Annotated in this window: 59 protein-coding genes and 5 pseudogenes (2 of these 64 only partly in view); 36 read left to right on the top strand and 28 right to left on the bottom strand. The window is 65.8% G+C overall.

Annotated elements, in window-relative coordinates; all coding sequences use genetic code 11:
• Positions 1 to 452, bottom strand: partial view of an acyl-CoA dehydrogenase family protein gene (locus A5753_RS18515; RefSeq protein WP_067131284.1) — the beginning only. The gene continues 931 nt to the left of window position 1, outside the view; 452 of the gene's 1383 nt are visible here — the first part of the coding sequence; it begins with the start codon at positions 450 to 452; its stop codon lies off the left edge, out of view.
• Positions 453 to 545: 93 nt separating this feature from the next.
• A complete protein-coding gene (locus A5753_RS18510; protein ID WP_067131281.1) occupies positions 546 to 962 on the bottom strand; it encodes a WhiB family transcriptional regulator in 417 nt (138 codons plus the stop codon).
• 143 nt (positions 963 to 1105) lie between these two features.
• Here A5753_RS18510 and A5753_RS18505 point away from each other — a divergent pair, with 143 nt between their 5' ends.
• The 6 genes from A5753_RS18505 to A5753_RS18480 all read left to right on the top strand — a co-directional run bounded on the left by A5753_RS18505 (position 1106) and on the right by A5753_RS18480 (position 5384).
• Positions 1106 to 1888: a helix-turn-helix domain-containing protein gene (locus A5753_RS18505; RefSeq protein ID WP_067131278.1), complete on the top strand. Its 783-nt coding sequence runs from the start codon at positions 1106 to 1108 to the stop codon at positions 1886 to 1888.
• Complete coding sequence (locus A5753_RS18500) at positions 1885 to 2715, top strand: C40 family peptidase (RefSeq protein WP_067131275.1); 831 nt, start codon at positions 1885 to 1887, stop codon at positions 2713 to 2715. Before A5753_RS18505 ends, A5753_RS18500 begins: the two co-directional genes overlap by 4 nt.
• A gap of 48 nt (positions 2716 to 2763) precedes the next feature.
• Entirely contained in the window at positions 2764 to 3126 is a 363-nt protein-coding gene (locus tag A5753_RS18495; RefSeq protein ID WP_067131272.1) for a DUF4226 domain-containing protein, read from the top strand.
• 135 nt (positions 3127 to 3261) lie between these two features.
• Positions 3262 to 4713 (top strand): DUF4226 domain-containing protein, encoded by a 1452-nt coding sequence (locus A5753_RS18490; protein WP_067131269.1) that lies wholly within the window; start codon positions 3262 to 3264, stop codon positions 4711 to 4713.
• A 45-nt stretch (positions 4714 to 4758) separates the two neighbouring features.
• On the top strand, positions 4759 to 5076 hold the full coding sequence (locus tag A5753_RS18485; RefSeq protein WP_067131266.1) for an ESX-1 secretion-associated protein: 318 nt from the start codon (positions 4759 to 4761) through the stop codon (positions 5074 to 5076).
• Positions 5073 to 5384 carry a DUF2694 family protein gene (locus A5753_RS18480; RefSeq protein WP_067131263.1) on the top strand — a complete coding sequence of 104 codons (312 nt, stop codon included), beginning with the start codon at positions 5073 to 5075 and terminating at the stop codon, positions 5382 to 5384. The genes A5753_RS18485 and A5753_RS18480 overlap by 4 nt, the downstream gene beginning before the upstream one ends.
• Before the next feature lie 24 nt (positions 5385 to 5408).
• Here the strand turns inward: A5753_RS18480 and A5753_RS24625 are convergent, their stop codons facing one another.
• Positions 5409 to 5552, bottom strand: coding sequence for a hypothetical protein (locus tag A5753_RS24625; protein ID WP_197514024.1), 144 nt, complete (start codon positions 5550 to 5552; stop codon positions 5409 to 5411).
• A gap of 98 nt (positions 5553 to 5650) precedes the next feature.
• Here A5753_RS24625 and A5753_RS18475 point away from each other — a divergent pair, with 98 nt between their 5' ends.
• The gene (locus tag A5753_RS18475) at positions 5651 to 7366 is read left to right on the top strand and encodes a DUF5631 domain-containing protein (RefSeq protein WP_067131260.1); all 1716 of its coding nucleotides are present in this window, start codon (positions 5651 to 5653) and stop codon (positions 7364 to 7366) included.
• Positions 7367 to 7439: 73 nt separating this feature from the next.
• Complete coding sequence (locus A5753_RS18470) at positions 7440 to 7760, top strand: DUF2710 family protein (RefSeq protein ID WP_156656163.1); 321 nt, start codon at positions 7440 to 7442, stop codon at positions 7758 to 7760.
• Between the two features lie 69 nt (positions 7761 to 7829).
• Here A5753_RS18470 and A5753_RS18465 read toward each other — a convergent pair whose 3' ends face one another.
• Entirely contained in the window at positions 7830 to 8603 is a 774-nt protein-coding gene (locus A5753_RS18465) for a TIGR03084 family metal-binding protein (protein ID WP_067131257.1), read from the bottom strand.
• A 50-nt stretch (positions 8604 to 8653) separates the two neighbouring features.
• Positions 8654 to 9986 (bottom strand): annotated as a pseudogene (locus A5753_RS18460) (MFS transporter).
• A gap of 96 nt (positions 9987 to 10082) precedes the next feature.
• Between A5753_RS18460 and A5753_RS18455 the strand changes: the two are divergent.
• Entirely contained in the window at positions 10083 to 10691 is a 609-nt protein-coding gene (locus A5753_RS18455; protein WP_156656159.1) for a YqgE/AlgH family protein, read from the top strand.
• A 20-nt stretch (positions 10692 to 10711) separates the two neighbouring features.
• Here A5753_RS18455 and A5753_RS18450 read toward each other — a convergent pair whose 3' ends face one another.
• Complete coding sequence (locus A5753_RS18450; protein WP_067131251.1) at positions 10712 to 11053, bottom strand: hypothetical protein; 342 nt, start codon at positions 11051 to 11053, stop codon at positions 10712 to 10714.
• Between the two features lie 68 nt (positions 11054 to 11121).
• Complete coding sequence (locus tag A5753_RS18445; protein WP_067131396.1) at positions 11122 to 12258, bottom strand: LpqN/LpqT family lipoprotein; 1137 nt, start codon at positions 12256 to 12258, stop codon at positions 11122 to 11124.
• A gap of 183 nt (positions 12259 to 12441) precedes the next feature.
• Here A5753_RS18445 and leuS point away from each other — a divergent pair, with 183 nt between their 5' ends.
• Positions 12442 to 15351: a leucine--tRNA ligase gene (gene leuS / locus A5753_RS18440; RefSeq protein WP_067131248.1), complete on the top strand. Its 2910-nt coding sequence runs from the start codon at positions 12442 to 12444 to the stop codon at positions 15349 to 15351.
• Between the two features lie 6 nt (positions 15352 to 15357).
• On the opposite strand, the gene A5753_RS18435 is transcribed toward leuS, so the two are convergent.
• From A5753_RS18435 to A5753_RS18370, 14 genes and pseudogenes are all read right to left on the bottom strand, one after another.
• Positions 15358 to 16029 (bottom strand): SDR family oxidoreductase, encoded by a 672-nt coding sequence (locus tag A5753_RS18435; RefSeq protein ID WP_067131245.1) that lies wholly within the window; start codon positions 16027 to 16029, stop codon positions 15358 to 15360.
• A gap of 59 nt (positions 16030 to 16088) precedes the next feature.
• Positions 16089 to 16592 (bottom strand): MarR family winged helix-turn-helix transcriptional regulator, encoded by a 504-nt coding sequence (locus tag A5753_RS18430; RefSeq protein ID WP_067131242.1) that lies wholly within the window; start codon positions 16590 to 16592, stop codon positions 16089 to 16091.
• 65 nt (positions 16593 to 16657) lie between these two features.
• Complete coding sequence (locus A5753_RS18425; protein ID WP_369829338.1) at positions 16658 to 17395, bottom strand: amino acid ABC transporter ATP-binding protein; 738 nt, start codon at positions 17393 to 17395, stop codon at positions 16658 to 16660.
• Between the two features lie 8 nt (positions 17396 to 17403).
• Positions 17404 to 19218 carry an ABC transporter substrate-binding protein/permease gene (locus A5753_RS18420; RefSeq protein WP_067131235.1) on the bottom strand — a complete coding sequence of 605 codons (1815 nt, stop codon included), beginning with the start codon at positions 19216 to 19218 and terminating at the stop codon, positions 17404 to 17406.
• A gap of 49 nt (positions 19219 to 19267) precedes the next feature.
• Entirely contained in the window at positions 19268 to 20008 is a 741-nt protein-coding gene (locus tag A5753_RS18415) for a GntR family transcriptional regulator (protein WP_067131393.1), read from the bottom strand.
• A 113-nt stretch (positions 20009 to 20121) separates the two neighbouring features.
• On the bottom strand, positions 20122 to 20934 hold the full coding sequence (locus tag A5753_RS18410) for an LLM class F420-dependent oxidoreductase (protein ID WP_067131232.1): 813 nt from the start codon (positions 20932 to 20934) through the stop codon (positions 20122 to 20124).
• Between the two features lie 19 nt (positions 20935 to 20953).
• Positions 20954 to 21188: pseudogene (locus tag A5753_RS24025) on the bottom strand (NADH:flavin oxidoreductase); the annotation flags it as partial.
• Between the two features lie 167 nt (positions 21189 to 21355).
• Positions 21356 to 22270, bottom strand: coding sequence for an alpha/beta fold hydrolase (locus tag A5753_RS18400; RefSeq protein ID WP_067131226.1), 915 nt, complete (start codon positions 22268 to 22270; stop codon positions 21356 to 21358).
• 21 nt (positions 22271 to 22291) lie between these two features.
• Complete coding sequence (locus A5753_RS18395; protein ID WP_067131222.1) at positions 22292 to 23500, bottom strand: DUF1214 domain-containing protein; 1209 nt, start codon at positions 23498 to 23500, stop codon at positions 22292 to 22294.
• Positions 23501 to 23502: 2 nt separating this feature from the next.
• Complete coding sequence (locus A5753_RS18390; protein ID WP_082971376.1) at positions 23503 to 24306, bottom strand: sugar phosphate isomerase/epimerase; 804 nt, start codon at positions 24304 to 24306, stop codon at positions 23503 to 23505.
• A gap of 1 nt (position 24307) precedes the next feature.
• Complete coding sequence (locus tag A5753_RS18385) at positions 24308 to 25477, bottom strand: sulfotransferase (RefSeq protein ID WP_067131216.1); 1170 nt, start codon at positions 25475 to 25477, stop codon at positions 24308 to 24310.
• Positions 25474 to 26601 (bottom strand): LLM class flavin-dependent oxidoreductase, encoded by a 1128-nt coding sequence (locus A5753_RS18380; RefSeq protein ID WP_067131213.1) that lies wholly within the window; start codon positions 26599 to 26601, stop codon positions 25474 to 25476. The genes A5753_RS18385 and A5753_RS18380 overlap by 4 nt, the downstream gene beginning before the upstream one ends.
• A 112-nt stretch (positions 26602 to 26713) precedes the next feature.
• Positions 26714 to 27814, bottom strand: coding sequence for an inositol-3-phosphate synthase (locus tag A5753_RS18375; protein WP_067131210.1), 1101 nt, complete (start codon positions 27812 to 27814; stop codon positions 26714 to 26716).
• 56 nt (positions 27815 to 27870) lie between these two features.
• On the bottom strand, positions 27871 to 28413 hold the full coding sequence (locus A5753_RS18370) for a PadR family transcriptional regulator (protein WP_067131390.1): 543 nt from the start codon (positions 28411 to 28413) through the stop codon (positions 27871 to 27873).
• A gap of 334 nt (positions 28414 to 28747) precedes the next feature.
• Between A5753_RS18370 and A5753_RS18365 the strand changes: the two genes are divergently transcribed.
• From A5753_RS18365 to A5753_RS24425, 10 genes and pseudogenes are all read left to right on the top strand, one after another.
• A complete protein-coding gene (locus tag A5753_RS18365) occupies positions 28748 to 29182 on the top strand; it encodes a DUF5318 family protein (RefSeq protein WP_065029591.1) in 435 nt (144 codons plus the stop codon).
• A gap of 181 nt (positions 29183 to 29363) precedes the next feature.
• Complete coding sequence (locus A5753_RS18360; RefSeq protein WP_156656158.1) at positions 29364 to 31847, top strand: transglycosylase domain-containing protein; 2484 nt, start codon at positions 29364 to 29366, stop codon at positions 31845 to 31847.
• Positions 31844 to 33502, top strand: a complete 1659-nt coding sequence (locus tag A5753_RS18355) for a glycosyltransferase family 87 protein (protein WP_067131205.1) — start codon at positions 31844 to 31846, stop codon at positions 33500 to 33502. Before A5753_RS18360 ends, A5753_RS18355 begins: the two co-directional genes overlap by 4 nt.
• Positions 33499 to 34140: a DJ-1/PfpI family protein gene (locus tag A5753_RS18350; RefSeq protein ID WP_067131202.1), complete on the top strand. Its 642-nt coding sequence runs from the start codon at positions 33499 to 33501 to the stop codon at positions 34138 to 34140. Before A5753_RS18355 ends, A5753_RS18350 begins: the two co-directional genes overlap by 4 nt.
• Before the next feature lie 134 nt (positions 34141 to 34274).
• A complete protein-coding gene (rpsF, locus tag A5753_RS18345) occupies positions 34275 to 34565 on the top strand; it encodes a 30S ribosomal protein S6 (protein ID WP_007771721.1) in 291 nt (96 codons plus the stop codon).
• Between the two features lie 126 nt (positions 34566 to 34691).
• Positions 34692 to 35213 (top strand): single-stranded DNA-binding protein, encoded by a 522-nt coding sequence (locus tag A5753_RS18340; RefSeq protein ID WP_067131199.1) that lies wholly within the window; start codon positions 34692 to 34694, stop codon positions 35211 to 35213.
• A 43-nt stretch (positions 35214 to 35256) separates the two neighbouring features.
• Positions 35257 to 35511, top strand: coding sequence for a 30S ribosomal protein S18 (gene rpsR, locus A5753_RS18335; protein WP_067131196.1), 255 nt, complete (start codon positions 35257 to 35259; stop codon positions 35509 to 35511).
• Between the two features lie 30 nt (positions 35512 to 35541).
• Positions 35542 to 36000 (top strand): 50S ribosomal protein L9, encoded by a 459-nt coding sequence (gene rplI / locus A5753_RS18330; RefSeq protein ID WP_067131193.1) that lies wholly within the window; start codon positions 35542 to 35544, stop codon positions 35998 to 36000.
• 531 nt (positions 36001 to 36531) lie between these two features.
• Positions 36532 to 39159 (top strand): replicative DNA helicase, encoded by a 2628-nt coding sequence (gene dnaB / locus A5753_RS18325; protein ID WP_067131387.1) that lies wholly within the window; start codon positions 36532 to 36534, stop codon positions 39157 to 39159.
• A gap of 149 nt (positions 39160 to 39308) precedes the next feature.
• Positions 39309 to 39437 (top strand): annotated as a pseudogene (locus tag A5753_RS24425) (membrane dipeptidase); the annotation flags it as partial.
• Positions 39438 to 39622: 185 nt separating this feature from the next.
• Here A5753_RS24425 and A5753_RS18320 read toward each other — a convergent pair.
• Positions 39623 to 40477, bottom strand: coding sequence for a hypothetical protein (locus A5753_RS18320; protein ID WP_067131190.1), 855 nt, complete (start codon positions 40475 to 40477; stop codon positions 39623 to 39625).
• Between the two features lie 182 nt (positions 40478 to 40659).
• Here A5753_RS18320 and A5753_RS18315 point away from each other — a divergent pair, with 182 nt between their 5' ends.
• Complete coding sequence (locus A5753_RS18315; RefSeq protein WP_082971375.1) at positions 40660 to 41112, top strand: DUF4345 domain-containing protein; 453 nt, start codon at positions 40660 to 40662, stop codon at positions 41110 to 41112.
• A gap of 211 nt (positions 41113 to 41323) precedes the next feature.
• Here A5753_RS18315 and A5753_RS18310 read toward each other — a convergent pair whose 3' ends face one another.
• Positions 41324 to 41872, bottom strand: coding sequence for a TetR/AcrR family transcriptional regulator (locus A5753_RS18310; protein WP_067131381.1), 549 nt, complete (start codon positions 41870 to 41872; stop codon positions 41324 to 41326).
• Between the two features lie 120 nt (positions 41873 to 41992).
• Between A5753_RS18310 and A5753_RS18305 the strand changes: the two genes are divergently transcribed.
• The 3 genes and pseudogenes from A5753_RS18305 to A5753_RS25245 form a co-directional block, all read left to right on the top strand.
• Positions 41993 to 43411: an AarF/ABC1/UbiB kinase family protein gene (locus A5753_RS18305; protein WP_082971374.1), complete on the top strand. Its 1419-nt coding sequence runs from the start codon at positions 41993 to 41995 to the stop codon at positions 43409 to 43411.
• Positions 43398 to 44600 (top strand): cytochrome P450, encoded by a 1203-nt coding sequence (locus A5753_RS18300; RefSeq protein ID WP_067131186.1) that lies wholly within the window; start codon positions 43398 to 43400, stop codon positions 44598 to 44600. The genes A5753_RS18305 and A5753_RS18300 overlap by 14 nt, the downstream gene beginning before the upstream one ends.
• A gap of 14 nt (positions 44601 to 44614) precedes the next feature.
• Positions 44615 to 44863 (top strand): annotated as a pseudogene (locus tag A5753_RS25245) (NAD(P)H-binding protein); the annotation flags it as partial.
• A 23-nt stretch (positions 44864 to 44886) separates the two neighbouring features.
• On the opposite strand, the gene A5753_RS25240 reads toward A5753_RS25245, so the two are convergent.
• Entirely contained in the window at positions 44887 to 45279 is a 393-nt protein-coding gene (locus tag A5753_RS25240) for a helix-turn-helix domain-containing protein (RefSeq protein WP_067131183.1), read from the bottom strand.
• Positions 45280 to 45341: 62 nt separating this feature from the next.
• On the opposite strand from A5753_RS25240, the gene A5753_RS25085 reads away from it, so the two are divergent.
• The 4 genes and pseudogenes from A5753_RS25085 (at position 45342) to A5753_RS18280 (ending at position 48030) form a co-directional block, all read left to right on the top strand.
• Positions 45342 to 45476, top strand: coding sequence for a hypothetical protein (locus A5753_RS25085; RefSeq protein WP_255361369.1), 135 nt, complete (start codon positions 45342 to 45344; stop codon positions 45474 to 45476).
• Positions 45477 to 45678: 202 nt separating this feature from the next.
• The gene (locus A5753_RS18290; RefSeq protein WP_369829335.1) at positions 45679 to 46488 is read left to right on the top strand and encodes a zinc-binding dehydrogenase; all 810 of its coding nucleotides are present in this window, start codon (positions 45679 to 45681) and stop codon (positions 46486 to 46488) included.
• 62 nt (positions 46489 to 46550) lie between these two features.
• Positions 46551 to 47720 (top strand): annotated as a pseudogene (locus A5753_RS18285) (12-oxophytodienoate reductase).
• Positions 47721 to 47850: 130 nt separating this feature from the next.
• Positions 47851 to 48030: a hypothetical protein gene (locus A5753_RS18280; RefSeq protein WP_156656156.1), complete on the top strand. Its 180-nt coding sequence runs from the start codon at positions 47851 to 47853 to the stop codon at positions 48028 to 48030.
• Here the strand turns inward: A5753_RS18280 and A5753_RS18275 are convergent.
• Positions 48012 to 48383, bottom strand: a complete 372-nt coding sequence (locus A5753_RS18275) for a hypothetical protein (RefSeq protein ID WP_067131174.1) — start codon at positions 48381 to 48383, stop codon at positions 48012 to 48014. The genes A5753_RS18280 and A5753_RS18275 overlap by 19 nt on opposite strands.
• Before the next feature lie 183 nt (positions 48384 to 48566).
• Between A5753_RS18275 and A5753_RS18270 the strand changes: the two genes are divergently transcribed.
• Positions 48567 to 48851, top strand: a complete 285-nt coding sequence (locus A5753_RS18270; protein ID WP_067131171.1) for a hypothetical protein — start codon at positions 48567 to 48569, stop codon at positions 48849 to 48851.
• Between the two features lie 11 nt (positions 48852 to 48862).
• A complete protein-coding gene (locus tag A5753_RS18265; RefSeq protein WP_067131168.1) occupies positions 48863 to 49603 on the top strand; it encodes an SDR family NAD(P)-dependent oxidoreductase in 741 nt (246 codons plus the stop codon).
• 7 nt (positions 49604 to 49610) lie between these two features.
• Here A5753_RS18265 and A5753_RS18260 read toward each other — a convergent pair whose 3' ends face one another.
• Positions 49611 to 50237: a DUF5134 domain-containing protein gene (locus tag A5753_RS18260; protein ID WP_067131166.1), complete on the bottom strand. Its 627-nt coding sequence runs from the start codon at positions 50235 to 50237 to the stop codon at positions 49611 to 49613.
• A 258-nt stretch (positions 50238 to 50495) separates the two neighbouring features.
• Here A5753_RS18260 and A5753_RS18255 point away from each other — a divergent pair, with 258 nt between their 5' ends.
• On the top strand, positions 50496 to 51929 hold the full coding sequence (locus A5753_RS18255) for an FAD-binding oxidoreductase (RefSeq protein ID WP_067131163.1): 1434 nt from the start codon (positions 50496 to 50498) through the stop codon (positions 51927 to 51929).
• A gap of 445 nt (positions 51930 to 52374) precedes the next feature.
• A complete protein-coding gene (locus tag A5753_RS18250) occupies positions 52375 to 53052 on the top strand; it encodes a Crp/Fnr family transcriptional regulator (protein WP_067131160.1) in 678 nt (225 codons plus the stop codon).
• Positions 53053 to 53074: 22 nt separating this feature from the next.
• Here the strand turns inward: A5753_RS18250 and A5753_RS18245 are convergent, their stop codons facing one another.
• Positions 53075 to 53950 carry an alpha/beta fold hydrolase gene (locus tag A5753_RS18245; protein ID WP_082971372.1) on the bottom strand — a complete coding sequence of 292 codons (876 nt, stop codon included), beginning with the start codon at positions 53948 to 53950 and terminating at the stop codon, positions 53075 to 53077.
• Positions 53951 to 54070: 120 nt separating this feature from the next.
• Positions 54071 to 54409 carry a nitroreductase/quinone reductase family protein gene (locus A5753_RS18240; RefSeq protein ID WP_067131376.1) on the bottom strand — a complete coding sequence of 113 codons (339 nt, stop codon included), beginning with the start codon at positions 54407 to 54409 and terminating at the stop codon, positions 54071 to 54073.
• A 164-nt stretch (positions 54410 to 54573) separates the two neighbouring features.
• Here A5753_RS18240 and A5753_RS18235 point away from each other — a divergent pair, with 164 nt between their 5' ends.
• The 4 genes in view from A5753_RS18235 to A5753_RS18225 are tightly spaced (at most 41 nt apart) and all read left to right on the top strand, a layout consistent with a single transcriptional unit that may run on beyond the window.
• A complete protein-coding gene (locus tag A5753_RS18235; RefSeq protein ID WP_067131152.1) occupies positions 54574 to 54927 on the top strand; it encodes a UBP-type zinc finger domain-containing protein in 354 nt (117 codons plus the stop codon).
• Between the two features lie 19 nt (positions 54928 to 54946).
• Complete coding sequence (locus tag A5753_RS18230; RefSeq protein WP_231990106.1) at positions 54947 to 55774, top strand: esterase; 828 nt, start codon at positions 54947 to 54949, stop codon at positions 55772 to 55774.
• Between the two features lie 35 nt (positions 55775 to 55809).
• Complete coding sequence (locus A5753_RS24010) at positions 55810 to 56247, top strand: SgcJ/EcaC family oxidoreductase (protein ID WP_082971370.1); 438 nt, start codon at positions 55810 to 55812, stop codon at positions 56245 to 56247.
• Positions 56248 to 56288: 41 nt separating this feature from the next.
• Positions 56289 to 56703: the 5' portion of an arsinothricin resistance N-acetyltransferase ArsN1 family B gene (locus A5753_RS18225; protein WP_067131150.1), read on the top strand. The gene runs 149 nt beyond the window's last position; 415 of the gene's 564 nt are visible here — the first part of the coding sequence; its start codon is at positions 56289 to 56291; its stop codon lies beyond the right edge, outside the window.

The following is a 56703-nucleotide window of genomic DNA, read 5'->3' as shown; positions in this document are numbered from 1 at the left end:
CAGTCGTCACCGTCGCGGCGCGCGTGTGTGCGCAGGTTACGCACATCGCTGCCGCCCTCGGGTTCGGAGATGGCCAGGGCGGCGAGCTTGAGATCTCCTGGCGTGCCGAAACATTCGGGCGCCCATTCCAGCATCTGTTCGGGCGAGGCGGCCTGGCCGATCGCTGACAGTGCCAACGCCGGCATGACGATAGCCAAGCCGATGCCCGCGCAGCCCCAGAACAGCTCCTCCATGAACATGGGCAGCGAGATGCCGGTCGGATCGCCGATCAGATCGCGGTAAAAGAGCGGGCTGTAGAAACCTTGTTGGGCCGCCTCTTCCAGCACGGCCCAGGGGAACTCCTGTCGCTGGTCGTAGTCGAGCGCTACTGGGCGTATTACTGATTCGGCGAACTCGTGCGTACGCCGGGCAAGGTCATGCTGTGCCGCCGTCGGGGTCAGGTCGAACGTCATTGGGGCGCCTCTAGGTCGACAGACTGGTCTTGCCGACCCGGACTACCCCGTTGATGGGCTCAGCAAACTGCCACCACGGCTTTTGCCGAAATGTCAGGCGGCCGAACGGGGTTTGACTTGCGCCAGCGGCAGGTGGAGCACGACTGCGGCCACGGCGACCGACTCGTGTTCGTGACGTGCGAGCAGTGCCGCGTTCTCGGGCAGCTGTCGAGCATTGACCTCACCGGCCGCGATACGCCGCAGGATGTCGTGCGCCCGAGCGAGCTGGTCACGCTTGCGGTATTGGCCGCCTGGCAGCTTCACCCCGGCCCACACGCCGTACTCCTCGCGGTGCGCGATGGCATGCGCGGCGCAGCGGCGCTGCTGCGCCAGCGGGCAGCGGCGCAGGCACTGGATTCGCGCCTCAGTGGCCGACCGCTCGTATGCGCGCGCCTTCGCGGCGCCGTCACCGCCGTCGTCGTCGGGGTAGCCGAACCAAAGTTCCGGATTAGCTGCGCAGGGGTGTCCCATGTCGGTCTCCTTGTAGAGCGTGAAACGTAGGCAGAAGCGTATACAGAAGCGGCCGCCCAACGCAAGAGAAACGTGACAAAAACGTATAACTGCATATCGGCGTCTTGGGCTGTGTAATATCCGGCCCATGGCCGGAGCGTGCGGTGACCCGTGAATCGGCCGGTGCGGCTATCCGCGCGTTGCGTGAATCGCGCGATTGGTCACTAGCCGACCTCGCCGCCGCGACCGGAGTCAGCATCATGGGGCTTAGCTTCCTCGAGCGAGGTGCCCGCAAGCCGCACAAAAGCACAGTTCAGAAGATCGAGAACGGGCTCGGCCTGCCGCCGGGCACCTACTCGCGACTATTGGTGGCTGCCGACCCGGAGGCCGAGCTGGCGCGCTTGATGTCCGCGCAGCCGCCGACTCCCATGCCCGCGCGACGCAGCGGACCGGTCGTGGTTGACCGTCATAGCGACACAGAAGTGCTGGAAGGCTACGCCGAAGCGCAGCTGGATGCTCTCAAATCCGTCATCGATCGATTGCCGGCGACAACATCAAACGAATATGAGACGTATATTCTGTCTGTGATCGCGCAATGCGTGAAGGCAGAGATGCTGGCCGCCAGCTCGTGGCGGGTGGCCGTGAACGCCGGTGCCGACTCGACCGGCCGGCTGATGGAGCATCTCCAAGCTTTGGAGGCGACGCGTGCGGCGCTGTTGAACCGGATGCCCGCCAGCTTGAGCGCGCGTTTCGACCGGGCATGCGCCCAGTCGTCCCTGCCGGAGACGATCATTGCCGCCCTGGTCGGCGTGGATGTCGATGAGATGTGGGACATCCGCAATCGGGGGGCGATCGCGACGGGTGCTCTCCCCCGCGTCCGCGCCTTCACCGAGGCGGTCGAGTCTGGCCGACGAGAGGCAAGCCCGGACGACGAGGAGGCATCGTGAGTGAATCCGAAGTCGAGGCGCTGAGCCGTGCCCATCAACTCTTCGCCGGCAGCACCCAGCCCTCATCCGTGAACGCTGACACCGCGCACTACCGCGATCTGTTGCAGCGAGCCGCGGCAATGAGCGACAGGACGGCGCACGGCGGTTATCGACTCGCGGTGGACCATAGCCGGCAACGCCTCACCGCAGCGGCCGGCACCGACGCCGCGGCCAGCGACATCATTGCCGGCGCGCACCGCGATCGAGCACAGGCCGGCGACTTGACCCGAAACGTCGTGGACGCGGCCCGCGCGGACGCCGATAGGCCGGCGACGCCGTTGGCCCAGCGGGAGGCGATGCGCCGCCGCGTGATTCGCCTGCGGGCCCAGCGGGCGCATGTGCTGTCGGCGCGCTCGCGTGCGCGACGCCGCTACACCGAACTGCTGGCCTTGCGTTATCGACTCCGGCACGACCGTCGGCTTGGGGTGTCAGGACTGCGCGGGCTGCCGAATGATCGCGCCGGCCTGGCGGTGCGCGCCGCCTTGTCTCGACTGGGCCGACCATATGTCTGGGGCGCGACGGGCCCCGACCAGTTTGACTGTTCCGGCCTGGTGCAGTGGAGCTACGCGCAAGCCGGTATTCACCTGGATCGCACCACGTATCAGCAGATCAACGACGGCATCGCGGTCCCGCGCTCCCAGGTGCGGGCGGGCAATCTGGTGTTCCCGCACGCCGGCCATGTGCAGCTCGCCATCGGGAACAACCTCGTTGTCGAAGCGCCTTATTCGGGCGCCGCGGTGCGAATAAGCCGACTGGGCAACAACGTTGCGATCCGCCGGCCGATATGACAAGCCAAGACCGCCCGGTGATGCGGGCACGACGAATGGGGTGAACCGATGCCGGAACAACCCGAGCCCCCGCTAGAGGCCGTTCAGGCGCGGCTGTCGGCGCTGGCGAGTCAGCACGGCATCGCGTCCGAAGCTGATCGAGTGCTCAACGAGGTGCTGACCAGCGCTCACAATGCGGCGCGCGAGAGCGTCAGGCGACTGGATTCGATAGCCGAGCAGATCGACCACGCAACCGTGAACCAGGCGGACCTCGCCCTCGATACCCCCATGGGCGCGCGCGAATTCCGAAAGTTTCTGATGGACAAGCAACGCGAGATCGCGTCGGTCGTGGCCGAAGCACGCGAATTAGGCCAGGCGAAAGCCGCTGTGTTGCAGAACCTTCGGGCCCAGTACGCCGCCGACAGCGGCTAGTCGAAAATAGTCCACACCGTGCAACACAGTGAATTGTCGGCAACTATGCCCCGCAGTACCGTCGCCGGACATGGAGGGGTCGCGTCGTTTCCCGCAGCAGCGTTCGAGCAAGCTGCGCCGCCGCCTGTTTGGCTGATGTCGGCCTACGACGACCTGCTTGCCGCCGTCAAAGACGTACGAGATCGCACCGGCGACCCGACCGCATGGCAGACGGGATTGGCGCCTGGCGAAGTGATTGCCGTGCTCACCCCGACCACCCGTCCCGAACAGATCGAGGCAATCCTGCGCAAGATCCGCCAACAGCACGCCGGCGTGTTCAGCGCCGCAACGACGGCCAACCCGCCGGCGCGGCCGTCCGCCGAAGCCGCGGCATCGCCGGATCGCGAAACGGGCGATGCGGCCGATGCCATTGCCCACGCCGAAGCGGCTCTTGCACAACAGAACTCGGCGAGCTCGCAGCTGGACCTGCAGGTAATCTCGGCGATCCTCAACGCGCACCTGCACGCGGTTGACGGCGGCGAAGCCCTCACCAGGTTGCAGCACGAGACCGAAGCCGCGGTACGGACCAGGTCGGACCTCGACACCCCGGCGGGGGCACGTGACTTCCAGCGGTTTCTCATCGGCAAGCTCCGAGACATTCGCGAGGTTGTCCTCAGCGCCAGCCTGGATGACACGTCGAAGTCGGCGCTGATGGCCGCCTGGACGTCGCTGTATGACGCCTCCAAAGGCGAACCGAATTCCCCGGGCGAACGCCCGCGAGCTCCGGCACCGGCTGACGAGGCAGCCGCGGGCGACGCGACCGACGATGTCGACACTGACTGGGATCCGCTGCTGGACTCTTTGTTAGCCGACGATGAGGGACTGTCCGACGATGGCCCAGGGCCGGATCCGGCCGGCGTATCCGGGATGCCGGTCATCCCGCAGCAGCCGATGGCGCCCGCCATGCCCGCCTTCGGCGGCGGATCGCTTCCGGGGCTTGGTTCTCTGCCCGCATCGACGGCCGGTTGGCAAGGGCCCGGCGAACTTCCGCTGTCTGGGCTGCGGGGCGACGACAGGACAGATCCGGCTCTGGACGAGCTGGCCGACGAGGACCTGCCTTACGACCAGGACCAGAGCTCGCGCGATGACTCGAACGAATCGGGCAACGGGACCGATGCCCCGCCTGGCGAGGAATCCGATGAGCCGTCGGCCGGTCCGACGCAGGTGACGTTGCCCGACGGGGAAACGGTCACCGCCGCTACCCCGCAGCTGGCGGCGGCGATCACGGCGGCCGTGGGCGGCACACCGATAGCGGAGGCCTTCCAACAGCAGGGAATGACCATTCCCCCACCGGGAACGGCGGTTCCCAGCCCCGTCGATTCCCTACAGGTTGCACCTGGCGATATCGGGATGTTCACCGATCGTCACGCGCTCGCCCTTGGCCCCGGCAAGGCGCTTCTCGATGGCCAAATTCAACACATCGCCACCGTGAGCGGGCCGACCTTCCTAGGCTGGGAGCATCCGCCGGCGTCGAACGCGACGGTAACGACGCCGGCCAAGCCTGACCCACCGACACCTGCCCGGCCGGCGACCACGCCGACCACCTGACCAAACTCGCCGGAACAACCGGCGATCGTCAACAGGAGATAGCGGATGGCAGATTCGATTCATGTAGTGCCTGCGCACCTACGTCAGGCTGCCGCGCATCACCAGGACACCTCGGAGTACTTGCGAACCGTTCCGTCGTCGCACGCCGCGATCCAGGAGAGTCTCGATTCCCTCGGACCGATCTTCGGCGAGCTGCGCGACGCGGGCCGTGAGCTGCTGGAACTTCGACGCCAGTGCTATGAGCAGCAAGCCGCTGACCACGCCGATCTGGCCGACAAGCTGAAGGTTTCGGCGGCGATGTGGGAACAGCACGAGCAGGAAGCGGCAGGGAAGTTCGGCGACATCGTCGACCGCGGTCGATGACCGACGCGAATCCTGCTTTCGACACCGTTCACCCGAGTGGACACATCCTCGTCCGCTCTTGCCGCGGCGGCTATATGCACAGCGTCGCGCTGAGCGAAGAGGCGATGGAAACCGACGCTGAGACTCTGGCGCAAGGCATCCTGCTGACCGCCGACGTGTCATGCCTGAAAGCGTTGCTAGAAATTCGCGACGAAATCGTCGCAGCCGGGCACACTCCCTCCGCGGTGGTCCCGACCGCCCGGGATCTCGATGCGGCCATCGAGAAGTTGCTGGCGCACAAACTGCGTCGCCGTAACGGCGCCATCTAGAGGGCTGTCAGCCCAGCCGCCGGCCTAGCGTAATCGTGGCTTGGCCACGCTGGGATCGGGAGCGATACCCGTCGGCGGCTCTACCGGATTGGGGCCGAACAACTCTCGCGCGCGAGCGAGGAACGCACGCACCTCGTCGAGTTGCTGCTGCAGTGCAGAATCAGCCATGTCTTCACGCTACCCAGGGCCGTGCGACCGCACAATTCACCGACCGCACAATTCACCGACCGCACAAGTCGCCGGCCGGCTCCCGGTACGCTTAGCCGGTGGCGGTCTTCGGTCGGATGTCGGCGCGTCAGCGCCTCCGGAGAGCTACCCGGGAATCACTGGCGACGCCGGCTTTCAGCTCCCCGATCGACTGCACCCCGTGGGTGACAGGCGGGTTGTGGCCTGCTGAACTGTCGCCGGTCACGCCCGAAACCGCCACTCTCGCTGAGCATCTCAAGGCCGACCTGCAGCGAATCGCCCAAGCCGCCAACGACGAACTGAAGCTGCTCAAGCGATCGGGAATGACCGACCTCTCCCGCCAGGCGGCGGAGGCGCGAGTCATCGACGAGGCCCGCGGCCGTGCGGTGCGCCGAGTCGAATCGACGATTCGCTATCTGCACACGATGCGGAGCGGACCCCAACCCCCCGCTATTCCCCCACCGAGGCTCGAACCGTCCGAAGCGGACCCGGAGAAGACGCAGGTATTGCCCATAATCCGCGAGGCCAAGCCCGTCGCCGAGGCGCCCGCGCAGCTTCCACCACCCGAGGCAGCCCCGCGCACGGGAAGATGGCGGCGTCAAGAATCCGCGGACGCGTCGGTCGCCGGCCCCGGCACACCGCGGCCAGGGCCGCAGGAAGAGCCTGCTGACGATGCCGACCGCCGCGCCGCCGATGTGTCGCATCTCGGCGAGACCCAAGTCATCCCGGTGGTCAGGGACGAACCCGAATCAACGACGCCGCCGCAGCCCGCCCCCGAGCCGGCTTCGGACCAGGCCGACTCCGGTCGTCACCACGCGGTCGTCGAGCAGGCAGGTGAGGACGAACGGGAGGTGGCTAGCGAGCCGACCACCACCGAGGATGAGCTCGCGAGCACCGCCGACGCGTCGCGTCTCGAGCAGACGCAGGTCATTCCGGTGGTCACATCGGCGGAGGCCGTGTTCGAGGGGCCCGCGCAGGGTGCGCCCGAGCCGCCACCGGACCAGGCCGACTCCGGACGTCACCACGCCGTCGTCGACGAGCCGGTCACCGTCGAGGCGGCGCCGCAGGTGGTCGCGCAGGAACCAGTTGTCGACGCCATACCAGCCGCGCCCGTCGCTGCTGATAGCGACAGGGCCTCCTTCTCCACCGCCCGTGCGCGCACCGAAAAGCCCTCAGCATCAACGGGATTCGACGCTGAGCGGCTGAACCGGCTGCTCGAGTTCGTGGTCCGGCAGGAGCCGCGCTTGAATTGGGCGATCGGAGATCGTGCCGACGGCACGACTGTTCTGGTCACCGATCTCGCTCACGGGTGGATACCGTCAGGCATCACCCTTCCGGCGGGCGTGCGGCTGTTGGAACCCGAGCGTCGCGCCGGCAGGGTCGCCGCACTGATCGGCGAAACGGCGCGCGCGGTCACTTACGCGCCCGGTGATTCGTTGCACCGCTCAGTCAACTTCGCCGCGACCAAGTCGTCGGTGGAGCCGCGCACGCTGCCCGCCATCGATGATCTGGCGAGCGTGCTGAGTGCGGCCACTCGTGGGCGTGACGATCTGCCCAAGATCGTGCCGCGGTTGGCGCAAGCCGCCGCCGCGGGAACGCTTGTCGTCGACCAGGAGGTCGACGTACTGCGCGTCCATCTCGATACCTCGCGCTACCAGCTCCTGGTGCAGTATCCGAACGTCAATCCCGTGCTCCTGCTCAAGTGCCTGCTGATGGCCGCCACCGAGGGCATCGCCAGCGGAGACGCAGTGTCCGCGAACTACCACCTCGCCTGGTATCAAACACTCGTCGGGTGAGCGTGCGGCCAGTTGGTATCGCAACCTGCTCGCATATGAATTGACGCTGGTCGGAGGGGTCGACGATACTGTCCTGGTGGCGGGTTCGGGCAGTCGCGCGAATCTCAGCGAGAAGGATCTCGTCGAATCGGTTCTTCGGGAACTGAGCGAGGCGGCCGACAAGTGGGAAGCCCTTGTGGCGCAGGCCGAAGCCGTCACCTACAGCGTCGATCTGGGCGACATTCACGCCGTTGCGAACTCCGATGGCCGGCTGCTGAAACTGACTTTGCATCCCGGGGTGATGACCGGATACGGGCACGTGGAGTTGGCCGAAAGGCTGAACCTCGCGATAGCCGCCCTGCGCGAGGAGGCTGAGGCCGAGAACCAGGCGAGTTACGGCGGGCCGCTGCACTGACGCGTTTCACGCGCTCATCGACCGGCGCTTGAGCCGATGGGCCCCGTTCTCTTCGCGCGTTTCACGCGCTCATCGACCGGCGCCGGGAGGCCCGGCGAAGGCCTGAGCGATCTCCAACCAGCGCTGGGCGTCGGCGCCCCGAGCGGTGATGTCGAGGGCGCTCAACGGACGCCGTTGGGTGACCAAGAAGCAGAAGTCCTGCGCGGACCCACTGACTCGTTGTTCGGCATCGGGCGGCCCCCAGGTCCATGTGTCGCCGCCCGGGCCGCGCAACTCCACCAGAAACGATTCGGCCGGTGGCACCAAGTTGTTGATGGCGAAGGCGAAATCGCGGGTGCGTACTCCCAGGTGGGCGATCGACCGCAGGCGTTCGGTCGCGGGCCGTGTCACGCCAAGTGCGTCGGCGACATCGAGACCGTGCGCCCAAGTCTCCATCAGCCGCGCGGTGGCCATCGAGGCCGCACTCATCGGTGGGCCGAACCACGGGAGCTTGCGACCGGACGGCACCGTCAGCAGCGCGTCGTGCAGCCGCCCCCGGGTGAGCCGCCACTCGGCGAGCAGCTCGGCCGGCGCCAGTGCGGCCAGCTCCTCGGCGCCCTTGTCGACGAAGCCCGCCGGGTCGGAGGCCGCGTCCGCCAACACCTTCTCGAACCCGGCCTCGTCGGCAACCGCGATCAGAGCGACTCGATCGGTCCACAGCAAGTGGCCGATCTGGTGTGCGATGGTCCAGCCGGGCGCCGGCGTCGCGTCGGCCCAGCGGTCGGGCGACAACGGGGCGACCAGCTCGTCGAGCACGTCGCTCTCGGCACGCAGGTCGTCGACCATGGGGGCGGGACCGGTCATCACAACCCTGGAGTCTCGGCCGCGGCTATCGAACAACTCACGCCTGTACCTTAACGATCACTCGCTGTCTCGCCGCTGCGCCCGATGACGCTGTGCACGGCCAGGCCGATCAGGTAGAGCACGGATCCGAACAGGGCGAACGTGGGCGCGTGCCCGTCGTCGGGAATCAAGATGCCGGCCACCGTAATCGAGACGATGAACGCAACCCAGAACAGCGCGTCCTGCACGGCGAACACATGCCCTCGAAGCGCGTCGTCGACGTCCATTTGGATCGCGGTGTCGGCGCAGAGCTTGACCATCTGCCCGCTGATGCCCAACAAGAAACCGCACGTGACCATGACCGGGACGAGCAGCTCGGCGCCGGCGACCTCGATGATCGCTGACATCGCCAGCGCGCCGTTCGCCGTCGCGTAGCGCCCCCAGCGCCGAATCGTGGGTGGTGTCAGGACGTTGGCCAAGAAGGCGCCCAGGCCCGCGGCTCCGAAGAACATCAGGGCGGTGCCGAATCCCCCGCCCTTGAGGTTGGGCATGTGGTGAACCAGCAACAAGACCAGCAGCGAGTTGATACCGGCGACCATCCGGTGGGCGGCCAAGCCGGAGAGGGTGGCGGCGACCGTGGGACGCTGCGCCACCGTGCGCGCGCCGTGCAGCCAGCCGGTGATCACCGCGTAGATCACGGGGCCGTGGATCGCTCGCCGGGTGTCGTCGGGGCCCAGAGCCCGCACACCGAACCGCCAGGACAACAACAACGCGATCGACACGGGAATCGCCGTGATGAACACGATCGCCGAGGCGCCCTTATCGCTGGATCCCAGGATGAATCGGGGCACCAGCATGAAGTTTGCGCCGAAGAACGCCGCGATGGCCCCGGCTGCGGTAGCGACCGAGTTCATCGTCACCACCTGCTCGCGCGGCACCACATGCGGCAGCGACGCCGACAGCCCCGACCCGACGAACCGGGCCAAACCGTTCGCGAACAGGGCGCCAAGCAGCAGCGGCAGATCGCCGGCCCGGACCGCAAGGATCGTGCCGATCGCGGCGAAGAGGATCAGCCTGCCCACGTTGGCGCCAACGAGCACCAGCCGCCGGTCCCAACGGTCCATCAACGCACCGGCGAACGGGCCGAGCAGCGAATACGGCAAGAACAGAACCGTGAAGGCGCGCGCTATGGCTAGAGGGTCGGCGGCCCGATCGGGGTTGAACAGCAGGGCTCCGGCCAGCGCCGCCTGAAACAAACCGTCACCGAACTGGCTTGCGACGCGCACCTGCAGCAGCCGCCAGAAATCCGGCAAGCCGCGCACCGACCGCCAAATTTCGACGGGTGCGCTGGACTGCATCCGGGTTGGAATCACCGAAACCGACTTCCACGATTGGGGCTGACAGAGCTCGCGCGATCAGAGCCGTCCAACCACAGTACAAATCTGCGTGGCCCACGGTCTCGATTGCCCCGGGCCACGATGCGCCGGATGCGATGATGGTGTGGTGCCGCCGCCGGAGGATCCAGAGGACTACGTCGCACCTGCCGCGCAACGGGTGCGCGCGGGCACTTTGCTGCTCGCCAACACCGACCTTCTCGAACCGACGTTTCGGCGCAGCGTGATTTACATCGTCGAGCACAACGACGGAGGGACGCTGGGCGTCGTACTGAATCGCGCCAGCGACACCGCGGTGTACAACGTGTTGCCGCAGTGGACCAAGCTGTCGGCCAAGCCCAAGACGATGTTCATCGGCGGGCCGGTGAAGCGTGACGCGGCGCTGTGTCTGGCGACGCTGCGCGTAGGCGTCGACCCCCAGGACGTGCCGGGCCTGCGGCACGTGGACGGCAGGGTGGTCATGGTCGATCTGGACGCCGACCCCGACGAGATCGCGCCATCGGTCGAGGGGGTGCGGATCTTCGCGGGGTACTCGGGCTGGACTATCGGTCAGCTGGAAGGCGAGATCGAACGCGACGATTGGATTGTGCTGTCCGCCTTGCCATCCGACGTACTGGTGGGGCCGAGGTCCGACCTGTGGGGCCAAGTCCTGCGTCGCCAGCCGCTGCCGCTTTCGCTGCTCGCCACCCACCCCATCGACATCAGCCGAAACTAGGGCCTCTCCCCCAGTTCAGATCAGTGGCATGACTGCGTGCAGCCCGCGCAGCTGCCGGCGCAGGCGGGTGAGGCCGCTTCCTGGCGCAGCGCGAAGCGGGCGCTCTGCCACGAGCCCGCGGCCAACGTTCCCAGCGCGCCCACCACACAGACGACGAGCACGACCAGCGCGGTGTCCGGCACCGCGGCCAGGGCCACCGCGCCGCCCGCCGCGAGCATGATGGCGGCCGCCAACTGTGTCGGCGCCATCGCGCGCAGCGCCAATGCGGTGGCGCCGAGAGTCCGGTTATGCGCGAGCGACCAGGTGCCGAACCCCGCCGAGGCCACCGCCGCACACATGCACAGCACGCCCGCAATCAGCATGGGCTCACAATACGAGCCGGTTCGCCAGTCCGCACACCCGGCTGTGCGGGTGCCGGCGTCGTCGTCCTTTAGTGCTGGAGGAACGAGAAGTTCGGTAGCGGGGGCAGCCCCGGCAGCATGGCCAACAGGCTGGGTGTGCGCTGCGGATTCGCCGCCGGAGCCTGCGCGGGGAGCCCGACCGGGGCCGCGGGTGACGTCTGGGCGAGCGGGACCAGCGGCCTCGCACCGGGGGCCGGAGCGGTAGGCGCGACGGGAGCCGCCGCCGGTGCCGGGGCGACGGGAGCAGGGGCCGGTGCCGGAGCGGCAGGCGCGACCGGTGCGGCCGCGGGAGGCTGAGCGGGCAGCCCAACCGGAGAGGCGGCGGGAACCTGGGCCGGTGCCGGGGCGGCGCCGCCGGGGGCGCTGACGCGGAATCCGTTGACGATGGCGTCGGTGGCCGGTGCGTCGGCGACGCTTACCGCGCGATCGGTGGTCACCGACAGCGACACCAGGTACTTGTCGTGTCCCGACGTCGCAATGATGTGGCGCCGCGACGTGTTGAGCGTCAAATCACCGTCGCGGTAGGTGCCTTCGACCACCGAGGACGGGAAGCCGCCGAAATCGGCCATCGAGGCGTTGGTGGGCTGCCAGGCCAGCAGCTTCTGGCTGTCGACATAGCCGTGGGTGATGGCCTCTTTCGGATCGAAGGCGCCGACCAATTTGTACACCACGACCTGCGCGTTCGACGAATAGATGCTGCTGCCGTGCCGGTCGGCGATGACCGCGAACGCATCGGGCACGTTGGGATCAGGCACCTGGGTCCAGCGCGCGGGCACGGGCAAGGTGATGTCGAGTGCATTGAAGCCCTGGGGCTTTTGCGCCTCGAGCTTCACACCCTTCGACTGCAGGAATTCGTGAATCGTTCCCGACGTCGCCGGAACCGGGGCCGCCGGGGGGACCCCGGCCGGCGCCGTGGTTCCCGGGGCGATGGCGGTGGCCCGCGGCGCGGTCTGGTTGGCGACCGGCGGGGCCGCGAGGTATCTGCTCGGGGGCACCAGCTCGGGCCCGAGGTTCTGTGGTGCCGTCGCGGGGACCGTGGGGACGGGTGCCGGCGCCGGAGGCAACGGGTCTGCCGATGCCGTGCCGCCCGCAACAACCGCCAGGCCGATCATGCCAGCCACCACACCGCCGAGGAGTGCCCGGTGGACGGGGACGATCTCAATCATCTGCGTCGGTCCTTCCAATGGCTCAGTACCAGAAGCCGTCGATAGTGGCTGACTGTAACTAGAGGTCAAAGGGGTGAACAGGCTCGAAACACACCTGGGATGAACCTCTGATCGGCGCGCAACGGAACCGAGACCAACCTGTGGCCGGCAAAGTCGCCGTGTCGGCCCTTATACCCTGTTCAGGTGACCGACTCCCCGACCGCTTCGCCGGCGAGCAGCGCTGGCGCCGCCGCGCCCGATTCGGACGCGCCGCCGCATCGCTACACCGCGGCGCTGGCGGGCCGTATCGAGGGCGCGTGGCAGGAGAAGTGGGCGAAGCTCGGAACGTTCAACGTGCCCAACCCGGTCGGTTCGCTGGCCCCGGCAGACGGCGTCCCGGTCCCCGAGGACAAGTTGTTCGTGCAGGACATGTTTCCCTACCCGTCGGGGGAGGGGTTGCACGTCGGCCACCCGCTCGGCTACATCGCGACGGACGTCTACGCCCGCTACTTCCGCATGACCGGCCGTAACGTGTTGCATGCGTTGGGGTTTGACGCCTTCGGGCTGCCCGCCGAGCAATACGCGGTGCAGACCGGGACCCATCCGCGCATCCGCACCGAGGCCAACGTCGTCAATTTCCGGCGCCAGCTGGGACGCCTGGGCCTCGGTCACGACAGCCGGCGCAGCTTTTCCACCACCGATGTCGGGTTCTACAAGTGGACCCAGTGGATCTTCCTGCAGATCTACAACGCGTGGTTCGACACAGCCGCCAACAAGGCCCGCCCCATCGCCGAATTGATCGCCGAATTCGATTCCGGTGCCCGCGGCCTCGAGGACGGGCGCGCCTGGGCCGGGCTGTCGGCGGGGGAGCGCGCCGACGTGATCGACGAGCACCGACTGGTCTACCGGGCCGACTCGATGGTGAACTGGTGTCCAGGGTTGGGCACGGTGCTGGCCAACGAGGAGGTAACCGCCGACGGCCGCAGCGATCGCGGCAACTTCCCGGTGTTCCGGAAACGATTGCGGCAGTGGATGATGCGGATCACCGCGTACTCCGATCGGCTGCTCGACGATCTCGACCTGCTGGACTGGCCGGAACCGGTCAAAACGATGCAGCGCAACTGGATCGGCCGGTCCACCGGCGCCAAGGCACTGTTCGCGGCGACCGGCGCCGCCGGCGAGACGGTCGATATCGAGGTGTTCACCACCCGGCCTGACACGTTGTTCGGCGCCACCTACCTGGTGCTGGCGCCCGAGCACGAGTTGGTCGACGAGTTGGCGGCGGCCGCCTGGCCGGACGGCACCGACGCGCGTTGGAAATACGGCGCCGCCACACCGCGTGAGGCCGTCGCCGCCTACCGGCAGGCGATCGGATCGAAGTCGGACCTCGAACGCCAGGAGAGTAAGGCGAAGACCGGTGTCTTCTTGGGCAGTTACGCAGCCAACCCCACCAACGGCAAACCGGTGCCGATCTTCATCGCCGACTACGTGCTGGCCGGATACGGCACGGGGGCGATCATGGCGGTCCCCGGCCACGATCAGCGCGACTGGGACTTCGCCCACGAGTTCGGGCTTCCGATTGTGGAAGTCATTGCCGGCGGCGACATTTCAGAGTCCGCCTACGCCGGCGACGGGGTGCTGGTCAACTCCGGTTACCTCGACGGATTGGATGTGGCCGCGGCCAAGGAAAAGATCACCGCGCGCCTGGAGGCCGAGGGTCGCGGCTGGGCGCGCATCGAATTCAAGCTGCGCGACTGGCTTTTCGCCCGTCAGCGCTACTGGGGCGAACCGTTTCCCATCGTCTACGACGCGGACGGGCGTGCGCACGCCCTGAGCGAAGCGGCGCTGCCGGTTGAGCTGCCCGACGTGCCGGATTACTCGCCAGTGCTGTTCGACCCCGACGACGCCGACAGCGAGCCCTCGCCGCCGCTGGCCAAGGCGACGGAGTGGGTGCACGTCGAGCTGGACCTGGGCGACGGCCTCAAGCCCTACAGCCGCGACACCAACGTGATGCCGCAATGGGCCGGCAGCTGCTGGTATGAACTGCGCTACACCGATCCGCATAACTCGGAAAGGTTCTGCGACAAGGAGAACGAGGCCTACTGGATGGGTCCGCGGCCGACCGAGCACGGGCCGCAGGATCCCGGTGGTGTCGACTTGTATGTCGGCGGCGCCGAACACGCGGTGCTGCATCTGCTGTATGTGCGGTTCTGGCACAAGGTCCTCTACGACCTGGGCCACGTGACCTCTCGGGAGCCGTTTCGCCGTTTGGTCAACCAGGGCTATATCCAGGCCTTCGCCTACACCGACGCGCGCGGCTCGTATGTCCCGGCGGAAGAAGTGGTCGAACGAGACGGCCGTTTCGTCTACCCGGGGCCCGGGGGAGAGGTCGAAGTCTTCCAGGAGTTCGGGAAAATCGGTAAGAGCCTGAAGAATTCGATCTCGCCCGACGAGATCTGCGACGACTACGGCGCCGACACGCTGCGCGTGTACGAGATGTCGATGGGGCCGCTGGAGGCCTCCCGGCCCTGGGCGACCAAGGACGTCGTAGGAGCCCACCGCTTCCTGCAACGCGTGTGGCGCTTGGTGATCGACGAGCAGACCGGTGACACCCGCGTGGTCGACGGGCCGGCACAAGGCTTGGCGACCGATACGCTGCGGGTACTGAATCGGACGATTGTCGGCGTCGCGGAAGACTATGCCGCACTGCGCAACAACACCGCTGCGGCCAAGTTGATCGAATACACCAACCACCTCACCAAGGAACACCGCGACGAGGTGCCGCGGGCGGCCGTCGAGCCGCTGGTGTTGATGTTGGCGCCCTTGGCCCCGCATATGGCCGAGGAGTTGTGGCTGCGACTGGGCCACCAGACCTCGCTGGCGCACGGTCCCTTCCCGGTCGCCGACCCTGCCTATCTGGTTGACGACACGGTTGAGTACCCGGTGCAGGTGAACGGCAAGGTGCGCGGGCGAGTGGTGGTTGCGGCGGATGCCGATCAGGACGCGCTGAAGGCCGCCGCGCTCGCCGACGAAAAGGTCCAGGCGTTTTTGGCGGGCGCCAACCCGCGCAAGGTGATTGTGGTGCCGGGTCGACTTGTCAACTTGGTCGTGTAGCGCCGCCTAGCGCCCGGCGGGACGCAGCACCACCTCGTGCATGTGACCGTCGCGCGGGGTGGCCACCGCATTGGCGACCGCGGCCGCGACCGTTTCGGGCTTCAAAAAGTCGGCGGGGTCATAGGTGCCGCCCTCGAACTCGACGAGTTCTCGCTGCATTTCGCTATCGGTCCGTCCCGGATAAACCGTCGTCACTCTCAACTCCGGTTCACCGCTGCGCAACGAATCCGCGAAGGCGCGCAGCGCGAACTTGCTAGACGAGTAGGAGGCCATACTCCGCGAAGCGGTGCGGCCGGAGCCCGAGTTGATGAACACCGCCTGCCCGCGGGCCCGCCGCAGCGCAGGCAGCAGCGCCAGCGTAAGTTCCACCGGTCCAAAGACGTTCACGGCGAAGGTGGCACGCCATTCATCGACATTCGAGTCGGCGACACTGCCGGGTATGGACACCCCCGCGTTGTGCACCAGCACGTCGAGTTCGTCCACAATTTCGCAGGCGGCCTCGATATCGCCGGAGTCGGTGAGGTCCAGCGGAAACGTGGTGGCCCCCAGTCGCTGCGCGACCGCGTCGAGCCGATCCGACGGACGGCCCGCCAGCAGCAGGGTATGAGTGGGTGCCAGCGCCGTGGCGATGGCCGATCCGATACCGCCGCCGGCGCCGGTGATGAGTGCATTGGGCATGCCTCGCAGTTTAGGCGATGCCTCAGGCGCAGTTGAAAAGCATTGGCGCGGAGTTCTTCTCAGGCTTCCTTGCGTGCGGGTGGCACGCCGGCGGGTCCGGACGTCGGGTCACCGGAGGCAAGACGCTCCAGCGGCGCCAACGCCTGCGTCAGGGTATTCAAGTCGGATGTCGGGAGCTGGCTGAGCATCGCGGCCAGCGAAGCGCGCCGATTGGCCAGCGATTCACCGTGGACCGCCCGCCCCCGCGGGGTGATGTCCACGAGCACCGCCCGCAGGTCGGACGGGTCGCGGGACCGCTTGACCAGTCCCACCTTCTCCAGCCGTCGGATCGCCACGGTTGTGGTGGGAGTCCGCACCCGTTCGTGTGCGGCGAGATCGGTCATCCGGATCGGGCCCTGGTCGAGCAGTGTGACCAGGATCGACAACTGCGCGAGGGTCAACTCTCCGGCCGCAGCGCCGCTGGGGTCTCCACGACGGAGAATGGCAAACAATTTGGACAACGCGCGGTGCAAACCTTCGGCGAGTTCGGCTACCTCGGCCGGGGTCGATTCGCTGTCTGCCATAAATCGGGAGTCTATCCCGATATGAGGTGCTTACAAGGGAGCTATCGCCCACCAGGTAGGCGAGATCAAAGCACCTGGGATAAAAAGCGCTGCAGCCGTTCGGTCTCGGCGGCGTCGAATATCTGCTCAGGAGGGCCCGATTCCACGACCTTGCCGTGATCCATAAACACGACGTCGTCGGATGCCGACCGCGCGAAACCCATTTCGTGGGTTACCACAACCATTGTCATGCCGTCCGCGCCAAGGTCGGAAATGAGTTGCAGTATTCCCTTGACCATTTCGGGATCCAACGCCGAGGTGGCCTCATCGAAAAACATCACCTGTGGCGCCATTGCCAGCGCACGGGCGATCGCCACCCGCTGTTGTTGCCCGCCGGACAGCATGCTGGGCCGGGCACCGGCCTTGTGCTTCAGGCCAACTCGGTCCAGCTGTGCCAGCGCCAGGTCGCGGGCCTGGTCGGCCGGCAGCCGCCGCAACTTTCGTGGAGCCATCGAAACGTTTTCGATAACGCTGAGGTGCGGGAAGAGATTGAAATGCTGGAACACCATGCCGATACGCTGGCGCAGCTCGTTGGGATCATCGCGCAGCACCGATCTGCCATCCAACAGAATGTCCCCGCTGTCAGGCTCATACAAGCGGTTCAAGGTACGCAGCAGTGTCGACTTGCCCGAGCCGGACGGCCCGATGATCGCCACGGTGCTGCCCGCGGGCGCCTCGATGTCGACGCCGCGCAGCACCTTGCTCGAGCCCAGGGTTTGGTGAACGTTTTTGGCCGCCAGCGAGACTGACGCACGCTCGTGTATCCCGGAGGTCACGTGATTTCCTGGCCGAAGGTCGTCGCAAGCATGTCGGCGTCGTCCTCTGGTGCGGCGGTGCGGCGGCCGCGACGAAGACGGGTGTCGATGTAGTTCACCAAATGCGTTAGCGGGATGGTCAATAGCAGGTAGAACAGACCGGCGGCCACCAACGGCGACAGGCTCCCGGTCTGCGCGTTGAGGTCTCGTCCGACCTGGAACAGCTCTCGCTGATCGGCAATCAGGCCGAGGAAGTACACCAGCGCGGAGGCCTTCAGCAGTCCGATGGCTTGATTGACCAGGGCGGGCAGCACGCGGCGGATTCCCTGCGGTACCACCACCAGCCGCATCGCGGTGACATAGCTGAAGCCCAGTGCCCGGGACGCTTCCAGTTGCCCGGGATCGACGCTTTGAATTCCGGAGCGCAATATCTCGCCGATGTACGCGGCGGCCATCAATCCCAGCGCGGCAATGCCGAGCGGGTAGGGATTCTTGTTGGTCAGCCCGCCGACCAACGGGCCGACGCCCATCCCGATCAGCAAGATGATCACCACTTCGGGCAGGCCGCGGAAGATGTCGGTGTAAACCCGCGCCGGCCAGCGCAGCCAGCGCCGGTGCGAGATCCCCGCGATCGCCAACACCATGCCTAACGCCAAGCCGATCACGAGGGCGCTGTTGGTCAGAATCAAGGTATTGGGCAATCCGGTGGTGAACAGGATCGGAATGGCCTGTCGGTACATATCCCAGTCGAAGAACGACTCACCCAACTGGGCCAGCGGTGCTTTCGGGGCGGGTGGGCCCGCGGCCGAGCGGTGTTGTTTCGCGATCGCGGCGAAGTCCGGCAGTTTGGGGAAGGGCGCGGCTTTGGAGCCGGGCTTCCACCCGCGCGGCATCGTCCGCGGCACCCATTGGGTGTACAGGCGCGCCCAGGTGCCGTCGGCGATGACGGCGTCCAGCCCGGAATTGAGCGCGTCGATCAGGCTCTTGTTGCTCTGGGCGACCGCATAAGCAACGAAATTGCCTGGGCTGTAAGTATTCGCGGCGACCCCCGCCGGATCACCCGGGCGGATGACGGTCGCCGCGAGGCTTCCCGGCGCCACCCACGCATCGATCTGGCGGGACTTGAGGCCGGCGTACAAGGTGGCGAAGCCCGGATACTTCACGGGTTGCAGATGCAGTACGTCGACGACGTAAGACTCCTCGACGGTGCCTTGCACGACGCCGATGCGTTGGCCGGCCGCGAGGTCGCCGAATTTGTGGATGGCCGAACCGGGCGGCACCACCAGCGAATAGAAGCCGAAATCGTAGCCGTTGGTGAAGGAGACGGTGCGCCGACGGGCATCGGTGGCCTTGACCGCCGCCGAGCCGACGTCGAAGCGCCGGGAGGCCACCTGGGCGAGCAGCGCGGAAAAGTCGGTGCTGACGAAGCGGACCTGCAGGCCCAGCTTGTCGGCGATGGCGCGCAGCAATTGGTTGTCGAAGCCGCTGAATTCGCCGGTGGGATTGATGCAGATGTTGGGCGGGGCGTCCGATAGCGTGCCGACCGTCAGGACGCCCGGCGTGCCGAGGCCCAGGCCGTCGACGTCGACCGCACCGATCGGCTCGACCGATGCCGTTGTGTCGCGGTCGTCCTCGCCGGTGGTCGGGTTCTCGGTCAAGTCTTTAGGCAGCGTCCGGGCGCTGTCCAGGCCGGCCGGCGCGCATTGATTCGAGTCGGCGGCCGCCGGCGCAACCGGTCCGCCCAACGCGACGCCGCATACGAAAAAGACTGTTGCGACCAGGCCGAATGCCCTTCCGCGGCGCTTGGTGTGCCGGTCCACACGCGAACTCATCAGTGTCACCGTAACGACTGATCGGCGACGCGGCCCGCTCAGAGTCGGTTCAAAGTGGCAGCGAGGCTCCGCCGCGGACGGTGTCGGCGTCGGGGATGACCTGCAGCGGGCCGGAGGCGACCCGGCTGAAGTCGTCGGTCGGGGTGAAGACCCGCCGCCGGAACAGTTCGGCCAGCATGGTTTGGGCCATCAGATAGGAGCGGCCGACGCATGCTGCGCGCGCGGCGTCGGGGTCGCGGCGCTGTATCGCCGCAGTCTCGTCCTCGTAGAACGGCAGCATCTCGTCGCGCCCGCTCTGAAAGGTCGTCCAGAACAGGCGGGGGATGAGGTTCTGGGATGCGCGGATGGTGGCATGCAGCCGCGGACCGGCGTACTCGTCGTTGACCGTGCGTCGGTATTCGGCGGCGGTGTCGGTGAACGCGCGTGAATCCTTGGCGCTGCGCAGCGCGCGCAAGAGCCGATCGAGTTGGCCCAGAATTCGCGGAGTTGGGCTGGTCGCCGCGCGGGCGGATGCGATCCCATTGAGCAGCCCGTCGAGCTCGTGGTGCTCGACGACGGTGGCTTCATCGAACCGTTCGACGAAGGCGCCACGGTGATAACGCGTGGACACAATGCCGTCGTGTTCGAGTTGGACCAGCGCCTCTTGAATAGGGACCCGGCTCACTCCCAAGCCCAGCGCAACCTCATTGCGGTCGACGCGGTCCCCAGTGCGCAGCTTCCCGGTCAACAAAAGGTGCAGGATGTGCGAAACAACCAGGTCCTTTTCTTTGACCCCGTATTTCTTCGGCATCTTTTGTTGAGTCTCTTTCACACCGGCTCGGCCATCTAGCGGTGAGAGTTTCTCACGAGTTGGCGCGCGCGTTTAGGTGTTTGGCGAATCAACTCAAATGCCGCGCGGCCGGTTTAGCCGCTATCGCGCCACTTGCATAGCGCATCGGCGGCGGCCAGGTCGTATTCCGGGCCATTCACACCGACGGTCAGCAGCGTCACGCCCAGCGCGGCGAGGCCTTCGGCGTTGGCGATCAACCCGTCGACGCCCTCGCCGCGGCGAACGCCGCTGGTGTTCTCGACTCCGGCCGACCTCTCAATGGTGGATGGGTCGCGCCCTACGGCGGCGCAATGGTCTTCCAGCACGGCCGCCGCGGCCGGGTAGGTCTCGACGGTGGTGAAGCCGTGCCAAATATCGCCGTATTCGGCGACCATACGCAGCGTCTTTCGTGGGCCTTTGCCGCCGATCAGGATTGGGAGGTCGCGGGTGGGAGCCGGATTCAGTTTGGTCAGCCGAGCTTGGATCCGGGGCAGCGCGGTCGCCAGGTCGTCCAGGCGGCTGCCGACGGTCCCGAATTCATAGCCGTACTCGTCGTAGTCCTTTTGTTTCCAACCCGAACCGATGCCCAGGATGAGTCGGCCACCGGAAATGTGGTCGACGGTGCGGGCCATATCGGCCAGCAGCTCCGGATTGCGGTAGGAGTTGCACGTCACCAGCGCACCGATCTGGATGCGCGATGTCTGCTCGGCCCAGGCTCCCAGCATCGTCCAGCATTCGAAATGTGCGCCGTCGGGATCGCCGTAGAGCGGGAAGAAATGATCCCAGTTGAAGGCGATGTCGACGCCGATGTCCTCACAGCGGCGCACGGCGTCGCGGATCTGGCTGTACTGCGGCGCGTGTTGCGGCTGCAGCTGGACACCGATACGCACGGGACGGTCAGAAGTCATCTCCCCACCGTAGGCTCCCTCAACGCGCGGTTGCCGCCTCGATCCGTTGGCGTACGACGCAGTGGGTTCCGCTGTAGACGGTGGGCATGCATTTCATGCAGTGGATGCACAACCCTTCTGCGGCCGTCTCTTCGCGAAATCGCTTGATCAGGTAGGGATCTCGGAGCAACGCGCGTGCCATCGCCACGAACTGGAATCCCTCGGCGAGCGAGTCTTCCATCGAGCCGATTGATGCCGCCCAACGCCCTCGAAGGTCGCCGCCTTGATGAAGCGGTTGTTCAGGGTAAGGCGCCCAGGCGCAACGGGGAGGGCCAACCTCCACCAGCAGGTCACGCGTCACCGACAGCACGCGGTCGTCGATCGAGGCGTCGCGCGGCCGCCCGGTGGATCTGGTGCGGCGTTCGTGGTCGGTCATGATGGCTCAGCGCGCGTCGAGCACTCCCCGCAGGATGTCGATCAGCGCGCGCGGCTGGTCGCTTTGGACAGAGTGGCCCGAATTCTCGACGACATGCGCAGAGCGGAATTGCCTTGCGCGCCGGCCCAGCTCGGCCGTGTCCTCGTCATTGACGAATCCCGATGAGCCGCCGCGCACCAGGGTCACGGGTGCGGATAAAGCGTCGACGTCGTCCCACAGGCTGGCGAAGTCGGGGAAGGTGCGGATGGTGTCGTAGCGCCACGTCCACTGGCCGTTTTCCAGCCTGCGCGAGTTGTGGAACACCCCGCGGCGCAGTGCCTTCACCTCGCGGTGCGGCGCCGCCGCGACCGTCAAGTCGAGCATGGCCTGAAAGCTGGGGAATTCGCGTTCCCCGTGCATCAGCGCCACCGTGCCCTGCTGCTCCTTGGTCATCTCCGAATGCCGTTGCAGCGCCGACGGGGTGACGTCGATCAGCACCAGCTCGTTGACCAGTTCGGGGGCCACCGCTCCCAGCCGGATCGCGGTCAATCCACCCAGTGACATGCCAACGACGAGATCGGCCGACGCGGCGTGTTCGCGCAGGATCGGCAGCAAGGTGTCGGCGTTGCGCTGCGGCGAGTAGTCGCCGTCCTCACGCCAGGCGGAGTGGCCGTGGCCGGGAAGGTCGACCGCCAGCGCGGGCTCGCCAAGCCCGACGATGATGGTGTCCCAGGTGTGCGCGTTCTGCCCGCCGCCGTGGAAGAAGACGATCCGCGGGGCGGTGCTGCCCCACCGCAGCGCGCTGATCTTGTTTTCGCCCATGCCGGACTCGACGCGCTGGGCGTCGGGGAGTGGCCCGGAGACGCCGGCCTGCTCGGCGTTTTCGGAGAGTAGCGAGAATTCGGACAGCTCGGCCAGTTCGTCTTCGGAAATCTCGGTCACGATCTTTGACCCTAGACCTGGCTACAGAGGGTAACGGCGGCGAATGCCATGGAAGCGTTCCCACATCGCGGCGGCGCGCTCTGATGTGCTCACCATGGCAGTTTCCGCGGGCAGGGCGGCGAGCAGGTCGTCGTGCTTGACTACCCGCGCGTTCAGCACGGCGGGTTCACCCTCGAGCATGTGCCGGTAGGTCAGGTTGCCGCGCTCGAAACCCTGGGTGTCCAGCCAGTTGTGCACGCCCGGATCCCGGTGAGCCATAACCAGCCGGATGCGGCCGTCGTGGTCGACTTTGGTGCGGCTCGGTGTGTAACTCACCGGGCGGTACAGGTAGTCCATGCTGTTGAAGAAGACACCCATGTTGGTGAACATCCACAGCCCGGCATGGGCTTCGAACTCGACGATCAGTGCCTCGTCGGGTGTGAGCTCCCAATACATGTTGGCGGCGGCGCGGCCGCGCTTGTTGTCGGCGTCAGTAGTGCCGACGCGCGGAAACGTGTTCGGGTGCGCGGCGTCGACGCCGCCGTAGGCGAAGGGGAATTCGGGCCAATCGGACATCAGGCCCGTGACGAAATCACCGGCCCAGCGCATCGCGTCGACCATGTCGGCGGGGGAGGGCAACGGCTTGGGGGAGGCCATGTCGATGCGTTCGATGTGCATCTGCGCCGGCGATTCGTCCCAGCGATCAAACCCCTGGCGAATGAACAGCTTTCGTGACTCCGGCGTGGTCGGCAGCCAGTTCGGCCCCCGCTCGGGCCCGCCGATGTACAGCTCGAATTGTCCGTCGTCACCGATATCCAGTTGGTGGCCCAGCAGGTTGGCTTGCGGTGTGTCACCGAACGGTTCGTGCAGGACGCCCGGGCCGGGCGTGCGTCGTCCCTGCACGGTGACGTTGAAGAAGCGCGCGGTGCCGCGGGTGCCGGTGAGCCGATAGGCCGAGTGTCCGTCGATCCAGGCTTGCTGGTAGGTGAAGTCGGCGCAGTCCCCGCCGAGCTTGCGCGTCGGGCCGCAGAAGGTGTGCAGCACCGGGTAGCCGGTGTCGCGTGTCTCGAGCGCCAAATCGAAGGCCTGCCCGAGGTTCTGGGTGAGAAACCGGTAGGCGTCAACGCGCTGCACTCCGGCGGGCGGGTTGACGTCTTTGAAGACTTGTTCGCCTGCGCGTTGCAGCCGGGCACAGAATTCGGTCCACGCCGAGTGCAGTGCCGCGTCGTCGTCGCCGTCGCCGAAAGCCATTGTCAGGCACCCAATCTGTTCAGCATCGCGCCGACGATCTCACAGGCGCGTCGCGCGGATTGCAGGCGGCCCTCCGCGTTGATGCGGGGCCCGATCAGTTCCAGGTCGAATCCGTGCGCGTAACCGCCGCCCAGGGCTTGGGCGATGAACGTCTCGAGCGGGATCGCGCCGTCGCCGGGCACCGCACGACCCGGAAGTGCACGGTCACCCAGCACGTAATCGCTGAGCTGAATGAGCTCGGTTCGTGGCAGAGCCCGCTGCACCATCGCTTCGAAATCGCCCTCCGCCCAGCAGTGGAACAACTCGATGCAGATGCCGAGCCCGCTCATCTCGGCCAGCGCGACGGTGTCGCGCAGGGTGTGGGCGAGATGAATGTCGGCGTACAGGCTGGAGGCGTTCTCGATCGCGAGCGCCACGCCGGCCTGCTTCGCGTGCTCGACGCAGGGGGCAATCATGGCGCTGAAGCGGTCGGCGGCCTGGGGCCAGGTCAGTGCGCCCCGACCGCCGGTCAGCATGTAGACCACGCGCGCACCCACCTCGGCCGCGGCATCGATCACTGGCAACAGCGCGTCCCGTGCCGCGTGCGCGCCGACGCCCAGCCGTCCACGACCGAAGATGTGGCACACCGCCTCGACGGTGTAGTTGTTGCGCTGCAATAGCTTTGGGAATCGCGGGTCGAGCAGTTCGGTGTCCAAGACGCTTAATCGCGACACACCGAGGTCCGCCCAATGCTGTTCCAGCTCAGCCAACGAAGCGCCGAAGAAGGTTACGTCGTGGACCGACAGACGTTTGTGAGGTGTCGTCACGTCAGGCACGGGTTTCGATTTCGACGCCGAATCGTTCACGGAACGGCCGGAATTCGGCGTGCAGCGCATCGAGGTCTTCACCGATATCGACGAGCAACTGGGTGGAGTAGCGGAACTTGCCATACCGGTCGCCGCGATTGTTGGCCAAATAGTCGCGCATGGCGGATTCGGCTTCGGGCGTGACCTCGCGGCCGGCGAACGCATAATAACGCTGCACCGTGCCCACCTGGTCGGCGACGAAATCGGCGTAGCGGATGTGCAGAATGCGCGGATCGTCCACCATGGGATTGCTCATCGTGTTGGCGACTCCGGCGCGTGTCAGCTCCAGGTGCAGCTTGGCAAGGGCGTGAAGGTCGACGGAACCGACCATACCTTCGGCGATGTCGGCCATCATCCTCGTGCGTGAGGCGGCGACCTGAACCGGATCGCGGTGCAGCCACACCAGCGTGGCGTCGGGATAGGCGTTGAACATCTCTTTGAGCCGGAAGCCGTGAAAACCCTTCAGCACCCAGTATTTTCGTGATCGCTGGTATTGCAGCTGCTGCAGCATGGCCTTGTGCAGCCGATATTGCGCGGCCGGGTCGGTCGCCAGACCGCCGACCAGTGACTGCATCGGCACCCGCCACCAGGCCGTCGGGGTCATCACCCGGAAGTCGAACGCCCAGGTGCGTTCGTCTTCGGGAAGGCCGTCGCCGAGCATGTCGTTGTAGGGATGGCTGTGCAGCCACTTGGGCATTTTGGCGTTGATCTCGCGCCAGTCGGCGTCCGCACGCGTCCGGCGGTGGTCATCGGGTGCGGCCAGCCCCGGTGGCGGGGAGGGGTACATCACCTCCCAGAACCGCAGCGCCCGGGCGTGCGGGTCGACCGACATCAGGGCGTGCATAAGCGTTGTCCCCGAACGCGGTTCGCCGGTGACGAACATCGGGGACTCGATCACTTCGGCGCCGATCGGGTAGCGGTTGCGGTCCTCGATGAACTCCAGGCGCGACGTCAGCAGCCAACGACACACCTGCGCGGCCTCGAAGCGACCATCGGCGCCCATGCCCAGATCATTCAGGTGGTCGACGGCGACGGCGAAGCGTTCGGGCAGAGTGGGATCGCCGTAGTCGCGCAGCCCGGTTTCCGCCTCGGCGGCGGCGAGCATCTCCGCGGCGTCCAAACGTGTTGTCACGGCAGGTCCCCGCAGAGTCGTACCAGTTCGTCCTCGGCGGCGCGGACATTCGCTGCCGAAGCCTGTGCGTATTCCAAGCCGGCCATCGCGCCATAGTCGAGGATCTTGGGTACGCGCAGGCCAGCGTCGACGTACGTCTTGACGATCTTGGCGACCTCGTTCGGTGTGCCATGGGGCACGACGGCGAGGACCATATCGGGGTGCACGTTGTCGAGAAACTCCACGATTCGCTCCCGGGTGAGGACGGCCGGGTCGATGTCCTGAAATCCGCGCCAGTTTTCACCCATCGGATGTTCAAAACCGAAGCCGCTCAACGTCTTTGCGGAAACCTGCAGAAGGAAGGCCTTGACCAGGGGCGCCTGCAGGATCTCGGCGAGGGCGGCGTCGTCCGCACCGATCAGGCAGACCTGGATGAAGCAGGGGGTGATCGCCATCGGGTCGCGGCCGGCGCGTTCGGCGGATGACCGCACGGCAGAGAGCATCTGGGCGTAGTGCTCCGGTGTCCAGGCGCCCGCCGGCCACCACCCGTCGGCGTACCGGCCCGCGATGTCGAGCATCCGTGGACCGCTGGCGCCGATCCAGATCGGCGGTAGCCGGCCCTCGTAGGGTTCGGTGTCCAAACGGGCGTGGTGCAGTGCATAGAACTGGCCGGCGAAGTCGACCGGGCCGTCGCTACGCCACAGCAACTGGATCACCGCCAGCGCTTCCTCGAAACGGCTGACCGAGCGCGCGAAGTCGAAGCCGTAGGGCACCGTGTTTTCGCTCTCGCCGCTGCCCAGCCCGAGGATGAAACGCCCCTTGGCGAGGTGATCGATGGTCAGGGCCGTCTGCGCGAGCATCGCGGGGTGGCGGCGCACGGTGTCGACCACGGCGCTGACCAGAGGAACCCGCTCGGTCAGCACGGCCGCCGCGGCCGCCACCGTCAGTCCGTCCAGGTGGCGGTGCGGCGACGGGGAGGCGGTGGCCAGGTCGGTGAATTCGGATGTCCAGATCGAGTCCGGCCAGAAGCTGACCATGTGATCGGGCAGCCAGATCGAGTGGTAGCGACCGCTGTCGAGCCCGGCGAGCCCGGACAGGTCGAGGGGGAGCGTGGTGCGCAGAAACGCTGCGGGCTGAACGGTCATCGAGACTGATGCTAAGCACCTGCACAGCATCGTGTCGATGATTTCGCCGCCCGCAACCGAACTGGCCCGCCACCTTCGAGGTGACGGGCCAGTTCGGTCGAGCAGACGATGACTAGTCTGCGCCGATGATGAACTCTTCGAGCTGGGCGCGCGCGATGTCGTCCGGCAGCTGCTGCGGCGGGCTCTTCATCAGGTAGGCCGACGCCGGGATCACCGGGCCGCCGATGCCGCGGTCCTTGGCGATCTTGGCGGCGCGCACCGCGTCGATGATGACGCCCGCGGAGTTCGGCGAGTCCCAGACCTCGAGCTTGTACTCCAGGTTCAGCGGCACGTCACCAAAGGCGCGGCCCTCGAGCCGCACATAGGCCCACTTGCGGTCGTCGAGCCAGCCGACATGGTCGGACGGGCCGATGTGCACGTCCTTGGTTTTGAACTCGCGCTGCAGGTTAGACGTGACGGCCTGCGTCTTGGAGATCTTCTTGGACTCGAGGCGCTCGCGCTCGAGCATGTTGAGGAAGTCCATGTTGCCGCCGACGTTGAGCTGCATGGTGCGGTCCAGCTGGACGCCGCGGTCTTCGAACAGCTTGGCCATCACGCGGTGGGTGATGGTCGCGCCGACCTGGCTCTTAATGTCGTCACCGACGATCGGCACCCCGGCGTCGGCGAACTTCTTGGCCCACACGGGGTCGGAGGCGATGAACACCGGCAACGCGTTGACGAATGCCACGCCCGCGTCGATTGCGCACTGCGCGTAGAACTTGTCGGCCTCTTCGGAGCCCACCGGCAGGTACGAGACCAGCACGTCGACGTTGGCCTCGCGCAGCGCCTGGACCACGTCGACGGGCTCGACGTCGGACACCTCGATGGTGTCGGCGTAGTACTTGCCGATGCCGTCCAGCGTCGGGCCGCGCTGCACCGTCACGTTGGTGGGCGGCACGTCGGCGATCTTGATGGTGTTGTTCTCCGACGCGAAGATCGCCTCGGACAGGTCGAAGCCCACCTTCTTGGCGTCCACGTCGAACGCGGCGACGAACTTCACGTCGCGAACGTGGTATTGGCCGAACTTCACGTGCATCAAACCGGGCACGGTGCTGTTCGCGTCGGCGTCGTAGTAGTACTGCACGCCCTGAACCAGCGAAGACGCGCAGTTACCGACGCCGACAATGGCGACTCGTACCTCCGTCGACGCCTGCGGCGCGTTCTGCTCACTCATATGGGCGTTCTCCTAACCTCTAACCACTGACTGGGATGCTGGATTCGTGCAGGGGTTTACGTTTGCTCGGAGAGGCCGGGCATAGCCCGCTCCGCAGCGATGAGCTCGTTGAGCCACTTGACTTCGCGCTCACTGGACTCGAGCCCCAGTTGATGAAGCTGACGGGTGTAGCGATCGAACGAGCTACTGGCCCGCGCAACTGCTTCGCGCAGACCTTCCCGCCTTTCCTCGACCTGACGGCGGCGGCCTTCCAGAATGCGCATCCGCGCCTCTGCCGGAGTCCGGTTGAAGAAAGCCAGGTGTACCCCGAAGCCGTCGTCGGTGTAGTTGTGGGGACCGGTGTCGGACACCAGTTCCCCGAAGCGCCGGCGGCCCTCGTCGGTCAGCTGGTAGACACGGCGGGCCCGCCGAACCGGCGTCCCGGCCGGGGCGGCGTTCTCGGCAATCAACCCCTCGCCCTGCATGCGCCGCAGGGCCGGGTAGAGCGATCCGTACGAAAACGCCCGGAACGCGCCGAGTAGGCCGGTCAGCCGTTTGCGCAACTCGTAGCCGTGCATGGGCGACTCGATGAGGAGACCCAGGATGGCAAGCTCCAGCAATCGAATCACCTCCCTGAAGGATTTGCGTGGCTGGTTACGACGGTTCGACGCCTCGCGCAATCGTATCGTCTCGATATATTAGCCACAACACCACCAAACGTTGGTTCGGAGTTCGTCACAGGAACTTTTGGCCGAACTTGTCGGATCGCCCCAGCCGCCGACTCGCGCGACCTTCGGGTGCGAGTCGAGGGCGGGCAGTGAGCCGTTTCACCACGGGGATGATCGTAGAAGTCCGGTCCCGGTTTGGCGCAGAAACCACCGTTGATTCGCCGGGAAGGACCGCGACGGTTCGGTTGCGTATCCCTGCTCGGGATGGCGACGTACTCTGGTGGGCGTGCGACTGCAGCGACAGGTGGTGGACTACGCGCTCCGGCGGCGCTCACTGCTGGCCGAGGTGTACTCCGGCCGCACCGGTGTCTCCGAGGTTTGTGACGCGAACCCGTATCTGCTGCGCGCCGCCAAGTTTCACGGCAAACCGAGTCAGGTCATGTGCCCGATCTGCCGCAAGGAGCAGTTGACGCTGGTGTCATGGGTGTTCGGGGAACACCTTGGTGCGGTGTCGGGCTCAGCGCGCACGGCCGAAGAATTGGTGATGCTGGCAACCCGCTTCGAGGAGTTCGCCGTCCACGTGGTGGAGGTGTGCCGGACCTGCAGCTGGAACCATCTCGTCAAGTCGTATGTGCTCGGTGCGGCGCGCACCGCACCTCCGCCCAGGGGAACCGGACGCACGCGGACGGCGCGCAACAACGCCCGCACGGCCATTGAATAACGATGGACGCCACAGTCAGTCGTCCGGTGACCAGCGTGGGCCAGCGACTGAGCGTGTAGGCAATCAGAGTTCTGATGAGCGTCCGGGGCCAGACCGCCCGGACGCCGATCGGCGGAACCCCGAACACCGGGAGGCGCCGCCGACGATCAATCGGCGCCGTCAGGGGCCGCCCGATGACCGGATGACGACGATCCTGCCGCCGGTCAGAGACGAGCGGGCGCCCCGGCGCTCCGATCCCATCGAGGAAGTCAAGGCCGCGCTGGCCGGGCCCCCTTCGACGCCCTTGCGGCGCGACGCGCTCGACGAGGTCAAGGCCGCACTGGATGGCCGGGGGCCGGCGTCCGGCCGGCAGGAGCGGGCCAGCCTCGGCGGTGGTCCTCCCGGCGGGCCGCCCCCTCCGCCGCGGCGCCCCGGAGGTCCGGGAGGACCCGGCGGTCCCGGTGGCCGGCCCGCGCCACCGTGGCGCGACTGGGCCTGGACCGAGCAGATCAACTGGCTGTGGGTCCGGCGAGCGGCCTACATCAGCGCGGCGGTGCTGGTGCTGCTGCCGATCGTCACGTTCGCGATGGCGTACTTCATCGTCGACATTCCCAAGCCGGGCGACCTTCGCACCAACCAGGTTTCGACAATCCTGGCCAGCGACGGCTCGGAGATCGCCAAGATCATCCCGCCGGAAGGCAATCGGGTCGACGTCAACATCAACCAAGTTCCCGTGCACGTGCGCCAGGCGGTGATCGCCGCCGAAGACCGCAATTTCTACTCGAACCCCGGGTTCGATTTCAGCGGTTTCGTGCGCGCGGTGAACAACAACCTCTTCGGCAGCGGCGACCTGCAGGGTGGTTCGACGATCACGCAGCAGTACGTGAAGAACGCGCTGGTGGGTTCGGCCCAGCATGGGGTCAGCGGCCTGATGCGCAAGGCCAAGGAACTGGTGATCGCCACCAAGATGTCGGGGGAGTGGTCGAAAGACGATGTGCTGCAGGCCTATCTGAACATCATCTACTTCGGACGGGGCGCCTACGGGATTTCGGCCGCCACCAAGGCCTACTTCAACAAACCCGTCGAGCAGCTCACGGTCTCTGAGGGTGCGCTGCTGGCCGCGCTCATCCGGCGCCCGTCCACGCTCGACCCGGCGGTCGATCCGCAGGGCGCCCGGGCCCGTTGGGCGTGGGTGCTCGACGGCATGGTGGAGACGAAGGCGCTGTCATCGAGTGACCGTTCCGCGCAGCAGTTCCCGCCCACCGTGCCGCCTGATCAGGCGCGCGCGCAGAACCAGACGACCGGGCCCAACGGGCTGATCGAGCGTCAGGTGACCAGAGAGTTGATGGAGCTGTTCAACATCGACGAGCGCACCCTGAACACCCAGGGACTGCAGGTCACCACCACGATCGATCCGAAGGCCCAGCAAGCGGCGGAGAAGGCGGTGTCGAAATACCTCGACGGCCAAGACCCCGACATGCGTTCGGCCGCGGTCTCGGTCGATCCGCACGACGGCGCAATACGCGCATACTTCGGCGGCACCGACGCCAACGGGTTTGACTTCGCCCAGGCCGGGCTGCAGACCGGGTCGTCGTTCAAGGTGTTCGCGCTGGTGGCCGCCCTGGAACAAGGCATTGGGCTGGGTTATCAGGTCGACAGCTCGCCGCTGACGGTCGATGGCATCAAGATCACCAACGTCGAGGGCGAGAGCTGCGGGACCTGTAACCTCGCCCAGGCGCTCAAGATGTCGCTGAACACCTCCTACTACCGGCTGATGCTCAAGCTCAAGGGGGGCCCGCAGGCCGTCGCCGACGCCGCGCACCAAGCCGGGGTGGCGACCAGCTTCCCCGGTGTGGACCACACGCTTTCCGAGGACGGCAAGGGCGGCCCGCCGAACAACGGAATCGTGCTCGGCCAGTATCAAACCCGGGTGCTCGACATGGCCTCCGCTTACGCCACGCTGGCGGCCTCCGGCGTCTATCACCAACCGCACTTCGTGCAGAAGGTGGTCAACTCCGACGGCCAGGTCCTCTTCGACGCCGCCAACTCCGACAACAAGAGCGAGCAACGCGTCCCCAAGGCCGTCGCCGACAACACCACCGCGGCCATGGTGCCGATCGCCGCCTACTCGCGCGGCCACGCGCTGGCCGGCGGTAGGCCGTCGGCCGCCAAGACCGGCACCACCCAGCTCGGGGACACCACTTCGAACAAGGACGCCTGGATGGTGGGTTACACACCGTCGCTATCGACGGCGGTGTGGGTGGGCACGGCCAAAGGTGATAGCCCGCTGGTAACCGCTTCGGGCGGACCGGTTTACGGGTCGGGGCTGCCGTCGGATATCTGGAAGTCCACGATGGACGGGGCGCTCAAGGGCACGTCCAACGAATCCTTCCCCAAGCCGACGGAGATCGGCGGTTACGCGGGTGTGCCCGTGGCGCCCCCGCCACCCCCTCCGCCGTCGGAGACTGTCATCCAGCCCACGATCGAAGTCGCGCCGGGCATCACCATTCCGGTCGGTCCGCCCACGACGATCACCGCGGCGCCACCGGCGCCCGGCGGCCCGCCGGGTGGCCCGGAGCCGGGCGGCCCGTTCGGTGGCGTCCCGGGTGGTGGCCCCCCATTTGGTGGCCCCCCGGGCGGTGGCGTCCCGCCGGGTGGGCCCCAAGCGCCGCCACCGCCACCGTGACCGACGCCGCGGAGCACGGCGCGACCGCTTCACCGCAGCCGCTGGCCGCGGATCTGCGCAGCGCCGACAACCGAGATTGCCCGAGCCGCAACGACTTTCTGGGCGCCGCGCTCGCCGATGTCGTCGGGGGGCCGGTGGGGCGGCACGCCCTGATCGGACGCTCTCGGCTGATGACCCCGCTGCGGGTGATGTTCTTGATCGGCCTGGTCTTCCTGGCGCTGGGCTGGTCGACGAAGGCGGCCTGTCTGCAAAGCACCGGCACCGGGACCGGCGATCAGCGGGTGGCCAACTGGGACAACCAACGCGCTTACTACGAGTTGTGCTACTCCGACACCGTGCCGCTCTACAGCGCAGAGTTGTTGAGCCAAGGCAAGTTTCCCTACAAGTCGAGCTGGGTCGAGACCGATTCGACCGGCGCCCAGCAGATCCGTTACGACGGCCAGCCCGCGGTGCGCTACATGGAGTATCCGGTGCTGACGGGGATCTACCAGTACGTGTCGATGGCGCTGGCCAAGACCTACACCGCGCTGAGCAAGCTCGCCCCCCTTCCGGTGGTCGCCGAGGTGGTGATGTTCTTTGATATCGCGGCATTCGGGCTGGCGCTGGCCTGGCTTGCCACCGTCTGGGCGAGTGCGGGCCTGTCCGGACAGCGGATCTGGGACGCCGCCCTGGTGGCCGGCTCGCCGATATTGATCTTTCAGATATTCACCAACTTCGACGCGCTGGCAACGGCTTTCGCGATGGCCGGCCTGTTGGCCTGGGCGCGACGAAAACCGGTGCTGGCCGGCGTGCTGATCGGCTTGGGTGCCGCGGCGAAGCTGTATCCGTTGCTGTTCTTGGGCCCGATGCTGCTGCTGGGAATCCGGACGGGTCAGTTCCGCGCGTGGGCCCGGACAACGGTGGCTGCCGGGATGACCTGGCTGTCGGTGAACCTGCCCGTGCTGGTGTTTTTTCCGCGCGGCTGGTCGGAGTTCTTCCGGCTCAACACGCGTCGCGGCGACGACATGGACTCGGTGTACAACGTCATCAAGTCGTTCACGGGTTGGCGGGGATTCGATTCCAAGCTCGGGTTCTGGCAGCCTCCGACGGTGCTCAACATCGTTGTCGCGGTGTTGTTCGTGGCGTGTTGTGCCGCAATCGCTTTCATCGTGTTGACCGCGCCCCAACGCCCGCGGGTGGCGCAGCTGGTGTTCTTGGTGGTCGCCGCTTTCCTGCTGACCAACAAGGTGTGGAGCCCGCAGTTCTCGCTGTGGCTGGTGCCGCTGGCGGTGCTGGCCCTGCCGCACCGGCGGGTACTGCTGGCATGGATGAGCATCGACGCGCTGGTGTGGGTGCCACGGATGTATTACCTGTACGGCAACCCCAACCGCTCTCTGCCCGAACAGTTCTTCACCACCACGGTGCTGCTGCGCGACCTCGCGGTTATCATCCTGTGCGCGTTGGTGATTCGCCAGATATACCGCCCCGGCGAGGATTTGGTGCGATGGGGCGCACGGGTGGACGATCCGGCGGGCGGACCTTTCGACCGCGCAGCTGACGCCCCGCCCGGCTGGTTGCCGGACTGGCTGCGACCGGCTGGGTCGCGCCGCTCGAGCGCCCCGGCATCCGAGGACGCCGACGAGCAACCCACAGTGGCAAGCGGCGCCAGGCCATGACTCAGGTTGCCATTCCGATCTTTCCCCGATTCACCGCACTCGACGCCGTCGGTCCGTACGAGGTGCTGCAACGCATTCCGTCGATCGACGTCGTGTTCGTCGGTCACCACCGCGGTGAGGTCCGGACCGAGAACGGAATGCTCGGCGTCAGCTGTGACGCCACCTTCGACGAGGTGGGCGCCCCCGACGTGGTGGTGTTCCCCGGCGGCATCGGCACCAGGCAGCTGATCCACGACGAGGCCATCCGGGTGTGGCTGCACGCGGTACACCCCACCACAACGTTCACCACCTCCGTGTGCACCGGTGCCCTGCTGCTGGCTGCGGCCGGATTGCTTGACGGGCTCACTGCCACGACCCACTGGCGGGCCGCCGACCTCCTCAATGACCTGGGCGCCCGCTACGTGCCGCAGCGAGTCGTCGAACACCTGCCGGAGCGAATCATCACCGCCGCCGGGGTGTCCAGCGGCATCGACATGGCTCTGCGTCTGGTGGAACTGCTCGTCGACCGCGAGGCCGCACAGGCGGCGCAGCTGCTCATCGAATACGACCCGCAGCCGCCATTCGACTCGGGCGCCCTCGCCAAGGCCGGTCCCGCGACGGTGGCGAGGGCCGACGAATACCTGAGTGCCCGGCAATAGCGAGGTTGCGCCTTCGGCCGGATTTCTCTGCTCAGCCCGCTATCCGGTAGCCTGATGCGGTTGCCGACGCAGGCGACCCTCCTGCCACGGAACGACCGTGGCCGCTTGAGACCAGAGGAGGTGGTGAGGTTTCCATGCGTCCCTACGAAATCATGGTCATTCTTGACCCCACGCTCGACGAGCGCACCGTTGCCCCGTCCTTGGAGACGTTCCTCAACGTCGTCCGCAAGGATGGTGGATCCGTCGACAAGGTCGACATCTGGGGCCGGCGCCGTCTGGCCTACGAGATCGCCAAGCACGCCGAAGGCATCTACGTCGTCGTCGACCTGAAAGCCGAGCCGGCGACGGTATCCGAGCTCGACCGTCAGCTGAGCCTCAACGAGTCGGTACTGCGCACCAAGGTGATGCGGACCGACAAGCACTAACAGCCTTGGCTGCGTCGCGTGCTTCTCGTCGACGCACCTGCCTAGGCTGTGGAGAGCTCAGCGAAAGTACGCTCATGACACCCACCACCCGAACGGCGAGGAACAGGGCGGAACGAGGAGGAAACTGTGGCTGGTGACACCACTATCACCGTTGTCGGAAACCTGACCGCCGACCCCGAGCTGCGGTTCACCCCGTCGGGGGCCGCGGTCGCAAACTTCACCGTGGCGTCGACACCGCGAATCTATGACCGCCAGAGCGGGGAATGGAAAGACGGTGAGGCGCTGTTCCTGCGGTGCAACATCTGGCGAGAAGCCGCCGAGAATGTCGCGGAAAGCCTGACGCGTGGTGCCCGGGTGATCGTCACGGGCCGGCTCAAGCAGCGCTCTTTTGAGACCCGTGAAGGTGAGAAGCGCACCGTCTTCGAGGTCGAGGTCGACGAGATCGGCCCCTCGCTGCGGTATGCCACGGCCAAGGTCAACAAGGCCAGCCGCAGCGGCGGCGGTGGTGGTGGCGGCGGTTTCGGTGGCGGTGGCGGTGGATCCCGCCAGCAGTCGGCGCCGGCGAGCAGCGGGCCCGCGGACGACCCATGGGGCAGTGCGCCCGCGTCGGGCTCGTTCGGCGGCGGGGACGACGAACCGCCTTTCTGATTTGAAAAAACTTCAGCAATAGAGAACGGAAAGAAAGACAGACATGGCCAAGTCCAACAAGCGGCGGCCGGCTCCGGAAAAGCCGGTCAAGGTACGCAAATGTGTCTTCTGCGCCAAGAAGGATCAAACGATCGACTACAAGGACACCACGCTGCTGCGTACCTACATCAGCGAGCGCGGCAAGATCCGTGCGCGTCGCGTGACCGGCAATTGCGTGCAGCACCAGCGTGACATCGCCATCGCGGTGAAGAACGCCCGCGAGGTGGCGCTGCTGCCCTTTACCTCCTCGGCGCGATAGTCGCCGCAGGCCTACCGAAAGTACGAAACGATGAAGCTGATTCTGACGGCTGACGTCGACCACCTTGGTACCGTCGGCGACACTGTCGAGGTCAAGGACGGTTACGGTCGCAACTTCCTGCTCCCTCGCGGTTTGGCGATCGTGGCCTCCCGCGGCGCGCAGAGGCAGGCCGACGATATTCGCCGGGCCCGCGAAACCAAGGCGGTGCGCGACCTCGGGCATGCCAACGAACTCAAGACGGCGATCGAGGCGCTCGGACCGGTCTCGCTGCCGGTCAAGACCGCGGCCGATTCCGGGAAGCTGTTCGGCTCGGTGACCGCCAGCGATGTCGTCGCCGCGATCAAGAAGGCCGGCGGCCCCAACTTGGACAAGCGGATCGTGCGGTTGCCCAAGTCGCACATCAAGGCCGTCGGGACGCACCCGGTGGCCGTGCACCTGCACCCGGAGGTCGACGTCGAGGTCGCGCTCGAGGTCGTTGCGCAGAGCTAAGCGCCCAATATTTGCTCGTTCCCGGCGGTGGCCTCGATCGGCTGCCGCCGGGCTTCGTTGCGCTGCGGGCACGCGGGCGCACTCCGCCGCTGCGGATCGCGGGTGTACCCCCTGGCGAACAATTTCTGTGGTGTATTACCCGGGGGCGCTTTACCGGCCCGTAACGCTGGGAAAACACGGCGTAAAGCCAACACGCCCGGCGCAGTAACCTGGCCCGACACGCCGTAGAGATTCTTGTCCACACGGATTCCATGGCGTTGTATGGCCGGTATCTGCAGCGATGTCCTAGCCCTTTGCATTAATCCACAGGTTCTCCACACCCCGCTCAACACAGGTGTCGACGGATATGCACACACGATGCACAGCTTCATAAACAGCACCCCCTTTGCGTACTAGCCAGCAACGTTTAACGTCGTCCCGGCGCCGGGCGTACGGGTGCTGTGCGGCACAGGTTGTCAGGATCTTGACTTACGCTCGACGTCGGCTATCGAATGTATGTTCGGATTCGTGGATCAGGGCAGGAGGGAATCCGTGGCGGTCGTCGATGACTTGACGTCGGGCATGGATTCTTCGCCGCCAAGCGAGGACTTCGGACGCCAGCCGCCGCAGGACATGGCGGCTGAGCAGGCGGTGCTGGGCGGCATGCTGCTCAGCAAGGACGCCATCGCCGACGTCCTCGAACGGCTGCGGCCCGGCGACTTCTACCGGCCCGCCCACCAGAACGTTTACGACGCGATCCTGGACCTCTACGGGCGTGGCGAACCGGCGGACGCGGTGACGGTCGCCGCGGAACTGGACCGCCGCAACCTGCTGCGCCGCATCGGCGGGGCGCCGTATCTGCACACGTTGATTTCGACGGTGCCGACCGCGGCCAACGCGAGCTACTACGCGACCATCGTGGCCGAAAAGGCGCTCCTGCGGCGCCTCGTGGAGGCCGGCACCCGGGTCGTGCAGTACGGCTACGCGGGCGCCGAGGGCGCCGACGTGGCCGAGGTGGTCGACCGCGCGCAGGCCGAGATCTACGAGGTGGCCGAGCGCCGGACGTCGGAGGATTTCGTTCCTCTCGAGGATCTGCTGCAGCCGACCATGGACGAGATCGACGCCATCGCCTCGAACGGCGGTGTCGCGCGCGGTGTCCCGACCGGCTTCACCGAGCTCGACGAGGTGACCAACGGTCTGCATGCCGGGCAGATGATCATCGTGGCGGCCAGGCCTGGAGTCGGGAAGGCGCTCGCGTTGGACACGCCGCTGCCCACGCCAACAGGCTGGACGACGATGGGCGATGTCGCGGTCGGTGATGAGTTGCTCGGCGCCGACGGGCGGCCGACGCGGGTCGTGGCTGCCACTGACGTCATGTTCGACCGGCCGTGCTACGAGGTGGAGTTCTCTGACGGCACAGTGCTCGTCGCCGACGCAGCCCATCAGTGGTTGACCGAAACACGCGCATCGCGAAAATCAGCGCAGGCTGCGGCGGTCGGCTACAACCGGCACAAGAATCAGCGCACCTTTGCGGCGGTGCGAACGACGGCGGAGATTGCCGCAACTCTGCGCTGCGCCGCTCCGGACCGCCGACTGAACCACAGCGTGGTCAACGCGCGTGCACTTGACCTACCGGATCGCGAGTTCCTGGTGCCGCCGTACACGCTCGGCGCCTGGCTTGGGGATGGCACCAGTGCCGCCGCCCAAATCACCACCGCCGATCCCGAAATCATCATGCGAATCGAAGCCGACGGGTTCGTCGCGGTTCCCTCGTCTTCCGCTCTGTACCGCTATCAGCTGCGCCTACCGGCCGACGCCGAGCCAGCTCCTCGTCAGTGTGTGGTATGCGGCACGGACTTCATTCCTCACACCAGTCAGGTGCGCACCTGCGGACGTTCATGCGGTGGCCGGGCACGGTTTGTCTCGACTCCGGTGCCAGCACCCACCTGTGTTCGCTGCGGGGGTCCGTCGTGCGGGCTGCGGCTGTGCCAGAACTGCCACACGGCCGTAGGGACCTTGCAGGCCCGATTCCGCACACTGGGAGTTCTTGATAACAAGCACATCCCGGTGGAGTACCTGCGGGGGTCGGAGGCGCAGCGGCGTGCCCTGCTCGCCGGCTTGCTCGACACCGATGGAACCGTGACGGCAGGTGGGTCTGTCCAATTTTCAGTCACCAGCCAACGGTTGGCATCCGATGTCGCTGAGTTGGTCGTCAGCCTTGGCTATCGCTGCCAGACCTCGACGAAGCGCGTCCCGTGTCGCTGCGAGTCGTCCAGCATCGCCTACACGCTGACCTTTTCCACTGACGACGCGGTGTTCGCGCTGCGGCGAAAGGCCATGGCGCACAAGGAGCGCCGAGCTGCGGCCGGCAACGTTCGTTCCGGGTCGCGCTTCATTGTGGACGTTCGCCCGATCGAGACAGTTGCTGTGCGTTGCGTCGAGGTGGACAACGACAGCCACATGTACCTTGCGGGCAAGGCAATGGTCCCCACGCATAACTCCACGCTGGGGCTCGACTTCCTGCGGTCATGCTCGATCAAGCACCGCATGGCCAGCGTCATCTTCTCGCTGGAGATGAGCAAGTCCGAGATCGTCATGCGGCTGCTGTCGGCGGAAGCGAAAATCAAACTCGCCGACATGCGGTCCGGTCGCATGAGCGACGAAGACTGGACGCGGCTGGCGCGGCGGATGAGCGAAATCAGCGAGGCGCCACTGTATATCGACGACTCGCCCAACCTGACCATGATGGAGATCCGTGCCAAGGCACGCCGGCTACGCCAGAAATCCGATCTGCGTCTGGTGGTGGTCGATTATCTGCAGCTGATGTCGTCGGGAAAGAAAGTCGAGTCACGGCAGCTCGAGGTGTCCGAATTCTCGCGCCAACTCAAGCTTCTGGCCAAGGAGCTGGAGGTGCCCGTCGTCGCGATCAGCCAGCTGAACCGCGGCCCCGAGCAGCGTACTGACAAGAAGCCCATGCTGTCCGACCTTCGCGAATCGGGATCCTTGGAGCAGGATGCCGACATGGTGATCCTGCTGAACCGCCCGGACGCGTTCGAGCGCGACGATCCACGCGGGGGAGAGGCGGATTTCATTCTCGCCAAACACCGCAACGGCCCCACCAAGACGGTGACGGTTGCACACCAGCTGCACCTGTCACGGTTCACCAACATGGCGCGGTGACCTCTGAGTAGTCTTGTAGGTTCCAGTTCTGAGTGGCGGAATTCCAAACTTGATGACGTAAAAGTGGCGGATCGGCCACGAAGGTCGGAAGCAGGTTATAGCACTAAGCTTGGGTCTCACCCGTTGGCGTGACCCCATCCTCCCGCGGTTGGATGCCGTCCGAAACCCTGCTCACCCTCGGAGCACACCTCAACAGGAGGGGCTGGACCGACACCGACATCCACGCGGTCCTAGGCGGCAACTTTGTCCGGGTGGCTCAGACGGCCTGGCGGGCATGAGTGCAGCAGTCCCCCACCGGGGGAGCGGCGCCGAACGCCAGCTCGCCAACCACTCGCCGATCACTGGCGGCCGGAAGGTACCGCTCCTGACACCTGTCAGGTCGTGGCGTCGTCAGGGTGTGCGCGCACAGCGGGGAGCGGCACGCGCTTGCCGTCGTGTGCTCGGTGGCGGTTCGGTCGGCGCGTCAACAGCTGATCGCGCGGGCCACGCTGTTGGCGTGGATCCCTGCGGCGACCAGGAAGATGGCCGCGACAAACACCGTTCCCAGCACCAAAAGGCAGATGTCCCAAGGCGAGCGCCGCTGAATCGCCGCGCCGGCACACAGAAGCAGGCTCACCACTTGCACCGAGCCATAACCGAACAGCATCCAGGTAAAGCCTGCCGTTTGCGAGGCATACCAGCGCGGCAGACAGGAGAACGCATCCTCGTCACGAAACCCGAAGGTCGAATTGGGTTGCAGCTGGTGATGAATCGCTAAGACGTAGCCATCGACGATGGTGCTTAACAGCAACACCGTGACTCCGCACGCGCCGACAGCACAGACCCAGCCCACCATCGTCATGCCGCGGCCAGAAAATGGCGCATTAAAGTCGCGGGCCTCGAGGCTCTCGCGCACGGCGCGGCGGTGATCAGAACGGTCATCGGGGACGGCTCGGGCGGCCCTGCTGGCTAGGACCGAAGTCCAGATGACTAGACCTATCCACGCGAAAAGCCCGCCGCCGCCGATGAATGCGACGACGAGCCGCCATCCGTGCCAGGCGGCGGCGAACAGGGCCGCCGCAACGGCGGCGTTGAACAGCACATACAGCGGCGCCGTGCGCGCCGCAGCGTGATTGCCCGCCAGCCACGCTCGCTCACTGCGCATAGTCGAGGGCGTCTTAATGCCGTGGCCCCGCCACCCGTATCCATTGGGCTCAGCAAGTGCAACCGACCCGCGCGAAGCGCGCCAGCAGCTGTACATCAGCAACACGCTCATACCGGCCAGGGCGGCCGCGATGACGGCAGCCCAAAGCAGCGCCTGCCAAACCACCGCGTCCATGGGACCGTCCTGTCCGGGAACGTTTGGGTCAGGGGCTCAACCCCTGGTGTGAGGATAGCCGCCGTGCTCAGCGCGACACCGAGCATCGATGTGCGCGTCCGGTGGCTCTGACGGTACGGTTCGCCGCAGATAATTCTCGGTTACCCATCGACTACGACGTGTAGTAGTGCTTCACTGAGAGCATGAGCAACGACGCTTTCACCATGTCGCTCCGGCCGCTGGTGCGCCGCGGCGGTGGCCGCCGGAGGCTGCAGATAACGCTCGGGCTGCTCTCGGTCATCCCGTTCCTATCGGGTTTGGCCGGGATGCTGGCGGGCCCGAAAGTATTACCGGGCATGACGGGTCCGTTGAATCCCACCGCCGACAGTGAGTACCGATTCTTAAGCGCATTCTGGCTCGCCACCGCGCCGGTCATCTGGTCAGCCATCCCTCACATCGAACAACGCACCAGCCTCGTCCGTCGTCTGACCGCGGTGGTCTTCGCCGGCGGCCTGGCGCGCTTGCTCTCGTGGCGGACGACAGGCCGTCCGCATGCAGTTTTCATCGCGGCGATCGTGCTGGAGTTAGTCGGCATTCCAGCGGTGATGGCGTGGCAATCGCGAGTCGCGCGCCTCGCCCACGATTCGCTGCACTGACCGGACACGGGACTGTCGCGCCGAATTATCGGCGTACGCGCGGAGCGAAATAGCTTGGTATCCAACAAGGTAACGAATAGGGCGATGCTTACCGGTAACCCTGCATATTCGTTCCGTGCATATTCCTACCGCGGGCCCGTGGTGACATAGTGGATCTTCGGCCGGTAGGGGACCGGGAGAATGTCTGCGGCGGGCAACTTCGCCGATCGGCTTACTGTTGGATCCGGCCGGCTATCATCTCGGTCCACTCGGTGACATATTCCTCGTCGGTGGTGTCGATGTGGTTGGAGTGCAACATGATTCGGGAGGTGCTTCTGCCGACCAGGGCATCGACGCCAATTATGGCGATCCTCCCGGCCTCGGTGCTGTCCAGGCTGGATGCGCAGGTATTGATCCAGTCGCCGAGTTCGCTGTAGAGGCCGTCGATCAGCGCGGCATAGGCGTCGTTGAGGCGCGGTGATTCCTCGGCCGGGGTGCGGGCAACGACTTTCAGGAATTCGGTCTCTTGGTCGAGCACGCTCATCAGATACCGGCACAGCAGCGACAATTCAGTGCGCAGGTCGCCGCGGCCGGCGAACAGTGCGCTGATGTCGTGCATGGCGCGGCGTCGATCGAGTTGGCGGTCGATCACCGCAGTTAGGAGTTCCTGTTTGGACTTGAAGTGGTTGTAGAGCGCTCCGCACCCGGGTACCAGGCCGGCTGCTTTCTCGATCTGGTTGACGCTGGTCGCGCGGTAGCCCTGTTGACCGAAGAGCCGCATCGCCTCAGTGACCAGCCGTTCCTTTGTCGTGGTCTCCACCCTTGACCGCCTTATAAGTAGTCGCTTATATTCGGTATTAGGTTACTATATCAAGCGCTGGGGCGCTGGGAGGAGGCCGCGATGACCGAGACCGGGGCGCCGGTACCGCGCGGCCGTCTGAGCCGCACGATGCCGATGGCCGGGTTCACAGCCCGCGCCGCCGGCGGACGGATGCTGGCCGGGCTAAGGGAAAAAGCCGGCGACGCCGGAGCGGTGCAGCGATTCCACGAGCGCACCGCCGAGCGCTACGTCGAGCTGCTTGGCCACTCCAAGGGTGTGCTGATGAAGGCCGGCCAGATGCTCTCCATGGTCGACGCCGGCGCGCTGGGCGCCGGTGAATTGTCCCCGTATCAACAGGCGCTGACACGGCTCCAGGCTGACGCCCCGCCGATGGACTCCGCGCTGGCCCTGGAGGTCCTGCAGGCTCAGCTGGGCCAGCCGGTGGACGCGGTGTTCGCTGACTTCACCGCCGAACCCATGGCCGCGGCCTCGATTGGTCAGGTCCATCGCGGTGTGCTGCTGGACGGCCGCCAGGTTGCCGTCAAGATCCAATATCCTGGTGTGGCACAAGCCATTCAGGACGACCTTGCCAACACCGAACTACTGAGCACTCTATTTCGGCTCACTGCCGGTGCATTTGGCGCGGCGATGCCCGACATCGACAGTGCCTCAGCCGAAATTGCCGACCGCATCTCCGAAGAGGTCGACTACCGGCGCGAAGCCGCCAACATCACTGTTTTCGCCGAGCTGTACCGTGGGCATCCCTTCATCCGGGTACCCGAGGTCATTGCCGAGGCATGCTCGGATCAGGTGCTGACCATGACCTACCTCGACGGGATGGACTGGGCTGCAGCACAACACGCCGATCAGGATCTCAAAAACACTTGGGCGGAAGTGATCGCCCGATTCGTGTTCGGCTCCTATCGGCACGCCAACCTATTCCACGCCGACCCACACCCGGGCAATTACCGCTTTGGAGCCGACGGCACCGTCGGGTTCGTCGACTTCGGATGCGTCAAACACCTGACCGAGCCACAACGCCAACGCATCGTCAAAGTCGTGCGCGCTGCCGTCGACGGCCGCAAGGACGACCTGCGCGAGATCATGATCGACAGCGGCTTCTTTACCGCCGATTCCGCACTCACCGCCGAGGACACCTATCAGTGGTGGCAGGGCATCCTGTACGAAACGATGGACAGCCAGCCGGCGACCTACACCGAACACGCCTCAGCGCGTGCCATCCAGTTTCTGCTTGATGTCCGCGCCCCTGATCACCCGATGCGCCAGATGTCCATCCCACCCGACCTGGTGTTCTTCTCCCGGATAAACCTGTCCATGAACGCCGTGTTCTCCGCGCTGCGCGCCTGCATCTACAACCGAGGCCTGCTCGACGATATGGATGGCGTCGCATCGCCGGTTACCGAGCTGGGCCGCCAACACCTCGCCTGGGTCCGGCGGCGGGGTCTGCCGTTGGGAGTTGACAACCATGACCAGCCCTGACGTCGCCAGCATTCGGCTGCCCTGGGACGCCGCCGACCCCTATCCGTTCTACGAGACGCGGCGCAGCGAGGGGGAGGTGGTGTGGGATGACACCGCCCGGGCGTGGCTCGTGCTGAGCTATGCCGCCGTGCGCGAGGTCCTCGGCGGATCTGGCTGGACGAGTGACCCGCTGGCAAACCCGCTAGCTCGAGCTGCGATTGATCCGCTCAGCGCAGACTTCTTCACGGGTTCCATGTTGTTCGCCGACGGCGCCCGGCACACGCGGCTACGCGCCACGGTGCGCGACGTGTTCACCCGATCGTTCACCGCCAACCTGCGCGCAGGTGTCGAGGCGATCACCGCCGCACTGATCGACGAGCCCGAAGCCGGTGTGCCGTTTGATTTCATGACTGACATCGCGCTGCCCCTACCAATCGCGGTCATCGGCGGCTGGCTGGACATCGAACCCGCCACTGCCAGGTTGTTGCGGGAGCTGTCGCCGGTAATCATCCGCATGCTCGGCGCATTGGCCGATCCCGACGAGATCGCTACCGGCGCGGCAGCTGGGGCCGCGCTGATGGCCGAATTCCTTCCCATGGCCGCTGACCGGCGCACCCACCCTGGCGACGACCTGCTCAGCTTCATCGCCGCCGGCCCCGACATCTCACTCGATGAGGTCGTCGCGACCGCGATGCTCATCGCCGTCGCCGGACACGAAACCACAGCCAATATGCTTGGCGCCGGGATCATTACGCTACTTACCCCCGCCGAGGATGGCAGCCGCATCCTCGACCGGCTTGACCCCGCCGAGCCCGCATTGGTGACCGAGCTGCTTCGACTGCACGGCCCGGTGCAGTCGACGGTGCGCACCGCCACCACCGACCACACGATCGCCGGAACCCGGGTCGCCGCCGGTGACACTGTGCTTGCCGTGATCGCGGCCGCAAACCGCGACCCTGTAGTGTTCGACCAGCCCGACCAGTTTCGGCTCGACCGGCACGGGCCCGCCCCGCTGTCGTTCGGTTACGGGGCGCACTACTGCCTGGGCGCGGCCGTCGCGCAACTCGAACTCTCTACCGCAATACCCAAAATCCTTGACCGACAGCCCGTTCTGGCCGGACCGGTGCATTGGCGGGATACGGCAGCGATCCGCGGCCCTGTGAGCGTTCCCCTGATCTTCACCAGCACGCGAGGTCGCGACCACAAATAAGGGAAAAGTGGGCGATGCGGATCTTCGTGACCGGCGCCACCGGCGCCATTGGCCGCTACGCGGTGCCCGTCCTGGTCGGTGCGGGACACACGGTATCAGCATTGGCCCGCACATCCGCCAAAGCCGCAACGCTCAGCAGCCAAGGGACTCAGGCGGTCTCGGTGTCTCTATTCGACCGCGCCTTAATGTGGCTCTTCGCAATTGAGAGCATGACTGGACATGACACGACGTACACGACCTTTTGGGACGTGACCGACTCGGGCCGGCCGTCGGATAGCCGGAAGCTTCAGGCGTCCGGGTGTTCCCGTCGAGGGAGCGTCGAAGCGGCGGCAGCAGTTTGGGCGTCGCGTTGTGCCCAGCGTTCGGCCCAGGCTTGCACCGGCGGGTATAGGTCGAGCAGGCGGCGTCCCTCGTCGGTCATGGCGTAGCCGCCGTGGCTTTGTTCGATGATGCCGGCGGCGCGCAGCTCTTGGAGGCGGTCGTTAAGTACCGATGAGCTGATGCGCCCGCAGCGCAGCTGAAGCTCGCGGAAGGTGATCGCGTCAACGCGCAGTTCCCAGATGATGCGCAGGGCCCACCGTCGCCCTAGCAGGTCGAGCAGGGCCATGATCGGCTCACCGCTGGTAGAGCCGCGCACGGGGTGGTTGGGACGAGGGACGTCCGTCTTGTCTGCGACCAATTGTGCTTCTCTTTCCGAAGCGCTAACGTTACGCTTCGTATTCCGAAGCAGGAGCGTAGCCGATGGTTGAGCAGGTCGCACGCATAGCGCCTTTGGGGCCGCCGTACGAGCCGGGGCTTGAGGCGCTGTTGGAGAAGTGGATGCCGCCGGGCAGCGGCATGCAGCCGCTGGCATTGTTTCGCGTCCTGGGCCGTTAATTTTGGCGCGGCTCACGGGAATGACAGACGTCGGGATTGGGTTGGTGCACACGTGAAAGCGATCGGTTATACCGAGTTCGGCGGTCCAGAAGTCTTGCATGTTTTGGAGCTCCCGGAACCTCATGCCGGGCCTGGGCAGGTTCGGGTCCATGTGCAGGCGGCAGCGGTCAGTCCTGCCGACACGGCGGCTCGATCGGGGTGGATGAAACACAACTATGCACCGCAAACTCTGCCGGGGGGCAGCTACCCCGAACCGCCATACGTGCCGGGGTGGGACTTTTGCGGCGTTGTCGACGAAGCCCCCGACGGTATCTCGGTTCGGTTGGGCGAGAAGGTGATCGGGCTTGCGCTCAGCCCGATGGGTAGCGTCGGCGCCTACGCACAATACGTTGTGACCGATGTGCGTTCGGTCGTGAGGGCACCGAGCAACGCCGCTGCGGTGGAGGCGTCGACACTTCTGATGAACGCGGTCACCGCTTACGCCATGCTCGAAGCACTGGCCATTCCCGCTGGCGGCACCGTCGCTGTCACCGGCGCGGCCGGCGCTCTGGGCGGGTACGCCGTCCAACTCGCCAAACATCATGGGCTGCAGGTGATTGCCGATGCCGCCGACGCGGATCGCGAACTCGTCCATGAGTTGGGGGCCGATGTAGTCGTCGGACGCGGCGAAGGTCTGGCCGAGCGCGTCCGCGATGCGTTTCCTGCCGGGGTCGACGGGGTCGTTGATGCCGCGCTGTACACCAATGACGTGGTTGCCGCGATCCGCGACGGCGGTGCGGTCACCTCGGCCCGCCAACACGTCGGCTCCAATGAACGCGCGATCAGATGGCATGTGGTCTCAGTCGATCAGCACACCACCCGCACCGACGTGCTCACCACGGTGCGTGATCTCGCCGAAGCCGGCGTACTGACCCTGCGGGTTGCCGGCACCCTGCCCGCCGAACAGGCAGCTGAGGCTCACCGCCGCCTGGAAGCCGGCGGACTCCGAGGCCGACTCGTCCTGACCTGGTAACGCATCTGCAGCGCGCATCCGCGCCGTTGCGCATCGCTCAATGACGTGGAGAGGAGAGCGAAATGGCATGCAAGGCCGTCACCGCTACCACATCTGATGCCGAGCAAGCTGTCGACATCTCCGGTCTGCTAACGCCGATATGGGTGAACTCGCTGCGCCTACCCAACCGTTTCGCGTTGGCGCCGATGACCCGATACGCGACACCGGACGGGATTCCCACCACCGAGTATCTGGGATACTTTCGGCGCCGCGCCGCCGGAGGCATGGGCTGTTGATCACCGAGTCGGCCCTGATCCCCGATCCCAGTACCGCGATGGACCTTGACATGGTCACCTACTTCCGCCGCGAGGCGGCGGCAGGGTGGAAAGCGGTAGTCGAAAGCCGTCCACGAGGAAGGCGCGGCGATCTTCTCCCAACTACTGCACGCCGGCGTGTACCGCGGACCCAGCCCCACGGTTTTCCCCGACGTCCCGACAGCAAGCCCCTCAGGCATCGACTTCTACGGTAGCCCAATCGGACAAGCGCTGAGCGCCAACGACATTGACCGGATCATCGGCAACTATGTGGCAGCAGCGCGGGATGCCCGCAGTGCGGGGTTTGATGGCATCGAAGTGCACGGCGCCCACGGCTATCTGCCCGATCTGTTCCTCTGGGACCGCACAAACCGGCGCGCCGATTCCTACGGCGGCGACCTGGCCGACAGAACGCGGTTTGCCGTCGAACTGATCAGCGCCCTGCGCAGTGAACTAGGCCCCCAAACACCGATCAGCCTCCGGTTCTCCCAATGGAAAGCTGACCTGTATGACGCCCGCATCGCCGACAGCCCGCAAGAACTGGAAACGCTGCTGGGGCCGCTGGCGTCGGCCGGGGTCGACGTCTTTCACCCCTCCACCCGCCGCCACAACGAACCCGCATTCCCCGAACTCAACGGCACCGACGCCGAACTGAGCCTAGCCGGATGGACCAAGAAGATCACCGCGCAACCGACGATTACGGTCGGATCGATTGGCCTGACCAAAACCATTGAGGGCCAAGGCGACACCGCTGACGGCCACGCCGATATCGTCTCGCTGGACACCCTAGTCGACCAGTACGAACGCGGCGAATTCGACATCGCCGCCGTCGGACGCGCCGCGTTGGCCAACCCCGATTTCGTCGACAAGATCCGCGCCGGACGCCAGCAAGAGCTGATCCCCTACAACCAGCACCACCACAAACTCACCTTGCGCTGACCCGTGACAGGAAGGAACGCCACGATGCGCGTCTACCGGTTCAACAACTCAGCGGGACTGGCCGTGAGTCGGCGTTGGCGATTACTGATGCCGGTGCGGCTGTGTCATTGATGGCGACATCGTCGCCGTGTTGGCCGATTTCGACGAGGCGCGCGCCAGGGTGATGCGGCGCCTTCGGTGGTGGCCTGGCCGAAGCGGGAATATCGTTCACGATGAGCATTCCACCGTCAACGAGCAGTTCTACGCCGGTGATGAATCCGGCGTTGTCGGAGGCGAGGAGCTGCGCAAGTTTCAAAAGGCCATGTCGTAGCACACCCAGAGCAGCGGGCCGACCAGTATCAACGCCAGCAGGGTGACGCCACCGATGATCCGCCACGTAATGGTCGAGCGGAATGTCATCGCCGTCACCGCCGAAGCGGTCGCCAGCACCATCAACACGGCCGCGATCACGACTTCGGTGCGCGCTGACTGCACTGCGGCTTCGGACAGCGGTGGGAAGAACCCGGCTTGAACTTTGAACTCCAGAGCGCGATCGCTCTCGGCAATCAGCAACAGAGCAAGCGCGAGCATCATCGCCGCCAGCCCAACCAGTGACAGGCATGCCCCAAAGATATTGCGGTTGCGGGGGTCTATCGGGCCCGTGTACTGGGGCATCTCGTCCACAACCCAGATCGTAGGGGCTAGATCAACGGCCACGGGTGAGCGAAGGCCGTACCGCGGTGTACTTGTACAGCGCGATGAGGTGGCTGGTCTTTCGCCGCTGAGCGTGAGCCGGCGCCAAAGTTGTTGGCCGAGGTGTAGCCCCTGCGTGACCTTCCCGCGACGGCGACGCAGGACGCTCAACACGTGACGATATTCGCGGCCATCGCCGCGCTCACGATGGCAGCCTGCATCGGCTATTACCTCGGGCGGCGCGCGGCGTCGACGCCGCCGAGTTGGAAGAAGCGAACGAGTCGGATCGCGCTGGGCAGGCAAGCCTTCAACCTGCTCGCGATGATCACGGCCCGCCGGATCCAGCAGCGGTTCCAGCCCGAGCGTGTCCGCTCCGGCATGAGCGCCAAATTTAGGTTCAGAGCTATTGCGCCGCTTCACGTTCGACACGGCGGCGCGGCGCGGTTGCGGACCTACTAGGGTGCACTGGTATGGCTGCACTGCAGGGCAAAGTCGCTTTGGTGACCGGAGCATCGTCGGGCCTGGGCGCCGAAACGGCACAGCTGTTTTCACGCGAGGGCGCAACGGTTTTCGGTATCGGTCGCGACGCGGATCGCTTGGCCGCCGTGTTCTCCGCCGTCGAACGCGGCGGATTCGCCTCGGTGGACGTCGGATCGGCGCGGGCCTGCCAAGACGCGGTCGAGCAGTGTGTCCGTGATTTCGGTGGACTCGATGTCCTTGTCAACGTCGCCGGGCGACACCAAATGCGCCGCACGGAATCGATGACCGATGACGACTGGGAACAAGACCTTGCGGTCAACCTCAACGGGCCGTTCTACCTCTGCCGAGCGGCGCTGTCTCACCTTCTGAAACGCGGCGGCAACATCGTCAACGTCAGCTCCATCGCCGGCGTCGAGGGACAGGCGTATTCGGCCGGTTACTGCGCCGCTAAGCATGGGCTGATCGGCCTGACCCGTGCCTTGGCCGTGGAGTACACCGCGGATCGGTTGCGCGTCAACGCCGTATGTCCCGGCGGCATGCTCACTCCGCAGATCGAACAATTCAGCGCGCCCGACGATCCCAACTACGACCTGATCCTGCGCACGGCCTCACCGCGGGGCATGATGCAACCCCTCGAGGTCGCGAACGTGATCGCCTTCCTCGCCAGCGACGGCGCGGCCGCGATCCACGGCGCTGTCTATCGGGTCGACAACGGCAAAGGCGCCGGGTAAGCGTTGGCTACCAGAGCAGCGCGTCGAACATGAGCGCTGTGCCGGCGGCGGTGGACGCCTGGTAGAGCGGTTCCCATCGAAACGGCCGCGGGGTGGTCGGCACCAGGGTCATCCGGCGTTCGCCGAGGAAGCGGTACGACCAATACAGTGCAACCGCGGCAAACCCGGCCATCAGGATCCAGTTCGCCGCCGCTACCCAAGAGAGTCCGATCGTTACCGAAGGCATGTCGTGTGGGGGCAGCTTCATGCCCGCCATGTCAGGCCGTGGGTGAAGGTGTGTGGGAACGCCCGGCACGACTCCACTCATCAGCGCGTACATCCAGGCCATCGCCCCCATCATCGCCGCGTAGTAGCACGTTTTCAGTCGCTGACGGGATACCGGTTTGGCCCACACGGCAGCGCACAAGAACCAGACCCCGGCGAGGAGAAAAAACAGAATCGGCCCTGTCGCCGGGAGGCCGAGCCCAACGCGCCACACCATCAAAACCATCGCCAGCGACATCGTCAGGTGTATCAGGTGGTTGACTTTCCCCATCCATTGATCGCGTTGTGCAACAGCGACATACGCGTACATCGCGACGCTCACGCCGAATAGGACGGTGACGACCCAGCGCAGCGCCGGGTCGCCGATCATGGCATGCAACATCGTGACCTCACGAACGCCGCCTGCCGTGCCGCAACCGTGCAGCCACGGAGCTGCGTTCGTCCATGGCGCCACCGTACCCCTACGGGGTATTTGATCCAACCGCCATCGGGGGTGTCGACGACTGGTGTTCGCGCCCGACTGCTGTAACGGTTTGGGGACGTTTCGGTCACCCCGCGACACGTCATGCGGCACCACGGCTCTCGTGGTTGACAATTCGGGGCATGACGCAATCGCGGGAGTCCGACGATGGCGCGTGAAATCTCGCGGCAGGCGTTTCTGCGGGGCGCCGCCGGGGCGTTGGCCGCCGGCGCTGTCCTGGGCGCGCCCCGGGTGGCCGCCGATCCGAGACCTACCGGATGGGAGGGCCTATCCACCGCCCTCGGCGGCAAGGTGCTGCTTCCGGATAGCCCCCAATTCGCCGGGGCCAAACAGGTTTTCAATACCAACTACAACGGGTTGACGCCGGCGGCGGTCGTCACCCCGACCTCGGCGGCCGACGTGCAGAAGGCGATGGCATTCGCGGCCGCCCACAATCTCAAGGTCGCCCCACGCAGCGGCGGGCACTCCTACATCGGCGCGTCGACCGCCAACGGCGCCATGGTGCTCGACCTGCGTCAACTGCCCGGGGAAGCCAACTACGACGCTGCCACAGGCCAGGTGACGGTGACGCCGGCCACGAGTCTGTACACGATGCACCGGACGTTGGCCGCGGCCGGCCGCGGCGTGCCAACCGGCACTTGTCCATCGGTCGGTGCCGCGGGACACGCGCTGGGCGGCGGCATGGGGTCCCAGTCCCGGCATGCGGGCCTGCTTTGCGACCAGTTGACGTCGGCGTCGGTGGTGCTGCCCAGCGGTCAGGTGGTGACAGCGTCCGCCGCCAGCAACCCCGACCTGTTCTGGGCGCTGCGCGGCGGCGGTGGCGGGAACTTCGGGGTGACGACCTCGCTCACGTTCTCCACGTTTCCCACCAAGGACGTCGACGTCGTCAACCTCAACTTCCCGCCACAGTCGTTCGCGCAGGTCCTCGTCGGTTGGCAGAACTGGCTACGAACCGCCGACCGCAACAGTTGGGCATTGGCGGACGCCACCGTCGACGCGATGGGCATGCATTGCCGAATCCTGGCGACCTGCCCCGCCGGGTCGGGGAGCAGCGCCGCGGCCGCGATTACTCAAGCGGTGGGCTTGCAGCCGTCGGGTACCGAAAACCACACGTTCAACTACATGGATTTGGTGAACTATCTGGCCGTCGGGAACCTCAACCCGTCTCCGCTCGGGTATGTCGGCGGATCCGACGTGTTCGCCACCGTCAACGCGGGAGTGGCACAGGGGATCGCCTCGGCGGTCAATGCCTTTCCCCGCGGAGCCGGCCGCATGTTGGCCATCATGCACGCACTGGACGGCGCCCTCGCCACGGTGGCGCCAGGCGCCACCGCCTTTCCCTGGCGACGTCAGTCGGCGCTGGTGCAGTGGTATGTGGAGACCGGCGATCCGGCGGCCGCTACCAATTGGCTCAGCACGGCACATCAAGCGGTGCAACCATATTCGGTGGGCGGCTATGTGAATTACATCGAGGCCAACCAGCCGCCCTCTCGTTACTTCGGCCCGAACCTCTCACAGCTGAGCGCCGTACGGCAGAAATACGATCCGGGGCGGGTCATGTATTCGGGGCTGAATTTCTAACCGCCGAACGCCACCGAACGCCGGCGCCGTGGGCAGCCGAACCGCGATGGTTAGCGGGGCTTGACACCGGGTACCTCCAGTGTGTCTGCGGCAAGTTTTTAGGGGGATGGCGAATGGCAATCGAGCACGGTCGTGCACGGTGCCCACGGTGCATGGCGTGGGCGCAGTACCGGTTTCTTGAACGTAATGACGCCAAGCTCGAGTATCAGGTGCACTGCGATGCGTGCGGGAACCTGTACTCGGAGGTGACCATCGCGTCGAGGGTCACCACGCCGGCCGCCTGAGCGACGCTCGACCACCCTTCCACGCCGAGACGGCGGTTACGACCTGCTACGTTACGGATCTTCGTCCTGGTGTAAGGTCTGGACCGCGAGCCAAGACGCCCCCACACCGGAGCAGCGCCTAGTGCGCGCAACGCCGTGCGAAACGCGTTGAAAGGGGCGGCGTGAACGAAGTATTGGCGCGAGCCGGCATATTCCAGGGGATCGCCCCTGATGCGGTCGATGCCTTGGCCCACCACCTGCAGCACGTAGCCTTCCCGCGCCGGCGAACCGTCTTCGTCGAAGGCGAGCTTGGTGACGACCTCTTCGTCATCTTGTCGGGCACGGTCAAGATTCGCCACCAGATGGCAGACGGTCGCGAAACCGTCTTCGCGGTGCTGGGCCCCGGGGACGTGTTCGGTGAGCTGGCGCTGTTCGACCCCGGCCCGCGAACCTCCACGGTGATCACCCTGACCGAGGTGAAGGCCGTCAGGATGGACCGTCACGCCCTGCGGATATGGATCGTCGAACGGCCCGAAATCGCAGAACAGCTGCTCCGGGTGCTGGCCCGCCGACTCCGCCATACCAACAACGCGTTGAGCGACCTGATCTTCACTGATGTCCCCGCGCGGGTGGCAAAGCAAATCCTCGACCTGGCAATGCGATTCGGCACCAGCAACGGGGGCTCGGTGCTAGTCGAGCACCACCTCACGCAGAAGGAACTCGCGCAACTCGTGGGGTCCTCGCGTGAAACGGTCAACAAAGCGCTATCCGACTTCGCGCAACGCGGATGGATCCGCCAGCAAGGCAAGGCCCTCATCATCGACGAACCCGCGAAACTGGCTCGCCGCGCGAGGGCATAACGGCCTGTAAACACTTTGAAGCCTAGGTGATCGACCAAAATTCCAGCAGGGTCCGTAGCGTCGCGACCAGGGGCAGCGGTTGGTCCAGCATGGGATGGTGACCAGCCAGGGCCAACTCCACGAAGGGGCCACGCAGCTGAAGCAGGGATCGGATCCGTTCGGCCATATCCGGCGGCACCAAACCGGCCTCGCAGCGCAAATAGCCTACGCGGCAACGCATCGCGGCCAGCATGGTCTCCAACGACTCCTCGTCGGCGGGCGTCGGCTCGAGAAACTCACCAGCGAAGATGGCCGGGTCGAACTTCCAGACCCACCCACCGTCGGTTTTGCGGATCGACTCGCCCGCTATGTGTTGCCGAACGAAGGGCAGGATCAACTCCTGCGAAGGCACGGCCGTGAAGCGGGCCAGGATCTCGTCCCTCGTCTGGTAACGAGTGTGTTTGCGCCTGCGCAGTCGCCCTTCCTCGGGCGCAGGCTCCCACAGCGGCGAGTCGATCACCAGCATGCTGTTGATCTGCTGGCTGTAGTGCATCGCCGCGGTGGACACGACCCAACCGCCCATGCTGTGGCCGACGATCGTCGGCCGTCCGGCGGGGCCCGCGGTTGCCGCGGCCGCCATCACTTCGCTTGCCCAGGTTCGCAGGTCGTACCTGCCGCGCGATTCGCTGTCACCATGCCCGGACAGATCCGGCGCGATCACCCGATGAGTGCGGGCAAAGAACGGGGCGATGTGATCCCACCAGCCCGAATGTGCTCCGCCGCCGTGGACGAGGACTACCGGAGGCTGGTCAGCGGCGCCCCAAACGCGCAGGTGTATACGGCAACCGCCGACGTCCACGTCGCAGTGCTCTGGCTTGTGGTCGAGCGCCGTGGTGAACCACGATGGTGTGATCGGCATCTGGCGCGAACGGGCGAACAGTTTATCGACCTCCGTATGCGAGGCTCAAACGCGTTGCCTTAAAATGGCTTTCGCTCGGAAGCAGCCAATCGCGGTTTGCCTGGGGAGCAATTGCGGAACTCAAGAATTCGCCTCGGCCAGCCGCACAGTGACGGTGACAGCGCCCTTTTCGTCCTGCGTGGCGACGGCGTGTCCGGCGCGTTCGGTCTCGTCCAGCCGCAGGGTCAGGGGCCCGCCGGTGTTGAGGAAGTTGCGCCACCACGTCTTCGCTTCGGGCATGCCGACACTGATCACGATGTCGCTGCCGGAACGTCGGTAGGACACCGGGATGCTGTAGGTGCGCCCAGAGCGTCGGCCCGTGTAGGTCAGCATCGTGATGTTGCGATTGATAAGCCCGCCAAAGCGACGGGAGTTGGCCAGAGCGGCTATCGGCGCGTTGAAAACGGGCGCGGCTCGCATCAGGAGGCGGCCGAGTTTGTTCGGACCCACAGGGAAAGTATCGCAGCAAATTCGCGAGTTGTTGACCGCGGCAAATCAACGGGATGCCGGCCCGATGGACATGGAGGTAGCATCCGGGGCGCCAGATGTTCTGGCCGTTCCCGTGAACGAGGAAGAGGGCGCTGATGACTGCTGCTGTCGACCCTTCGGCGCCGCCGAGCGGTATGGGCTGCGTCGAGTGCGATGAGGCCGGTGGTTGGTGGGTGCACCTTCGGCGTTGCGCCGCTTGCGGACACATAGGTTGCTGCGACGACTCGTTCTCTCGTCATGCGACCAAGCACTGGCAGCAGACCGGGCACCCGATAATCCGGTCGTTCGAGCCGGGCGAAGACTGGTTTTGGAACTACGAGACCAACGACTACTACGAAGGCCCCCGGCTGGCACCGCCCCAGTGCCGTCCCGAAGATCAGTCGGTCCCCGGCCCGCGCGGGCGGGTGCCGCATAACTGGTTCGAGCTGCTGCGCCATCGAGACGGCTGACGGAGGTCGGCCGGCCGGTGTGCTGCCCGCCCAGCGGAGCTCCTGGCTTGTCCACCTTTCGCCCATCCGCCGCAGCGCATCTGTGACAATGCACCCTGCGGAATATTCGACGGAGGCGTGGGTGAACTTCGACAGTGGGCGGCGTGACAGATCACGGCAGGTAATCACGGCGATGGCAATCCTTCTATCGGCGGCCCCATTGACCGGCCCCGCCACGGCCGGCGCCGAGGCGCAATTGTGCAACCCGTCGAGCGTCGATGCGAATCAAATGTGCCATTTTGCTGCCTCAGGCCCGTTGTCGGACATCAGCATGGTGTTTCCGGCCAACTATCCCGACGAGCAGACGATGATCAGCTATCTGACCAAGACCGATGACGATTTTCGCAACGCCCGCGGACCGCTGAACACGTTGAAATCGCCGACTGCGCTGAAGGTTAACGGTATTCGATACAGCTCGGGCTCCCAGGCGACGGGCACCCAGTCGGTAGTCACCGAGATCTATCAGAACCTCGGCGCCGCTCACCCGTTGGTCTGGTACAAATCGTTCAACTACAACCTGGCCAATCAGCAGCCGATCACCTTCGACACCTTGTTCCAACCGGGAACTCAACCGATGCAGGCCATCTTGCCAATCGTGCAGAAGACCCTGGCCGACCGGTATCGGGCGAGGGTGTCAATTCCGCCGGCCACCGGTCTAGCGCCCTCGAACTACCAGAGTTTCGCGATCACCAGTGACGCGATCGTGTTCTTCTTCGACCAGAACGCGCTGCAGCCGGCAATGGAGGCCACACAAGTGTCGGTGCCGCGCAGCGCGCTCGCGCCGATGATCAGTCCCGACATCGCGTAGCGGGGCGACATAATGACGCAACTGGGGGAGGCATCTTGACAAGTGGTGACCAGCGAGCCGATGAAGACGCCATTCGTGCGCTCATCGATCAGCAGGTAAAAGGTTGGGCTGCAGGCGATCCAGCGGCCTATGCTGGCGTCTTCACCACGGACGCTGATTACATCACCTTTCTGGGCAGCCATTACGTGGGGCGCGAAGCGATCGCGTCATCGTATGCTCCGCTATTCCGACGGCTCCTCAAGGGAACACGGCTGCTCATAGACATCGCCGAGATCCGTTTTGTCACACCCGATGTCGCGCTGGTCCGCGCGAACGCATCGGTAGTCAAAAGGGCGCGGCGGCCTAATCGGCGCGGCACCCGCGTGAACATCAGTGTCGCCGTACGGACGGGCGGCCGCTGGCAGCTCGCCGCCTCGCAGAACACGACACACCGGCGGGTCGCTGAAGCACTTATGGCTAAATGGTTTTCCTGACCATGCCACCCGACTAGCGTTGTTTGGTCATGAGGGCACGAATGGCGACAGCGGAGGATGCCGATGCGGTGGCGGAAATCTATCGGCCCTATGTGCGCGACACGGCGATCTCCTTCGAGACGATGGCCCCAGAGGCCGGCGAGATGCGGTCGAGGATCACCACGACGCTCGCGCGCGTACCCTGGTTGGTCGTCACCGATGACGAGCGCGTCACGGGGTTTGCCCATGCCAGCCCACATCGAGTGCGCGAGGCCTACCGCTGGTCTGTCGATGTGTCGATATACCTGAACGAATCGGTTCACCGTCAGGGACAGGGCCGCCGGCTCAACACCGCACTGTTCAATGTGCTTGTCGCGCAGGGTTACATCAATGCCTACGCGGGTATTGCGCTACCCAATCCCGCCAGCGTAGGGCTGCACGAAGCGCTGGGCTTCACACCAGTAGGGGTTTTTCACG

Source organism: Mycobacterium sp. 852002-51971_SCH5477799-a (assembly GCF_001667145.1).
Taxonomy (GTDB): domain Bacteria; phylum Actinomycetota; class Actinomycetes; order Mycobacteriales; family Mycobacteriaceae; genus Mycobacterium.
Note: the sequence above shows the minus strand (reverse complement) of the source record. Positions and strands in the feature narration are given on the sequence as shown.

Coding starts and splice junctions, on each gene's coding strand:
- A5753_RS18510 (WP_067131281.1), bottom strand. CDS start 962: ATGGGACACCCCTGCGCAGCTAATCCGGAACTTTGGTTCGGCTACCCC.
- A5753_RS18495 (WP_067131272.1), top strand. CDS start 2,764: ATGCCGGAACAACCCGAGCCCCCGCTAGAGGCCGTTCAGGCGCGGCTG.
- A5753_RS18490 (WP_067131269.1), top strand. CDS start 3,262: ATGTCGGCCTACGACGACCTGCTTGCCGCCGTCAAAGACGTACGAGAT.
- A5753_RS18485 (WP_067131266.1), top strand. CDS start 4,759: ATGGCAGATTCGATTCATGTAGTGCCTGCGCACCTACGTCAGGCTGCC.
- A5753_RS18480 (WP_067131263.1), top strand. CDS start 5,073: ATGACCGACGCGAATCCTGCTTTCGACACCGTTCACCCGAGTGGACAC.
- A5753_RS24625 (WP_197514024.1), bottom strand. CDS start 5,552: ATGGCTGATTCTGCACTGCAGCAGCAACTCGACGAGGTGCGTGCGTTC.
- A5753_RS18465 (WP_067131257.1), bottom strand. CDS start 8,603: ATGACCGGTCCCGCCCCCATGGTCGACGACCTGCGTGCCGAGAGCGAC.
- A5753_RS18450 (WP_067131251.1), bottom strand. CDS start 11,053: ATGCTGATTGCGGGCGTGCTGTGCATGTGTGCGGCGGTGGCCTCGGCG.
- A5753_RS18445 (WP_067131396.1), bottom strand. CDS start 12,258: ATGATTGAGATCGTCCCCGTCCACCGGGCACTCCTCGGCGGTGTGGTG.
- A5753_RS18435 (WP_067131245.1), bottom strand. CDS start 16,029: ATGCCCAATGCACTCATCACCGGCGCCGGCGGCGGTATCGGATCGGCC.
- A5753_RS18430 (WP_067131242.1), bottom strand. CDS start 16,592: ATGGCAGACAGCGAATCGACCCCGGCCGAGGTAGCCGAACTCGCCGAA.
- A5753_RS18420 (WP_067131235.1), bottom strand. CDS start 19,218: ATGAGTTCGCGTGTGGACCGGCACACCAAGCGCCGCGGAAGGGCATTC.
- A5753_RS18415 (WP_067131393.1), bottom strand. CDS start 20,008: ATGCCGAAGAAATACGGGGTCAAAGAAAAGGACCTGGTTGTTTCGCAC.
- A5753_RS18410 (WP_067131232.1), bottom strand. CDS start 20,934: ATGACTTCTGACCGTCCCGTGCGTATCGGTGTCCAGCTGCAGCCGCAA.
- A5753_RS18395 (WP_067131222.1), bottom strand. CDS start 23,500: ATGGCTTTCGGCGACGGCGACGACGACGCGGCACTGCACTCGGCGTGG.
- A5753_RS18380 (WP_067131213.1), bottom strand. CDS start 26,601: ATGACCGTTCAGCCCGCAGCGTTTCTGCGCACCACGCTCCCCCTCGAC.
- A5753_RS18375 (WP_067131210.1), bottom strand. CDS start 27,814: ATGAGTGAGCAGAACGCGCCGCAGGCGTCGACGGAGGTACGAGTCGCC.
- A5753_RS18360 (WP_156656158.1), top strand. CDS start 29,364: ATGACGACGATCCTGCCGCCGGTCAGAGACGAGCGGGCGCCCCGGCGC.
- A5753_RS18350 (WP_067131202.1), top strand. CDS start 33,499: ATGACTCAGGTTGCCATTCCGATCTTTCCCCGATTCACCGCACTCGAC.
- rpsF (WP_007771721.1), top strand. CDS start 34,275: ATGCGTCCCTACGAAATCATGGTCATTCTTGACCCCACGCTCGACGAG.
- rpsR (WP_067131196.1), top strand. CDS start 35,257: ATGGCCAAGTCCAACAAGCGGCGGCCGGCTCCGGAAAAGCCGGTCAAG.
- rplI (WP_067131193.1), top strand. CDS start 35,542: ATGAAGCTGATTCTGACGGCTGACGTCGACCACCTTGGTACCGTCGGC.
- A5753_RS18320 (WP_067131190.1), bottom strand. CDS start 40,477: ATGGACGCGGTGGTTTGGCAGGCGCTGCTTTGGGCTGCCGTCATCGCG.
- A5753_RS18315 (WP_082971375.1), top strand. CDS start 40,660: ATGAGCAACGACGCTTTCACCATGTCGCTCCGGCCGCTGGTGCGCCGC.
- A5753_RS18310 (WP_067131381.1), bottom strand. CDS start 41,872: ATGCGGCTCTTCGGTCAACAGGGCTACCGCGCGACCAGCGTCAACCAG.
- A5753_RS18305 (WP_082971374.1), top strand. CDS start 41,993: ATGACCGAGACCGGGGCGCCGGTACCGCGCGGCCGTCTGAGCCGCACG.
- A5753_RS18300 (WP_067131186.1), top strand. CDS start 43,398: ATGACCAGCCCTGACGTCGCCAGCATTCGGCTGCCCTGGGACGCCGCC.
- A5753_RS25085 (WP_255361369.1), top strand. CDS start 45,342: ATGGTTGAGCAGGTCGCACGCATAGCGCCTTTGGGGCCGCCGTACGAG.
- A5753_RS18290 (WP_369829335.1), top strand. CDS start 45,679: ATGAAACACAACTATGCACCGCAAACTCTGCCGGGGGGCAGCTACCCC.
- A5753_RS18265 (WP_067131168.1), top strand. CDS start 48,863: ATGGCTGCACTGCAGGGCAAAGTCGCTTTGGTGACCGGAGCATCGTCG.
- A5753_RS18260 (WP_067131166.1), bottom strand. CDS start 50,237: ATGATCGGCGACCCGGCGCTGCGCTGGGTCGTCACCGTCCTATTCGGC.
- A5753_RS18255 (WP_067131163.1), top strand. CDS start 50,496: ATGGCGCGTGAAATCTCGCGGCAGGCGTTTCTGCGGGGCGCCGCCGGG.
- A5753_RS18245 (WP_082971372.1), bottom strand. CDS start 53,950: ATGCCGATCACACCATCGTGGTTCACCACGGCGCTCGACCACAAGCCA.
- A5753_RS18240 (WP_067131376.1), bottom strand. CDS start 54,409: ATGCGAGCCGCGCCCGTTTTCAACGCGCCGATAGCCGCTCTGGCCAAC.
- A5753_RS18235 (WP_067131152.1), top strand. CDS start 54,574: ATGACTGCTGCTGTCGACCCTTCGGCGCCGCCGAGCGGTATGGGCTGC.